At 73.3% G+C, this 57,273-nt stretch carries 50 protein-coding genes and 3 tRNA genes (2 of these 53 running past the window's edge); 41 read left to right on the top strand and 12 right to left on the bottom strand.

The features are described from left to right. On the top strand, positions 1–129 hold the 3' end of the coding sequence (rpmA, locus tag ACZ7C5_RS21385; RefSeq protein ID WP_030233756.1) for a 50S ribosomal protein L27. Its footprint begins 129 nt before the window's first position; the window shows 129 of its 258 coding nt (coding positions 130–258); the start codon falls outside the window, past its left edge; it ends in the stop codon at positions 127–129. A 140-nt stretch (positions 130–269) separates the two neighbouring features. Then, positions 270–1,751 (top strand): GTPase ObgE, encoded by a 1,482-nt coding sequence (gene obgE, locus ACZ7C5_RS21380; protein ID WP_401077951.1) that lies wholly within the window; start codon positions 270–272, stop codon positions 1,749–1,751. Positions 1,752–1,852: 101 nt separating this feature from the next. Here obgE and ACZ7C5_RS21375 read toward each other — a convergent pair whose 3' ends face one another. Further along, complete coding sequence (locus tag ACZ7C5_RS21375; RefSeq protein ID WP_401077954.1) at positions 1,853–2,134, bottom strand: hypothetical protein; 282 nt, start codon at positions 2,132–2,134, stop codon at positions 1,853–1,855. A 304-nt stretch (positions 2,135–2,438) separates the two neighbouring features. Here ACZ7C5_RS21375 and proB point away from each other — a divergent pair, with 304 nt between their 5' ends. The 5 genes from proB (at position 2,439) to ACZ7C5_RS21350 (ending at position 7,614) form a co-directional block, all read left to right on the top strand. Further along, positions 2,439–3,575, top strand: coding sequence for a glutamate 5-kinase (gene proB / locus ACZ7C5_RS21370; RefSeq protein WP_470323215.1), 1,137 nt, complete (start codon positions 2,439–2,441; stop codon positions 3,573–3,575). A gap of 174 nt (positions 3,576–3,749) precedes the next feature. Further along, positions 3,750–4,271 carry a hypothetical protein gene (locus tag ACZ7C5_RS21365; protein WP_401077959.1) on the top strand — a complete coding sequence of 174 codons (522 nt, stop codon included), beginning with the start codon at positions 3,750–3,752 and terminating at the stop codon, positions 4,269–4,271. Between the two features lie 179 nt (positions 4,272–4,450). After that, positions 4,451–5,773 carry a glutamate-5-semialdehyde dehydrogenase gene (locus ACZ7C5_RS21360; protein WP_470323214.1) on the top strand — a complete coding sequence of 441 codons (1,323 nt, stop codon included), beginning with the start codon at positions 4,451–4,453 and terminating at the stop codon, positions 5,771–5,773. Between the two features lie 90 nt (positions 5,774–5,863). Next, the gene (locus tag ACZ7C5_RS21355; protein WP_188295501.1) at positions 5,864–6,448 is read left to right on the top strand and encodes an SCO2584 family spore wall biosynthesis protein; all 585 of its coding nucleotides are present in this window, start codon (positions 5,864–5,866) and stop codon (positions 6,446–6,448) included. Between the two features lie 104 nt (positions 6,449–6,552). After that, positions 6,553–7,614 carry an SCO2583 family membrane protein gene (locus ACZ7C5_RS21350; RefSeq protein WP_470323213.1) on the top strand — a complete coding sequence of 354 codons (1,062 nt, stop codon included), beginning with the start codon at positions 6,553–6,555 and terminating at the stop codon, positions 7,612–7,614. Between the two features lie 109 nt (positions 7,615–7,723). On the opposite strand, the gene ACZ7C5_RS21345 is transcribed toward ACZ7C5_RS21350, so the two are convergent. Continuing rightward, positions 7,724–8,812, bottom strand: coding sequence for a M48 family metallopeptidase (locus tag ACZ7C5_RS21345; protein ID WP_401077970.1), 1,089 nt, complete (start codon positions 8,810–8,812; stop codon positions 7,724–7,726). A 297-nt stretch (positions 8,813–9,109) separates the two neighbouring features. Here ACZ7C5_RS21345 and ACZ7C5_RS21340 point away from each other — a divergent pair, with 297 nt between their 5' ends. The 16 genes from ACZ7C5_RS21340 to ACZ7C5_RS21265 all read left to right on the top strand — a co-directional run bounded on the left by ACZ7C5_RS21340 (position 9,110) and on the right by ACZ7C5_RS21265 (position 26,353). Then, positions 9,110–9,256, top strand: coding sequence for a hypothetical protein (locus ACZ7C5_RS21340; RefSeq protein ID WP_401077972.1), 147 nt, complete (start codon positions 9,110–9,112; stop codon positions 9,254–9,256). A gap of 151 nt (positions 9,257–9,407) precedes the next feature. Continuing rightward, complete coding sequence (locus tag ACZ7C5_RS21335; RefSeq protein ID WP_188295497.1) at positions 9,408–9,563, top strand: hypothetical protein; 156 nt, start codon at positions 9,408–9,410, stop codon at positions 9,561–9,563. A gap of 145 nt (positions 9,564–9,708) precedes the next feature. Further along, entirely contained in the window at positions 9,709–10,341 is a 633-nt protein-coding gene (gene nadD / locus ACZ7C5_RS21330) for a nicotinate-nucleotide adenylyltransferase (RefSeq protein WP_401077974.1), read from the top strand. Positions 10,342–10,355: 14 nt separating this feature from the next. After that, positions 10,356–12,182, top strand: coding sequence for a LytR C-terminal domain-containing protein (locus tag ACZ7C5_RS21325; protein ID WP_470323212.1), 1,827 nt, complete (start codon positions 10,356–10,358; stop codon positions 12,180–12,182). 133 nt (positions 12,183–12,315) lie between these two features. After that, positions 12,316–12,774: a ribosome silencing factor gene (rsfS, locus tag ACZ7C5_RS21320; RefSeq protein WP_401077980.1), complete on the top strand. Its 459-nt coding sequence runs from the start codon at positions 12,316–12,318 to the stop codon at positions 12,772–12,774. Continuing rightward, positions 12,771–13,421, top strand: coding sequence for a histidine phosphatase family protein (locus ACZ7C5_RS21315; RefSeq protein ID WP_401079745.1), 651 nt, complete (start codon positions 12,771–12,773; stop codon positions 13,419–13,421). The genes rsfS and ACZ7C5_RS21315 overlap by 4 nt, the downstream gene beginning before the upstream one ends. A gap of 164 nt (positions 13,422–13,585) precedes the next feature. Then, positions 13,586–13,658: transfer RNA gene (locus tag ACZ7C5_RS21310), tRNA-Ala, on the top strand. Between the two features lie 43 nt (positions 13,659–13,701). After that, positions 13,702–13,774, top strand: a tRNA-Ala gene (locus ACZ7C5_RS21305). 381 nt (positions 13,775–14,155) lie between these two features. Further along, positions 14,156–14,228 (top strand) — tRNA-Ala (locus ACZ7C5_RS21300). A 98-nt stretch (positions 14,229–14,326) separates the two neighbouring features. Continuing rightward, positions 14,327–15,622: a hypothetical protein gene (locus ACZ7C5_RS21295; protein ID WP_401077982.1), complete on the top strand. Its 1,296-nt coding sequence runs from the start codon at positions 14,327–14,329 to the stop codon at positions 15,620–15,622. Positions 15,623–15,915: 293 nt separating this feature from the next. Continuing rightward, the gene (gene leuS / locus ACZ7C5_RS21290) at positions 15,916–18,804 is read left to right on the top strand and encodes a leucine--tRNA ligase (RefSeq protein ID WP_401077985.1); all 2,889 of its coding nucleotides are present in this window, start codon (positions 15,916–15,918) and stop codon (positions 18,802–18,804) included. A 351-nt stretch (positions 18,805–19,155) separates the two neighbouring features. Beyond that, on the top strand, positions 19,156–19,914 hold the full coding sequence (locus tag ACZ7C5_RS21285) for a hypothetical protein (protein WP_470323211.1): 759 nt from the start codon (positions 19,156–19,158) through the stop codon (positions 19,912–19,914). A 115-nt stretch (positions 19,915–20,029) separates the two neighbouring features. Beyond that, positions 20,030–20,875, top strand: a complete 846-nt coding sequence (locus tag ACZ7C5_RS21280) for a DegV family protein (RefSeq protein ID WP_401077990.1) — start codon at positions 20,030–20,032, stop codon at positions 20,873–20,875. A gap of 154 nt (positions 20,876–21,029) precedes the next feature. Continuing rightward, positions 21,030–22,022, top strand: coding sequence for a ComEA family DNA-binding protein (locus ACZ7C5_RS21275; protein WP_470323210.1), 993 nt, complete (start codon positions 21,030–21,032; stop codon positions 22,020–22,022). Between the two features lie 57 nt (positions 22,023–22,079). Continuing rightward, on the top strand, positions 22,080–24,716 hold the full coding sequence (locus tag ACZ7C5_RS21270) for a ComEC/Rec2 family competence protein (RefSeq protein WP_470323209.1): 2,637 nt from the start codon (positions 22,080–22,082) through the stop codon (positions 24,714–24,716). Positions 24,717–25,027: 311 nt separating this feature from the next. After that, complete coding sequence (locus ACZ7C5_RS21265; RefSeq protein WP_470323208.1) at positions 25,028–26,353, top strand: helix-turn-helix domain-containing protein; 1,326 nt, start codon at positions 25,028–25,030, stop codon at positions 26,351–26,353. 92 nt (positions 26,354–26,445) lie between these two features. Here ACZ7C5_RS21265 and ACZ7C5_RS21260 read toward each other — a convergent pair whose 3' ends face one another. Continuing rightward, on the bottom strand, positions 26,446–26,682 hold the full coding sequence (locus ACZ7C5_RS21260) for a hypothetical protein (RefSeq protein WP_401079747.1): 237 nt from the start codon (positions 26,680–26,682) through the stop codon (positions 26,446–26,448). Positions 26,683–26,813: 131 nt separating this feature from the next. Here ACZ7C5_RS21260 and holA point away from each other — a divergent pair, with 131 nt between their 5' ends. Continuing rightward, positions 26,814–27,812 carry a DNA polymerase III subunit delta gene (holA, locus tag ACZ7C5_RS21255; RefSeq protein WP_188298249.1) on the top strand — a complete coding sequence of 333 codons (999 nt, stop codon included), beginning with the start codon at positions 26,814–26,816 and terminating at the stop codon, positions 27,810–27,812. A gap of 28 nt (positions 27,813–27,840) precedes the next feature. Here the strand turns inward: holA and ACZ7C5_RS21250 are convergent, their stop codons facing one another. Both ACZ7C5_RS21250 and rpsT read right to left on the bottom strand, forming a co-directional pair. Then, positions 27,841–28,533, bottom strand: a complete 693-nt coding sequence (locus ACZ7C5_RS21250; RefSeq protein ID WP_470323207.1) for a hypothetical protein — start codon at positions 28,531–28,533, stop codon at positions 27,841–27,843. 421 nt (positions 28,534–28,954) lie between these two features. After that, on the bottom strand, positions 28,955–29,224 hold the full coding sequence (gene rpsT / locus ACZ7C5_RS21245; protein WP_188298251.1) for a 30S ribosomal protein S20: 270 nt from the start codon (positions 29,222–29,224) through the stop codon (positions 28,955–28,957). Positions 29,225–29,521: 297 nt separating this feature from the next. Between rpsT and lepA the strand changes: the two genes are divergently transcribed. Next, positions 29,522–31,390 carry a translation elongation factor 4 gene (gene lepA / locus ACZ7C5_RS21240; protein ID WP_401078006.1) on the top strand — a complete coding sequence of 623 codons (1,869 nt, stop codon included), beginning with the start codon at positions 29,522–29,524 and terminating at the stop codon, positions 31,388–31,390. A gap of 105 nt (positions 31,391–31,495) precedes the next feature. On the opposite strand, the gene ACZ7C5_RS21235 is transcribed toward lepA, so the two are convergent. The 4 genes from ACZ7C5_RS21235 to ACZ7C5_RS21220 all read right to left on the bottom strand — a co-directional run bounded on the left by ACZ7C5_RS21235 (position 31,496) and on the right by ACZ7C5_RS21220 (position 37,622). After that, positions 31,496–32,575, bottom strand: coding sequence for an NAD(P)/FAD-dependent oxidoreductase (locus ACZ7C5_RS21235; protein ID WP_470323206.1), 1,080 nt, complete (start codon positions 32,573–32,575; stop codon positions 31,496–31,498). Between the two features lie 88 nt (positions 32,576–32,663). Then, on the bottom strand, positions 32,664–33,716 hold the full coding sequence (locus tag ACZ7C5_RS21230; protein ID WP_470323205.1) for a sigma-70 family RNA polymerase sigma factor: 1,053 nt from the start codon (positions 33,714–33,716) through the stop codon (positions 32,664–32,666). A gap of 94 nt (positions 33,717–33,810) precedes the next feature. Further along, positions 33,811–35,682: an ABC transporter ATP-binding protein gene (locus ACZ7C5_RS21225; protein WP_401079749.1), complete on the bottom strand. Its 1,872-nt coding sequence runs from the start codon at positions 35,680–35,682 to the stop codon at positions 33,811–33,813. A 206-nt stretch (positions 35,683–35,888) separates the two neighbouring features. Beyond that, positions 35,889–37,622, bottom strand: a complete 1,734-nt coding sequence (locus ACZ7C5_RS21220) for an ABC transporter ATP-binding protein (RefSeq protein WP_401078015.1) — start codon at positions 37,620–37,622, stop codon at positions 35,889–35,891. Between the two features lie 361 nt (positions 37,623–37,983). Between ACZ7C5_RS21220 and ACZ7C5_RS21215 the strand changes: the two genes are divergently transcribed. The 3 genes from ACZ7C5_RS21215 (at position 37,984) to ACZ7C5_RS21205 (ending at position 41,828) form a co-directional block, all read left to right on the top strand. Further along, positions 37,984–39,906, top strand: a complete 1,923-nt coding sequence (locus ACZ7C5_RS21215) for an AMP-dependent synthetase/ligase (protein WP_401078018.1) — start codon at positions 37,984–37,986, stop codon at positions 39,904–39,906. Positions 39,907–39,999: 93 nt separating this feature from the next. Next, on the top strand, positions 40,000–41,229 hold the full coding sequence (hemW, locus tag ACZ7C5_RS21210) for a radical SAM family heme chaperone HemW (RefSeq protein WP_470323204.1): 1,230 nt from the start codon (positions 40,000–40,002) through the stop codon (positions 41,227–41,229). A 41-nt stretch (positions 41,230–41,270) separates the two neighbouring features. Next, entirely contained in the window at positions 41,271–41,828 is a 558-nt protein-coding gene (locus ACZ7C5_RS21205; protein WP_470323203.1) for a Uma2 family endonuclease, read from the top strand. Between the two features lie 6 nt (positions 41,829–41,834). Here ACZ7C5_RS21205 and ACZ7C5_RS21200 read toward each other — a convergent pair whose 3' ends face one another. From ACZ7C5_RS21200 to htpX, 3 genes are read right to left on the bottom strand one after another with little or no spacing between them, the layout of a single operon-like run. Beyond that, complete coding sequence (locus tag ACZ7C5_RS21200; RefSeq protein WP_470323202.1) at positions 41,835–42,662, bottom strand: DUF3097 domain-containing protein; 828 nt, start codon at positions 42,660–42,662, stop codon at positions 41,835–41,837. A 31-nt stretch (positions 42,663–42,693) separates the two neighbouring features. Continuing rightward, entirely contained in the window at positions 42,694–43,278 is a 585-nt protein-coding gene (gene pspAB / locus ACZ7C5_RS21195) for a PspA-associated protein PspAB (protein WP_188298259.1), read from the bottom strand. A 24-nt stretch (positions 43,279–43,302) separates the two neighbouring features. After that, on the bottom strand, positions 43,303–44,223 hold the full coding sequence (gene htpX, locus ACZ7C5_RS21190) for a zinc metalloprotease HtpX (RefSeq protein WP_401078032.1): 921 nt from the start codon (positions 44,221–44,223) through the stop codon (positions 43,303–43,305). Between the two features lie 287 nt (positions 44,224–44,510). Between htpX and hrcA the strand changes: the two genes are divergently transcribed. From hrcA to ACZ7C5_RS21125, 13 genes are all read left to right on the top strand, one after another. Then, positions 44,511–45,545 carry a heat-inducible transcriptional repressor HrcA gene (gene hrcA, locus ACZ7C5_RS21185; RefSeq protein ID WP_401078035.1) on the top strand — a complete coding sequence of 345 codons (1,035 nt, stop codon included), beginning with the start codon at positions 44,511–44,513 and terminating at the stop codon, positions 45,543–45,545. Between the two features lie 75 nt (positions 45,546–45,620). Beyond that, positions 45,621–46,760: a molecular chaperone DnaJ gene (gene dnaJ / locus ACZ7C5_RS21180; RefSeq protein WP_188298262.1), complete on the top strand. Its 1,140-nt coding sequence runs from the start codon at positions 45,621–45,623 to the stop codon at positions 46,758–46,760. Between the two features lie 133 nt (positions 46,761–46,893). After that, positions 46,894–47,643, top strand: a complete 750-nt coding sequence (locus ACZ7C5_RS21175; RefSeq protein WP_470323201.1) for a 16S rRNA (uracil(1498)-N(3))-methyltransferase — start codon at positions 46,894–46,896, stop codon at positions 47,641–47,643. Positions 47,644–47,783: 140 nt separating this feature from the next. After that, a complete protein-coding gene (locus ACZ7C5_RS21170) occupies positions 47,784–51,059 on the top strand; it encodes a S41 family peptidase (protein ID WP_470323200.1) in 3,276 nt (1,091 codons plus the stop codon). Between the two features lie 318 nt (positions 51,060–51,377). Beyond that, positions 51,378–51,731 carry an HIT domain-containing protein gene (locus ACZ7C5_RS21165; RefSeq protein ID WP_401078045.1) on the top strand — a complete coding sequence of 118 codons (354 nt, stop codon included), beginning with the start codon at positions 51,378–51,380 and terminating at the stop codon, positions 51,729–51,731. A 6-nt stretch (positions 51,732–51,737) separates the two neighbouring features. Further along, positions 51,738–52,661 carry a ribonuclease Z gene (locus ACZ7C5_RS21160; RefSeq protein ID WP_470323199.1) on the top strand — a complete coding sequence of 308 codons (924 nt, stop codon included), beginning with the start codon at positions 51,738–51,740 and terminating at the stop codon, positions 52,659–52,661. Positions 52,662–52,938: 277 nt separating this feature from the next. After that, entirely contained in the window at positions 52,939–53,979 is a 1,041-nt protein-coding gene (locus ACZ7C5_RS21155; RefSeq protein ID WP_470323233.1) for a PhoH family protein, read from the top strand. A gap of 14 nt (positions 53,980–53,993) precedes the next feature. Continuing rightward, a complete protein-coding gene (gene ybeY, locus ACZ7C5_RS21150; protein WP_188298269.1) occupies positions 53,994–54,488 on the top strand; it encodes an rRNA maturation RNase YbeY in 495 nt (164 codons plus the stop codon). A gap of 19 nt (positions 54,489–54,507) precedes the next feature. Continuing rightward, positions 54,508–55,830: a hemolysin family protein gene (locus ACZ7C5_RS21145; RefSeq protein ID WP_401078053.1), complete on the top strand. Its 1,323-nt coding sequence runs from the start codon at positions 54,508–54,510 to the stop codon at positions 55,828–55,830. Between the two features lie 33 nt (positions 55,831–55,863). Next, on the top strand, positions 55,864–56,100 hold the full coding sequence (locus ACZ7C5_RS21140; RefSeq protein ID WP_188298271.1) for a hypothetical protein: 237 nt from the start codon (positions 55,864–55,866) through the stop codon (positions 56,098–56,100). Positions 56,101–56,126: 26 nt separating this feature from the next. Continuing rightward, positions 56,127–56,675 carry a DUF4383 domain-containing protein gene (locus tag ACZ7C5_RS21135; RefSeq protein ID WP_401078057.1) on the top strand — a complete coding sequence of 183 codons (549 nt, stop codon included), beginning with the start codon at positions 56,127–56,129 and terminating at the stop codon, positions 56,673–56,675. Between the two features lie 28 nt (positions 56,676–56,703). Further along, complete coding sequence (locus tag ACZ7C5_RS21130; protein ID WP_188298273.1) at positions 56,704–57,057, top strand: cytidine/deoxycytidylate deaminase family protein; 354 nt, start codon at positions 56,704–56,706, stop codon at positions 57,055–57,057. 188 nt (positions 57,058–57,245) lie between these two features. Continuing rightward, positions 57,246–57,273, top strand: partial view of a hypothetical protein gene (locus tag ACZ7C5_RS21125; protein WP_188298274.1) — the 5' end (the start) only. It continues 149 nt past the right edge of the window; the window shows 28 of its 177 coding nt (coding positions 1–28); it begins with the start codon at positions 57,246–57,248; the stop codon falls past the right edge of the window.

Below are 57,273 nucleotides of genomic sequence, written 5' to 3'. Positions count from 1 at the left end.
CACTTCCACCCGGGTGCCGGTGTCGGCCGCGGTGGCGACGACACCCTGTTCGCGCTGACCGCCGGTGCGGTGCAGTTCGGCAACCGTCGCGGCCGCAAGGTCGTCAACATCGTGGCCGTCGAGGCCTGAGTCCCCGCGGACTCCCGGGTCTGAGAAGACTCACCGGGTCTGAGAAGACCCACAGTGAAGGGTGGGCCGGAATTCTCCGGTCCACCCTTCACGTTTTACTCAGGCAGCAATGCAGACTCTCGCGCACTGGAGGCACACCCATGACCACCTTCGTGGACCGCGTCGAACTTCACGTCGCCGCGGGTAACGGGGGCCACGGCTGCGCCTCCGTGCACCGCGAGAAGTTCAAGCCGCTCGGCGGCCCGGACGGCGGCAACGGCGGTGAGGGCGGCAGCGTCATCCTCACCGTGGACGCGCAGGTCACCACCCTGCTGGAGTACCACCACTCGCCCAAGCGCAAGGCCACCAACGGCAAGCCGGGCGCGGGCGGCAACCGCACCGGCGCGATCGGCGAGGACCTCGTCCTGATGGTGCCGGACGGCACCGTGGTGCTGGACCGCCAGGGCAACGTGCTGGCCGACCTGGTCGGGCACGGCACCAGCTTCGTCGCCGCCCAGGGCGGCCGCGGCGGCCTCGGCAACGCCGCGCTGTCCTCGGCCCGCCGCAAGGCGCCCGGCTTCGCGCTGCTCGGCGAGCCCGGCGAGGCCGGCGACATCGTCATGGAGCTCAAGTCCGTCGCCGACGTGGCCCTGGTGGGCTACCCGAGCGCGGGCAAGTCCTCGCTGATCTCGGTGCTCTCCGCCGCCAAGCCGAAGATCGCGGACTACCCGTTCACCACCCTGATCCCCAACCTCGGCGTGGTCACCGCGGGCGAGACCGTCTACACCATCGCCGACGTGCCCGGCCTGATCCCGGGCGCCAGCCAGGGCCGCGGCCTGGGCCTGGAGTTCCTGCGGCACGTCGAGCGCTGTTCGGTGCTGGTGCACGTGCTGGACTGCGCCACCCTGGAGCCCGGCCGCGACCCGCTGAGCGACCTGGAGACGATCGAGGCCGAGCTCGCCGAGTACGGCGGCCTGGAAGACCGCCCGCGCCTGGTCGCGCTCAACAAGGTGGACGTCCCGGACGGCCAGGACATCGCCGACCTGACCCGCACCTCCCTGGAGGAGCGCGGCTACCGGGTGTTCGAGGTCTCCGCGGCCTCCCGCAAGGGCCTGCGCGAGCTGAGCTTCGCGATGGCCGGGATCGTCTCCGAGGCGCGCGCCGCCAAGCCGGTCGAGGAGTCCACCCGGATCGTGCTGCGGCCCAAGGCCGTCGACGACGAGGGCTTCACCATCACCGAGGAGGACGGCGCCTACCACATCCGCGGCACCAAGCCGGAGCGCTGGGTCCGGCAGACCGACTTCAGCAACGACGAGGCCGTCGGCTACCTCGCCGACCGGCTGGCCCGCCTCGGTGTCGAGGAGAAGCTGTGGAAGGTCGGGGCGCAGGAGGGCGACACCGTCATCATCGGCCCGGAGGAGAACGCCGTCGTCTTCGACTGGGAGCCGACCATGGCCGCCGGTGCCGAGATGCTCGGCCGTCGCGGTGAGGACCACCGCATGGACAGCCCGCGTCCGGCCGTCGACCGCCGCCGCGAGAAGCAGAAGGGCCGGGACGCGGCCGAGGCCGAGTTCCTCGCCTTCGAGGCGCTCTCCAGCAGCCGGCAGGCCGCCATCGAGAGCGAGGACGACGAGGAGCACTGAGTGCTCCGCGCCGAACGGCCCCCGCCACCCGTCGAGGTGGCGGGGGCCGTTCGCGCGCTCGGCGGTGACGGGGCGTCACTTCGTCCAGGAGGCCTGGAGCTTCAGCCGGTGGTGGAGATGATGGTGCAGCCCTTGGCCTCGGTGCCCTTGGCGACGCCCTGGAACTTCGCGCTGGTGCACTTGGGCAGCGGGGTGGCGGCGCTCAGGACGTCGAGGGCCTTCTTGCCGGTGGCGTCGAAGACGACGAACTTCGAGTCCGGGGCCGCGCCGGTGCCGGCCGGGGTGTCCGTGTTCTCCGGCCCGCAGGCCGCGAGCGAGAGGGCGGTGGCCGCCGCGAGCGCGGCGACGGTCAGCTTGGTGGTGTACGAACGCGTGGTGCGCATTTCTCCTGGGCGCGCGGCCGCGGCCGTTGCCGGCCATTGCCCGGTGCGGCGCCGCCCGTCGTGACAGGAAGAGTCGATGACGACATGGGTACAGCGGGCAAGAAGCCGTCCCCCGATCTGGCTTGCGGTCAGGGACCATACCAGCCATCCGAAGTGGTGGACGGGCCGTGACGAGCCGGTGACCGGCCCGGGTCCAGCCGGTGAAACACCCTGCGGGCGACCTGCGCGGATCGCGTAGATTTCGGGGGTGACGGCCGGTCCCGGCCCGCCGCACCCGCACCACACCGGAAGGGCGAACAGCGAGATGAGCGAGGACTCCCTGCGGGAGGAGGTGCTGACCGCGCGGCGGATCGTCGTCAAGGTCGGCTCCTCCTCGCTGACCACGGCGGCCGGCGGCCTGGACGCCGACCGCGTCGACGCCCTGGTGGACGCGCTCGCCAAGCTCCGGGCCCGCCCGGAGCCGCCGGAGGTCGTGCTCGTCTCCTCCGGGGCCATCGCCGCCGGCCTCGCCCCGCTCGGTCTGGAGGGGCGGCCCAAGGACCTGGCCCGCCAGCAGGCCGCCGCCAGCGTCGGCCAGGGCCTGCTGGTCGCCCGGTACACCGCCTCCTTCGCCCGGTACGGCATCCGGGTCGGCCAGGTGCTGCTCACCGCCGAGGACGCCAGCCGGCGCGCCCACTACCGCAACGCCTACCGCACCCTGGACCAGCTGCTGGCGATGGGCGCGATGCCGATCGTCAACGAGAACGACACCGTCGCCACCGCCGAAATCAAGTTCGGCGACAACGACCGGCTCGCCGCGCTGGTCGCCCACCTGGTCCGGGCCGACCTGCTGGTGCTGCTCTCCGACGTGGACGGCCTGTACGACGGCGACCCGTCCCGCCCCGGCACCAGCCGGATCACCGAGGTACGCGGCCCGCAGGACCTCGACGGCGTCGAGATCGGCAGCGCCGGCAAGGCCGGGGTCGGCACCGGCGGCATGGTCACCAAGGTCGAGGCGGCCAGGATCGCCACCGGCGCGGGCATCCCCGTGGTGCTCACCGCCGCCAGCCAGGCCGCCGACGCGCTGGCCGGCCGGCCCACCGGCACGCTCTTCCTGCGCACCGGCAGCCGGACCTCCGACCGGATGCTCTGGCTGGCCCACGCCAGCAGCCCGCGCGGGGCCCTGCACCTGGACGCGGGCGCCGTCACGGCGGTCGTCTCCGGCGGCGCCTCGCTGCTGCCCGCCGGGGTCACCAAGGTCGACGGGGAGTTCGCCGCGGGTGATCCGGTGGACCTTCTTGCCGAAAACGGCCACATCGTGGCTCGCGGACTGGTCAACTTTGATGCGAGGGAGTTGCCCCGCCTGCTCGGCCGGTCCACCCGCGACCTGGCCCAGGAGTTCGGCGCCGCGTACGAGCGCGAGGTCGTCCACCGCGACGACCTGGTCCTTCTGCGCGGCTGACCGGCCCGGCGGGCCGGCACCGGCCGCCCGGCCGATCGGCGCAGTGCGCCCGACGGGTCGCCCCGCACCGGGAGCGGTCCGGCCGCGGGCGGGGAGGGGCGCAGCCGTACCGGTCGGCCGAGGGCCGACGGGGCCGGTGGGGACGACACGACATCGCCGAACAGGAGGCCGCCGGTGGAACGCAGGCGCGAGGCAGCGCTGACCGCAGGGACGGCGGGCCGGCGGCTGACCAGTATCGACGGCGGACGCGGGGACGGGCCCGCCGAGCCGGCCGGTCCGCCGCAGGGGCCCGGCGGGGTGCGCAGGCTGCGGCCCGAACGCACCCGGGCGGACCAGCCGCCCACCGTGCCCGAGCAGGCGCGGCTGTGGCACGTGGTGCTGAGCGTGGCCGGGCAGGTCACCCCGCTGACCTCGCTGCGCACCTCACTGGAGCAGCTGGCGCACGACCACGCGTTCTTCCTGACCGCCCGCTACGCGGCCGACCACGCCGAGATCCGCTACTGGGAGCAGGCCAGGGACCTGCACGACGCGGCGGCCATCGCGCTGCGGCTGTGGGGCGAGCACAAGGTCACCTCGAACCTGCCGCCCTGGGAGATCGTCGGGCTGGAGGTCGTCGACCGGGCGACGTACCACAAACGGGTGGCGGAGGGCTTCGGCGATCCGCCGTCGCACCTGGGCGGGGTGTACCCGTACTGAGCCGTCCTGACGGGTCGGGCAGCCCCGTCGGGCCAGGGCCGCGCGAGCGGCGTCGAGGGCGATCGCGCGAGCGCCGCCGGGGGCTCGCGCGAGCGGCGTCGGGCGTGACCTGGCGAGCGCCGTCTCACCGGGCGAAATGCCGCCCGGGCGGGACGGACCCAGTCGCTACCCTTGGCGGCATGACCAGCGACCTCGCCACCGCCGACAGCCCCGTCCTCGCCGTAGCGCGCCGAGCCAGGGAGGCCGCCGCCGCGCTCGCCCCGCTGCCGCGCGGCGTGAAGGACGCCGCGCTGCTGGCGGTCGCGGACGCCCTGGTGGCCCGCGGCGCCGAGATCGTCGCGGCCAACGCCGAGGACGTGGCGCGGGCCCGCGCGGCCGGGACGGCCGAGTCGGTGATCGACCGGCTGACCCTGACCGCCGAGCGGATCGCCGCGATCGCCTCCGACGTGCGCGACGTGGCCGGGCTGCCCGACCCGGTCGGCGAGGTGGTGCGCGGCTACACCCTGCCCAACGGCCTGGACGTGCGGCAGGTCCGGGTGCCGCTCGGCGTGGTCGGCATCATCTACGAGGCCCGCCCGAACGTCACCGCGGACGCCGCCGCGCTCTGCCTCAAGTCCGGCAACGCGGTGCTGCTGCGCGGCTCCGCCTCGGCCTACCGCTCCAACACCGCGCTGGTCGCCGTGGTGCGCGACGCCGTCGCCGGGGCCGGGCTGCCCGCCGACGCGGTCCAGCTGGTGCCGGGGGAGAGCCGCGACTCGGTGAGGGAGCTGATGCGCGCCCGCGGCCACGTGGACGTGCTGATCCCGCGCGGCGGCGCCTCGCTGATCCGCACCGTGGTGGAGGGCTCGACCGTCCCGGTGATCGAGACCGGCACCGGCAACTGCCACGTCTACGTGGACGCCGAGACCGACCTGGCGATGGCCGTCGGCATCCTGCTCAACTCCAAGGCGCAGCGGGTCAGCGTCTGCAACGCGGCCGAGACGCTGCTGGTCCACCAGGACGTCGCGGACGCCTTCCTGCCGCTCGCGCTGGCAGCGCTCGCCGAGGCCGGGGTGACCGTGCACGGCGACGAGGCGGTGCTGAAGGCCGCCGAGGGCGGCGCGGCCACCGTGGTGCCGGCCACCGACGAGGACTGGGGCGCCGAGTACCTGTCGCTCGACCTGGCCGCCGCCGTGGTGCCCTCGCTGGACGCCGCCGTGGAGCACATCCGCCGTTGGTCCTCCGGCCACACCGAGGCGATCGTCACCACCTCGCAGGCCGCCGCCCGCCGGTTCACCCGGTTGGTCGACTCCACCACGGTGGCCGTCAACGCCTCCACCCGCTTCACCGACGGCGGTGAGTTCGGCTTCGGCGCGGAGATCGGCATCTCCACCCAGAAGCTGCACGCCCGCGGCCCGATGGGCCTGCCCGAGCTGACCAGCACCAAGTACATCGTCACTGGTGACGGGCACGTGCGGGGCGAGGCGACGCAGACCGTGGGCGGGGACGCGGACGGCCGCTGACCGCGCCAGCGGGGGCCGGCCGTCACACGTGCGACGGACCAACTGCCGGGAGCCACAGACAAATCGCCCGGCCGGTAATACGCTGAATCCGTGGCTGAGGATGTGGGGGGCTTTCCGTACCCCGACGGCGCCGACCACGGTGGTGCGGACGACGAGTTCGCCACCGTGGTCTTCGATGAGGCCTTCGTCCGGTCCGCCGCCGTGCACGAGCCGACCGCCAAGGAGCGGCAACTCGCCGCCGCCGAGGCCAGGTTCGAGCCGGAGACCGCGGGTCCGGGCTGGGGCTGTGACGTTCCGGCCGGAGACGGGCTGCCGCTGGAGCTGCGCCCGTACCCGACCGGACTCGACGCGGACCACCTCTACCCCGATCCCTGGTCGGGGCCGGGCCGGGCGGCCGACCGCAGGGGCCGGCGGCGCCGGCGGCGCGGCTACGATCCGGTGCGCGCCCGCGGACGGTACGTGGCCCAGCAGCGCTGGCACCGGCCGGTGGCCTGGGTGCTCGCCGTGATCATGGGGGTGAGCCTGGTGGCGGTCGCGGTCGCGGCGGTCTACCAGGGCGTGGGCGGTTCCCCGGGCACGCCCCGGCGCCCCGAGTCCGGCAGCAGCAGTGCCGGGGTCGAACCGGGGCAGGCCCCGGCCGAGCCCCCGCTGGTGGTCACGGCGCCCGCGGGTTAGCGCGTGTCCCGGCACGGGCGCCCCGGGACGGTGGTCACGGAGCGTTCCCGGGAATGTGCGTCCGGGCCCTCGTGGCGGCGCTGGTGTCCGCCTACCCTGGTGGTGTGGGTGACCCGCGAGAGCCTCCTGAGGGCACGCCCGGGGACGGTTCCGGCAACGAGGACGAATTCCGGTCCGTCGTGTTCGACGAATCGTTCGTGCGGGCTGCCCGCATCCAGGAGCTCTCCGCCCGGGAGCGGCTGGCCGGCACCTTCGGCAGGGCCACCCGGGCGCGGGTGCGGCTCGGCCCGCTGGGCACCGTCCCGCGCCGGGCGCTCGCCCTGCTGCTGCTCATCCTGCTGGCCTTCGGGGCCGCGGTGTACTTCGGGGTGAGTTCGCCGACGGTGACCGCGGTGCATCCCGAGGGCAGTCAACTGACCGTCAGCCTGGTCGCGTTGAGCCCGGCTTCGGCCGTCAGGCCGGTCGCCGACCCGGCGGACCCGTTCGCCGGGCTGACGCCCGGCTACGGGGACGGCGCGCTCGGGCTGAACACCCCGACCGGGGCCGCCACCGGGCACTTCAGCCGGGTCGAGGTGACCAAGGCGCTGGACACCGTCCAGCGCTACCTGGTGGCCTCCTCGCTCTCCCCGGCCGTCCTGGTCCGGGGGGCCACCTCGGACGTGCGGGCCTTCGTCACGCCCGGTGAGCTGGCGGGGTTCGACGCGAGCGTGGCGCAGCCGGTGGACGACCGGCACCACGCGGCGACCGGCTGGATGGTCCGCTTCGACCCGGCGCGGGTCGCGCTGGCCTCGAACACCGTGAAGGTGGCCGGCGCGATGCGGATCGACGAGGCGGACGACGGGACCTTGCAGATCACCACCGACCACACCTTCGTCTACGCGCTGAAGCCGGGCGGTGCCCCGGCCGGAGCGCCGGCCGGCCTGGAGACCGTGCGGCGCCAGCTGACCTTCCGGTTCGACCGGGTCGACCTGGCCTCGGCGCAGCTGCGGCTGGTGGACGCGGTGGTGCAGGCCGGGCCCGAGTCCTGCGGGACCTCGACGGCGGGCTTCCTGCAGCCGGTGCTGGCCACGGCGCAGGGCACGGTGGTCGCGCCGCCGTCGCCGGTCGACCCCGGCAACCACGCCCGTCCCGGCTGGCAGGTGTGCGGGGTGCTGGCGGGCAGCTGAGGGGCGGGGGCCGGGAGGCGGGGGGCGTGCCGGGCGGTTTCCGGGCCCGTGGAACGGCGCGGCGGCCGGTGCCCGGGCGGGCGCCGGCCGCCGTCGCGGTCCCGGTGGGTCAGCTGCCGTCGCGGTCCGAGGAGCCGTTGCCCGAGGAACCGTTGCCCGCGGAGCCGCTGCGGCTGCCGGTGGCGCCGGTGAAGGTGTCGCGGAGCTTGCCGCCGACGGTCGCGGCGCCGCCGGCGACGTCCCTGAGCAGGCCCATCAGCGGGTCCTTGCTCTCCTTGACCGAGGTCGTGTAGTGCTCGGCGGCGGCCTTCCACTGCTCGGTGACCGAGGTGTCCGGGTCGTCCGAGCGGCGCGGGTAGGCGCCGGCCAGGATCGAGCGGTACTCGTCGCTCTCCGCCCACTTCTTCAGCTGGGCGACCCGGACGACCGCGAAGGGGTGGGTCTGCGGCAGCAGCTGGAGCACCTTGAGCACGCCGTCGCGCAGGTCGCCGGCCTTCTCGTACTCCTCGGCCTGCTCCAGGAAGGCGTCGACGTTCATCTCGGCCAGGTTGTGGCCGCCGGCGAGCTTCATCAGGGCCCGCATGGACGCCTGGAGGTCCTGCCCGGCGAGCAGGCCGGCCCGGTCGCTGGACAGCTCCGCCTTGCGGAACCACTCCTTGAGCGCGGTGATGATCGCGGTGATCGCCAGGTTGCCGAGCGGCACCCAGGCGATCCGGGTGGCGATGTTGGTGAGGATCATCAGCATCGTCCGGTAGACGGCGTGGCCGGACATCGCGTGGCCCACCTCGTGGCCGATGACCGAGCGCAGCTCCTCCTCGTCCAGCAGCTCGACCAGGCCGCTGGTGATCACGATGATCGGGGTGTCGATGCCGATGCAGTACGCGTTGACCGTCGGGTCCTGGCTGACGTACAGGTCGGGGACCCGCTCCAGGTCGAGCACGTAGGAGGCGTCGCGCACCATCGCGTGCAGCTCGGGGAACTGGCGCTCGGAGGTCTTCACGGCCGTGGCCAGGAACATCAGCCGGATCGCCCGCTCGGAGACCAGGCCGGCCAGCTTCTTCAGGATGTCGTCGAAGCCGGTCAGCTTGCGCAGGGCGACCAGGGCCGAGCGGTCCGCCGGGTGCTCCCAGGCCCGGGTGGAGATTCCGGGGAAGCGTTCGCGGCGGCGGCTCGGGGTCTTCGCGGTCGTGTCGGTCATGGTCTGAGTACCTCCTGGTCGACGGCGGCCGCGGGCCCGCTGGCCCGCCCCCCGCTGGTCTTCGCCTGCAACGACTGTCTCTGCAACGTCCGCGGTTGCGTACTCGTCCCCGGGGTCAGCGTACGCGCGGGTCCGGGACGGCGGCCGGGACGTTCCGGCCGGGACGTTCCGGCCCGCGGTGCGGGCAGGTCGCGGGGGCCGGTGGGCGGCGCCGGTGTGAAGCCGGTTTAACCTGATTCCTGGACGACCGAGACCGGACCCGGCCGCGGTACCGAGCAGTTCTAGGAGCCCCCGCAGATGTCCACCGACACGCTTGTCAGCCTGGCCGCGCCCATCTCCGACGAGGCCGGTCCGGGCCTGTTCCTGCGGATCATCGTGGTCGCCTCCTTCGTGGGCATCGGCCTGCTGGTCTGGATCATGGCCCGCGCCTTCAAGAACAACTAGGGCCTCCGTGGCGGGTGGTGCTCACGCCCGGTCAGCGGCGGTGGGCCGCCGAGCGGTTGCCGTGTAACCCCCCGTACGATGGCGGGTGGGCCCTCATCGGCCTCCGAACACCCCCAGGTCCGTTCACCGAGCCGAGAAGGTCCAGCCGACCATGAACACTGCTGCCGCACTCCCCGTCCTGAACCTGCTCGCCGAGGGCGAGGGGGGCAACCACGACAGTCTGAACCCGGCCCTGACCGGTGGCGCCGCGCTGTTCATCCTGCTGGTCCTGCTCTTCATCACCACCCGCTTCAACCGGGACCGCTGAGCCGGGTCGACGGACCGCTCGGGGAGCGTCCGGCCATCGGCCGGCCGCTCCCTCACGCATCTGCGGACAACCCCCACGCGGTCTGTGAAGGACCCCCACCCGACCGTTCCCGCACCGTAACGGGCGTCGCGTAAGGTGTGGCGGCATGGGAGAGCAGGCCGGGAATCCCGGCGGACCGGAACCGGCGAAGAAGCGCCTGGGCGTCATGGGCGGCACCTTCGACCCGATCCACCACGGCCACCTCGTCGCGGCCAGTGAGGTCGCGAGCGCGTTCCACCTGGACGAGGTGATCTTCGTGCCGACCGGGCAGCCGTGGCAGAAGAGCGACCGCCACGTCACCGCCGCCGAGGACCGCTACCTGATGACGGTCATCGCCACCGCCGAGAACCCGCAGTTCTCGGTCAGCCGGATCGACATCGACCGCGAGGGCCCGACGTACACCGTCGACACCCTGCGGGACCTGCACGCGATGCACCCGGACGCCGACCTCTTCTTCATCACCGGTGCCGACGCGCTCGCCCAGATCCTGTCCTGGCACGACTCCGACGAGCTGTTCTCGCTGGCCCACTTCATCGGATGCACCCGCCCGGGGCACACTCTGTCGGACGCCGGGCTTCCGGTGGGCGGGGTCTCCCTGGTGGAGGTCCCGGCGCTGGCCATCTCCTCCACGGACTGCCGCAACCGGGTCGCCAAGGGCGAGCCCGTCTGGTACCTCGTTCCGGACGGCGTGGTCCGCTACATCGACAAGCGGGCGCTGTACGCGCCGCGCGGGGACTGATCCAGGAGCGGTGCATGACTGATCGCAGCGACGGCCGGCGGCCGGAGGACTGGTCCACCGGGCAGTACCGGCAGCCGTACCAGGAGTACCAGGACCCGCAGCAACCGCAGCCGCAGCAACAACAGCAGCGGCCGCAGCCGCAGTCGTACGAGCAGCAGCAGTACGACCAGTACGGGCAGCCGGTGTACCCGCAGGACCCGTACGGCTACCAGCAGCAGGGGTACCAGGGCTACGACGGGTACCAACAGGGCGGCGGCACCGGGCAGTTCCCGCAGCAGCAGTCGTACGGGCAGCAGCAGTACGACCAGTACGGGCAGCCGGTGTACGTCCAGGACCCGTACGGCTACCAGCAGCAGGGGTACCAGGGCGACTACCAGCAGTACCAGGCGGCCACCCCGGTCGTCACCGAGCCGCAGGCGCCGGCGGAGACCGAGCCGGTTGCTCCGGCCGCCGCTGCCGCGACCGCTGCCGCGCCGCCGCGTCCGCGGGTGCCCCGGCCCGCCGCCGAGGCGGCGCCGGCCAAGGCCGGGGCGCCGTCCGAGCAGGTCTCCGGCGCGCGGGCCGGGAAGGCCGGCGGCAAGGCGCCCGAGGACGACTACACCACGGGCGAGTTCACCTTCGTCGACGAGGAGGCGGAGGAGACCGAGGACGTCATCGACTGGCTGAAGTTCGCCGAGTCGCGCAGCGAGGTGCGCGCCGAGCGCCGCCGCAAGCTGCGCAACCGGCTGATCGGCCTCGGCGTGGCGGTGGCGCTCGCGGCCGGCGGCGTCGGCGGCTACCTCCTCCTCACCGGCGACAAGCCGACCGCGGCCGCCGCCGCCGGCGGGCGGCAGGTCAACGTCGTCCACCTGCGCGACCTCCAGGGCAAGGTGTCCAGCGCGCTGCTGGTCAACGACGCCTCCGGGAAGAAGGGCACGGTGCTGCTGCTGCCCGACAGCCTGCGGCTGCCCGGCCCGGGCGACCCGCCGGTCACCACGATCGGCCAGGCCATGGACGGCATCGGCTCCTCGGCGACCCGCGACGGCCTGTCCACCGTGCTCGGCGCCCCGGTGGCCGGCACCTGGCGGCTGGACACCCCGTACCTGGAGCTGCTGGTCTCCCAGCTCGGCGGCGTCCGGGTGGACACCAACGCCGAGATCCACGAGGGCAACAAGCCGGACGGCAAGCCGCTGTCCGCGGCCGGGAAGAACATCCTGCTCAGCGGGAAGGCCGCGGTCGCCTACGCCACCTGGCAGGCGCCGGGGGAGAACCGGGACGCCCAGCTGGCCCGGTTCGGGCAGGTCATGGACGCGGTGGTGCGCACCATGCCGACCGAGTTCAAGGACGCCAAGGACGACGTGCACCGGATGAACGCGGTGCTCGACCCCTCGCTGCCCGAGGACGCCCTCGCCGGGGTGCTCGCCGAGCTCGCCCAGCAGGCGAAGGACGGCCACTTCGGCACCACCGCGCTGACCGTCAAGCCGGACGGCAGCCTGGACGAGGCGACCGCGGGCAAGCAGGTCAAGGACGTACTGGGCGGCACCGTGAAGTCCGCGGCCGCCGGCGACGCCCCGGCCCGGGTCGCGGTCCAGGACGCCAGCGGCAACGACGCCGCGGCGGCCGCCGTGCAGGTCCAGATCGTCAACTCCGGCCTGACGTTCATCCCGGGCGGCGCCAAGGCCGCCCCGCAGGCCGCCAGTGAGATCCGCTACACCGACGACGCCCGGCAGGGCGCGGCGAAGTCGCTGGCGACCAGCCTCGGCCTGCCGGACTCGGTGGTGAAGAAGGTGACCGGCGACACCCAGAACGCGGATCTGCTGGTCGTGCTCGGCAAGGACTACCAGCCGCCGAAGAACCAGTAGCGGGGCCCTGCTCCGGCGGCGGCCGGGGCGGGCCCGGAAAACGGTTCCGGGCCCGCCCGGGCGGCGTGAGATCCTGGAAGTTGACCCCGGCCGCGCGCCGGGGCGCCCCACGCCGCCGAGCCGGAAGAACACCGTGACCGTCACCGACCACAGCCAGCAGCTCATCACCGTCGCCGCCCAGGCGGCGGCCGACAAGCTCGCGCACAACATCATCGCCTTCGACGTCAGCGAGGTGCTGTCGATCACCGACGCCTTCCTGATCGCCTCCGCGAACAACGACCGCCAGGTCCGCTCGATCGCCGAGGAGATCGAGGACCAGCTGCGCGAGCAGCTGGACATCAAGCCGGTGCGCCGCGAGGGCGAGCGCGAGGGCCGCTGGATCCTGCTCGACTACCTGGACATCGTCGTCCACGTCCAGCACTCCGAGGAGCGCTCCTTCTACTCGCTGGACCGCCTCTGGAAGGACTGCGCCGAGCTGCCGCTCCCCGAGGACGCGCTGGCCACGCGCAACCGTCCGGACGCCCACACCGACGAGGCCGGCAACGCCGTCGCCCCGGCCGACGACTTCGGCAAGCCCGAGGACCTGCACTGAGCCGCGGCGCGCGCGGTCCGCGCATCGTCTTCTGGCGGCACGGCCAGACCTCCTGGAACCTCGAATCGCGTTTCCAGGGCACCACGGACATCGAGCTGACCGGCCAGGGCGTCCTCCAGGCCCAGCGGGCGGCCCGGCTGCTCGCCGGGCTCCGCCCCGACCTGCTGATCTCCTCCGACCTCGTGCGGGCCCGGCGCACCGCCGCGGAGCTGGCCGAGGTCACCGGGCTCGACGTGCAGCACCACGAGGGCCTGCGGGAGACCTACGCGGGCTCCTGGCAGGGCCTGACCAACGCCGAGATCCGGGAGCGCTTCCCGGAGGAGTACGCGGCCTGGGCGGCCGGCGAGCCGGTGCGGCGCGGCGGTGGCGGCGAGCTGGCCACCGAGGTCGCCGACCGTTCGGTGCCGGTGGTGCTGGACGCCGCCGGCAAGCTCCCTGAGGGCGGCACCCTGGTCGTGGTCAGCCACGGCGGGACGATCCGCACCATGCTCGGGCGGCTGCTCGGTCTGGAGCCCGCCCAGTGGGAGTGCTTCGGCGGGCTGTCCAACTGCTGCTGGTCGGTGCTCGGGCAGGGCGCGCGCGGCTGGCGCCTGCTGGAGCACAACGCGGGCACGCTCCCGCAGCCGGTCATCGGCGACGACACCTGAGCGGTGACGGTGCGGGCGGCACCGGACGCCGGGGGTCCCACGGGACCCCCGGCGGGGGGCCGGAAAGGGCGGATTTCGCAGTTCCGGCCCTGACCGGCTAGAGTCTTCCTCGTTCGCAGGGAAGGAACGCGGCCCGGAAGGGAAGCGGGAAATCCGGTGAGTGCGGGGCTATAGCTCAGTTGGTAGAGCGCTTGCATGGCATGCAAGAGGTCTGGGGTTCAATTCCCCATAGCTCCACTCCGCACCGGCGGTCGTGGTCAGCCATGGTCGTCCGTGTCGCGGGGCTATAGCTCAGTTGGTAGAGCGCTTGCATGGCATGCAAGAGGTCTGGGGTTCAATTCCCCATAGCTCCACAGTAGTTCGGAAGGCCGTCACCCAAAGGGTGGCGGCCTTCCGGCATTTCGGGGGTCCGGGGCTCCGGGCGTTCCGGTTCCGGTGGTGCGCGGGTGTCTCCCTCTGCTCCTCGCGCGGATGGCGGCGCGACGGATGGCGGTGGTGGCGGGCGGCACGGCGGCGGTGGCGGGGTGCGGGGCGGTGACGGGGCGTACGCCTGGTCGGCCGACGCCCGGGCGGGAGGCGTACGCCGGGAGCGCGGGAGGCGGGACTCCCGGGGCGTGTGGCGCGGACCTCGGGAAACGGATTTCGGGAGCACACCCCGGAGCGTGTAAAGTAGTCGATGTCGCCGAGGGAAACGGCCGGAAACAACCGGGAACCACGGTGACGACGCAGGTCAAGGGGCTATAGCTCAGTTGGTAGAGCGCTTGCATGGCATGCAAGAGGTCTGGGGTTCAATTCCCCATAGCTCCACAGCAGTCGAGAGCCGCCTCCCGGAAACGGGGGGCGGCTCTTCGCCGTTCTGCCCGCGCCACCGGCCGGAGCGCCCGGAATCCCGCTACCGTCGTGCCATGGCCGATCTGGAGCGAAGGCGGAACGAGGAACTGGCCCGGATACTCCACCAGCTCGGCTGGAGTCCGGAACGGCTCGCCCGCGAGGTGAGCCTCGCCCTGCCGCCGGGCCTGGCCATCAGCTCCACCGCCCCGTACAAGTGGCGCGACCGCGGCATGGTGCCGCGCAGCCCGCACGACCAGGCGGTCTGCGAGGTGCTCAGCCGCACCCTCGGCATCGCCGTCACCTACGAGCAGCTCTGGGGCCGGATGGGCGGCCACCGCGGCGCGAAGATCCTCTCGCCCCGGCTGCTCACCGACCCGTGGACCGCCGACACCGCCCAGACCGCGCTGCGCGAGGCCGCCACCGACGCCGGGCCGGTCCGCCTCACCGACCTGTTCCGCAGCGCCGACCTCGACCAGGCCGCCGCCCGCCTCGACTCCCCGCCCCCGCCCGTCGGCGGCGGCGAGGGAGCGCTGCGCGTCGAACCGGGGCTGGCCGGCGAACTCGGCCTCTCCTACCGCAGCAAGCAGAAGCTCGAACGGGCCTGCGGCGGCGGCCTCGTCCTCGGCCCCGTCCGGGCCGAACTCGCCATGCTGGCCAAGCTGCTGGAACTGGGCTCGTACGACGAACGGCTCGGCCGCGAGCTGTACGGCACGGCCAGCAGACTCGCCCGGCTGGCCGGCTGGGCCGGGTACGACCTCGGCCACGACGCGGCCGCCCAGCGCGCCTTCGTCGCCGCGCTGCGCGCCGCCCACGTCAGCGGCGACCCCAGGCTCGGCGTCGCCGTGCTCGGCGCGCTGGTCGTGCTCGCCACCCAGGGCACCGGAGGGCGCGGGCTGGACGCCGTCTCCGCGCTCGCGACCGCCCTGGACACCCACGGCGCCGCGCTCGGCCCCACCGGCCGGGCCCGCCAGTACGGCCGGCTCGCCCGCGCCTACGGCCGCCGGGGCGAGGCCGAACGGGCCGAGGCCGCCGCCGCCCGGGCCTTCGCCCAGCTGGACGGCCTGCCCGGCGCGGAGGAGGCCAGGGCGGGCCTCGCCGGGATGGTGGGGGAGGGGCGGCTGGCGCTCGGCCAGCACCGGCTGGCCAAGGTGCTGCTCGCCGAGGCGGTGTCCGGGCTCGGGCCGGGGCGGGCCCGTTCCAAGGCGCTGCTGATGGTCCGCCTCGCGGAGGCCCACCGCCGGCTCGGCGACCAGCGGGAGGCGGCCCGCACCGCGGCGCTGGCGCGCTCGCTCGCGGCGGGGATGCAGTCGGAGCGGCTGGCGAAGGCGCTGCGGGAGTTCGACGCGGCGGGGCGGACGGCGGCGCGCTGACGGCGGTGCCCCGGCCCAGGTGAGGGGCCCAGGAGCGGGCCCGCCGGCCGGTATCCCCGGGAGCGGGCCGACCCGCTTGCGGTACCCTGAGCCCATGCGAACCGTGCGCCTGCTCCTTAGCCGGCCGCGCTGACCAGGACCGGCTGCGCCCCCGGGCGGTGCCGGAGTCGGCGTGGCGTCCCCTCCTGTGAGGGGATTTTTTGTTTTCCGCCCCCCGACCCCGACCCGGGCCGGGTCAACGGGCCGGCCGCCTGCGCGGTTCGCCAACTGACACCGATGGAGCTTGAAGGACCATGAGCGAGACGACCCCTGCGTCCGGCGCGGCCGAGACCGCGACCGAGCCGTTCCGGTACAGCGCCGCGCTGGCGGCCGAGATCGAGTCCCGCTGGCAGGACATCTGGGAGAAGGAGGGCACCTTCCACGCCCCCAACCCCACCGGTGCGCTGGCCGACCCGGCGGCCGGCGACGTCACCGCGAAGCCGCACAGCTTCATCATGGACATGTTCCCGTACCCCTCGGGCGCGGGCCTGCACGTCGGCCACCCGCTGGGCTACATCGCCACCGACGTCTTCGCCCGCTACCAGCGGATGACCGGCCACAACGTGCTGCACACGCTGGGCTACGACGCCTTCGGCCTGCCCGCCGAGCAGTACGCGGTGCAGACCGGCACCCACCCGCGGGTCTCCACCGAGGCCAACATGGCCAACATGCGCCGGCAGCTGCGCCGGCTGGGCCTGGGCCACGACCCGCGCCGCTCGATCTCCACGATCGACCCGGACTACTACCGCTGGACCCAGTGGATCTTCCTGCAGATCTTCGACTCCTGGTACGACGGCGACGCCCGCAGGGCCCGTCCGATCGCCGAGCTGGTCGCCGCGTTCGAGTCCGGTGAGCGGCAGACCCCGGACGGCCGCCCGTGGGCGTCGCTGTCCGCCGCCGAGCGCGACGAGGTGCTGGGCGAGTACCGCCTGGCGTACGCCAAGGAGGTGCCGGTCAACTGGTGCCCGGGCCTGGGCACCGTGCTGGCCAACGAGGAGGTCACCGCGGACGGCCGCTCCGAGCGCGGCAACTTCCCGGTGTTCAAGTCCAACCTGCGCCAGTGGATGATGCGCATCACCGCGTACTCGGACCGGCTGATCGAGGACCTGGACCTGCTGGACTGGCCCGAGGCCATCAAGCTGCAACAGCGCAACTGGATCGGGCGCTCCGAGGGAGCCCGGGTCGACTTCGCGGCCCCCGGTGACGAGAAGATCACCGTCTTCACCACCCGGCCCGACACCCTGTTCGGCGCCACCTACATGGTGCTGGCCCCCGAGCACGGCCTGGTCGACTCCATCGTTCCCGCCGCCTGGCCCGAGGGCGTGCCCGCCGAGTGGACCGGCGCCGCCGCCACCCCCGCCGAGGCCGTCGCCGCCTACCGCGCCGCGGCCGCCGCCAAGTCCGATGTCGAGCGGCAGGTCGAGGCCAAGGTCAAGACCGGCGTCTTCACCGGCGCCTACGCCGTCAACCCGGTCAGCGGCGAGCCCGTCCCGGTGTTCATCGCCGACTACGTGCTGATGGGCTACGGCACCGGCGCCATCATGGCCGTCCCCGCCCACGACCACCGCGACTTCGCCTTCGCCCGCGCCTTCGCCCTGCCGATGCGCTGCGTCGTCGAGCCGACCGACGGGCGTGGCTCGGACCCGGCCGAGTGGGACGACGCGTTCGACACCTACGACTCCGTCATCGTCAACTCCGCCCGCGCGGAAGCCGACCTGACGCTGGACGGGCTGAGCGTCGTCGACGCCAAGGCCGCCGCCACCGCCTGGCTGGGCGAGCGCGGCATCGGCGAGGGCACCGTCAACTACCGCCTGCGCGACTGGCTGTTCAGCCGCCAGCGGTACTGGGGCGAGCCCTTCCCGATCGTCTACGACGAGGACGGCGTCATGCACGCGCTGCCCGACTCGATGCTGCCGGTCGAGGTCCCCGAGGTCGACGACTACTCGCCGCGCACCTTCGACGCGTACGACTCCAGCTCCTCGCCGGAGACCCCGCTGTCGCGCAACGAGGCCTGGGTCAACGTGGAACTGGACCTGGGCGACGGCCCGAAGAAGTACCGCCGCGAGACCAACACCATGCCCAACTGGGCCGGTTCCTGCTGGTACGAGCTGCGCTACGTCGACCCGGCGAACTCCGCCGCGGTCGTCGACCCGGCCAACGAGCAGTACTGGCTGGGCCCCACGGCCACCAAGCCGGCCGGCGGCGCCGACCTGTACGTCGGCGGCGCCGAGCACGCCGTGCTGCACCTGCTGTACGCGCGCTTCTGGCACAAGGTGCTGCACGACCTGGGCCACGTCTCGTCCGTCGAGCCGTTCCACAAGCTGTTCAACCAGGGCATGATCACCGCCGACGTCTACCGCGACGAGCGCGGCTTCCCGGTGCCCGCCGCCGAGGTCGAGGAGCGCGACGGCCAGTACTCCTGGCAGGGCGAGCCGGTCAAGCGCGAGGCCGGGAAGATGGGCAAGTCCCTGAAGAACGCCGTCGCGCCCGACGACATCTCCGACGAGTACGGCGCCGACACGCTGCGCCTGTACGAGATGTCGATGGGCCCGCTGGACGTCTCCCGCCCCTGGGACACCCGCGCCGTCGTCGGCTCGTACCGCTTCCTGCAGCGGCTGTGGCGCAACGTCGTCTCGGAGACCACCGGCGAACTGGTCGTCACCGAGGAGGCGCCGGACGAGGCGACGCTGCGGGCCCTGCACAAGACGATCGACGGCATCCGCGGCGACATGGCCGGGCTGCGCTTCAACACGGCCGTCGCCAAGGCCATCGAGCTGAACAACTACCTGGTCAAGCGCGGTTCCACGCCGCGCGCGGTGGCCGAGCAGCTGGTGCTGATGGTCGCGCCGCTGGCCCCGCACGTCGCCGAGGAGCTGTGGCGCCGGCTGGGCCACGGCGAGTCGCTGGCGCACACCGACTACCCGGTCGCCGACCCGGCGTACGTGGTGGACGAGTCGGTGACCTGCGTGGTCCAGATCAAGGGCAAGGTCAAGGCGCGGCTGGAGGTCGCGCCGGGCATCTCGGACGCCGAGCTGGAGGCGCTGGCGCTGGCGGAGCCGGCGGTCGTCGCGGCGATCGGCGGGGCCGAGGTGCGCAAGGTGATCGCGCGGGCGCCGAAGCTGGTGAACATCGTCACCGGCTGAGTGCGGTTGTCGCGGGAGTGACGGGCGGGCGTCCTTCGGGGCGCCCGTCCGGCGTTCTGCGGGGCGCCCGTCCGGGGGTGCGCGGGGCGTCGGGCCGGCTTTCGGGGAGGGCCTGTCCGGCGTGCGCGGGGTGCCGGGGGTGTGGTGTGTACGGAGGGTGTGGGGGTTGCGGGGGTGGCGGCCGGGGGGTTCGCGCGCGCTCGGGGAGATCCCGGATCTGACCCTGATCTTCGTCGGCCGGGATCGTTCGGGCTCCCCCGGGCGGGCTGCGGCGGCTACCGTGGAACCCTCGGCGATGCGGCCCGCGTTGGGCCCGGTGAGGGCCGGAACGACGGCGGAAGGTGGCGCGCGATGGACGTGTTCGGCGTGATGATCGGCTTGGTCCTGCTCTTCGGGGTCGCGGTGATGGTCCTGGCCGTGATCGGCACGGTCAAGGCCGCCAAGGCGGTCGGTGCGAAGATCGAGAAGCACGAGGCCACCGCCCGCCGCGCCGTGGAGAACGTCGGCCTCAAGGCGAAGACGTACACCAAGGTCGGCCCGCCCGCGCAGATCGCCTCCGTCCGGCTGGGCCTGCGGACCGCGCTCGACGGCACCCGGCAGGTGCTGGAGGCCGGGCTCGCGCAGGACGGCCAACTCGGCGAGTCGCTCGCCCTGTTGGACCGGCTCGACGCGCACGCCGCCGAACTCGACGGCGAGCTGCGGATACTGGAGCGCGAGCCGGACACCGCGCGGATCGCCGCCAAGCTGCCGGAGCTGCGTGAGCGGGCGGAGCGGATCACCCACTCGGCGGAGAGCATGCGGTGGGCGGCGCAGGACCGGATGCACCGGTTCGCGGACGACGAGCTGACCCGGCTCAGCCAGGAGTGCGAGAGCGAGGCCGGGGCGCTGCGGCACTGGGACGTCGCGGGGGGTGGTGCGGCGGGTGCTCCCGGTGCTTCCGGTAGCTCCGGTGCGGCGGGTGCCTCCGGTACCGCGGGAGGGGCTGCTCGGGCCGGGCTGACCGACGGGAAGGAGCGGCCGAGCGCGGAGGAACTGCTCGGGCTGGCCGATCCGCTGTCCAAGCTGGCGCAGCGGCTGCGCAAGCCGTCGGCGGGGCCCTCCGCGGGCTGAGCCCCGCGGGATTCCGTGCGGTGGGCCGCGGTGCCGCCGGCGCCTCCCGGGGCCGGTCGGTGTCAGGTGCCCCGGGCGCTGTCCTCCCGGACCGGCGGGGAGTAACCTCCGGCTCATGCCCTCCGACCTCGCACTTGTCACCGATTCCACGGCCTATCTGCCGCAGGAGGCCCTCGACCGGCACGGGATCACGGTGGTCCCGCTGAGCGTCGCGGTCGATGACTCGGTACTGAGCGAGGGTGTCGAGATCTCCCCGAAGGACGTCGCCGAGGCGCTGCGCGGCAAGCAGCGGGTGACGACCTCCCGGCCGAACCCGGAGACCTTCGCCGCCGCCTACCGGGCGGCCGCCGAGGCCGGGGCCACGGGGATCGTCTCGGTGCACATCTCCGGCGAACTGTCCGGCACCGTCGAGGCCGCCCGGCTGGCGGCCGCCGAGGCGCCCGTCCCGGTGCGCGTGGTGGACAGCCGGCTGGTCGGGATGGCGCTCGGGTACGGGGTGCTGGCGGCGGCCGAGGCGATCGCCGCGGGGCAGGACCTGGCGGAGGTGGCCGGGGCGGCCGGCCGGCGGGCGGCCGGGACCAGCGGGTTCTTCTACGTCGACACCCTGGAACACCTGCGCCGGGGCGGCCGGATCGGGGCGGCGCGGGCGCTGCTCGGTTCGGCGCTGGCGGTCAAGCCGCTGCTGCACCTGGACGGGGGGCGGATCGAGCCGCTGGAGAAGGTGCGGACGGCGTCACGGGCGATCGCCCGGCTGGAGGAGATCGCGGTCGAGCGGTCGGGGGAGCGGGAGGTCGACATCACCGTGCACCACCTGGCGGCCGAGGACCGGGCCGAACCGCTCGCGGAGCGGCTGCGGGCCCGGGTGCCGGGACTGCGGGAGCTGTACGTCGGCGAGGTGGGGGCGGTGATCGGCGCGCACGTCGGGCCCGGGCTGCTCGCGGTGGTGGTCGCGCCGCGCTGAGGCGCGGTGGCCGATTGCTCATTCGTTCGATCTGTCAATCTCTTGCACTTCCGCTCGCTCTTGTGAGTGACGCTTTTTGTCCACAACCCCCGGGTTTTCCACAGGGTTTCGTTAATCTCCGCGCACCCGACGGAGGACTCCTACCGTCCTCGGCATGACGACCATGAGCCTGGGCGCGGCGAAGCGCCACGCGATCAACGAGACGCTGCGCGTGCGGATGGCCGCGCTGTTGCCGGTGCGGGACGAGCCTGAGGGCGCGCCTTCGAGTGCGCCTTCGGATGAGCCCCCGGCGCCGACGCGGGAGCGGACGACGAAGCGGGCGGCGACCGCGACCGGGCCGCCCGTCGGTGGTGCCGTGCCGGTGCCGCCGGATGCGGGTGATGCGCTCCCTGGTCCGGGCGACGCCGTGGAACCGCCGGAGGCCGGGGCGGTGCGCTCACGGGTCTCCTCCTTCTCCCCGGCCTCGCCGTTCCCCTCGTTCGCCTCGGCGCTGTCGCTCGACCGGCGCGCGGTGGCAGGGCTGGCGATCCTGCTGCTCTTCGCGGTCGGCTACGCCGCGCAGCACTTCTGGCTGGCCCGGCCGGAGACGGTCGCCGTGCCCGCGCCGGCGGCGGTCGCGGCAGCGTCGGGGGCCGAGCCGTCCGTCCCCGCCGTCGACGCGGCCGCCGCCGTTCCCGGGGCCGAAGCCGGGGCCGCTTCCGGTGCCGGGGCGGCCGTCGTGGTGGACATCGGGGGGCGGGTCGGCCTCCCCGGCCTGCACACCCTGCCCGGAGGCTCCCGGGTGGCCGACGCCCTGCGGGCAGCGGGCGGTCCGCTGCCGGACACGGACACCAGGAACCTCAACCTGGCCCGCGTCCTGACGGACGGTGAACAGATCCTGGTCGGCGAACAGGCGCCCGCCCCCACCCCGGCCCTCGGAAGCGGAAGCGGGCCTCCGGGCCCCGCCGCGCCCCGACCACCCGTCAGCCTCAACCGCGCCACGCTCGAACAGCTCGACACCCTCCCGGGTGTCGGCCCCACCCTCGCCCAGCGCATCCTCGCCTACCGCACCTCACACGGTTCCTTCCGCTCCCTCGACCAGCTCCGGCAGGTCAGCGGCATCGGCGCCCGTACGTACGCGGAACTCCGGCCGCTGCTCACCCTCTGACTCCCGCACCGCCGCTGTCCCCACTCACTGCCCTGGCCCCCGAAGGGAGGCACCGCCATGCCCGTCGCCACCACACCGGCCGACCCGGCCGCTGCGCCGCGCTCTCCGGGTACCGACTTCCGGCTGCTGCTGCCCGCCGTCTCGGCCTGGGCGGTCACGGCGGCGCTCCTGCGGATGGAACCGGCGTACTCGGCACTCGTCCTCGCCGCGGCAGGCGTCACCGCCCTCGCCGGCGTCCTGCTGCTCACCAGGCCGGGCGTCCTGCGCCGGCGCGGGTCCGCGGCGACGCTGGCCGCCGTCCTGCTCACCGGCGCGGCGGCCGCGGTCGCGACCCCGCTGCACACCGCCGACCTACACCGGGGGCCGCTGGCGGAACTCGCCCGCGCGGCCGGTTCCGCGGTGCCGCGGGCGCCGGGCACGACCGCCCCGGTGGTGGCGGTGGAGCTGACCGTCGCGGGGGATCCGAAGACCCACACCTCCCGGGGCGGGCCCGTCGGCGGCCGGCCGCTCCTCACCGTGGACGCGGTGGCCGACCGCGTCACCCTGCTCCCGGACGGGCGGACCGCCCGCACCCGTACCCCGGTGACCGTCATGGCGCGAGGAGCGGAGAGCGAGTCCTGGCAGCGGCTGCTCCCGTCCCAGCGACTGGCCGCGGAGGCCGAGGTGCGACCGGCGGGGGAGGGGTACGACACCGAGTCCGCCGCGCTGCTGGTCGTCCACGGGGCGCCCCGGCAGCTGGCGCCACCGAGCCTGCCGCAGCGGATCGCCGGACGGTTGCGGGAAGGCCTGCGTGCGGCCACCGACGGACTTCCGGCGGACGCGCGCGGACTGCTCCCCGGGCTGGTCGTCGGCGACACCTCGCGCCTGCCCGACGACCTCGACGACGCCTTCCGGGCCACCGACCTGGTCCACCTGGTGGCGGTCAGCGGAGCCAACCTGGCGATCGTCCTCGGTGCGCTGCTGGGCGCTCCCGGGCAGGCCGGCACACCGGAACGGCGAGGGGTGGCCGCGGTCCTGGGGCTGTCGCTGCGCACCGGCGCCCTGCTCGGCACCGCGCTGACACTGGCCTTCGTCACCGTCTGCCGGCCGGAGCCCAGCGTGCTGCGGGCGGCCGGGACGGGACTGGTCGGCATGCTGGCCCTGGCCACCGGCCGCCCCCGCCGTGCGGTGCCCGCGCTCGCCGGAGCGGTCCTGGTGCTGGTCCTGCTGGACCCGTTCCTGGCGCGCTCGTTCGGCTTCCTGCTCTCGGTGCTCGCCACCGCCGGGCTGCTCGTCCTCGGACCGCACTGGGCCGAGGCCCTGCGGGCCCGGCGCTGGCCCCACCACCTGGCGGGCGCGCTCGCGGCGACGGCGGCAGCCCAGGCGCTGTGCGCGCCGGTGACGGTGGTGCTGTCCGGGCACATCAGCCTGGTCGGCATCCCGTGCAACCTGCTGGCCGAGCTGGCGGTGGCCCCGGCGACGCTGCTCGGTTTCGGGGTACTCGTGCTGCACCCGCTCCTCCCGGCCCTGGCCCGGCTGCTCGCCGAACCGGCCGGAGTGCCGGCCGGCTGGCTCGCCCTGGTGGCCAGACGCGGTGCAGAGCTGCCGGGCGGCCAACTGTCCTGGCCAGGCGGATGGTTCGGGACGGCGACGGTCGCACTGGCCGTCCTGGGCGCCTGCTGGGCGGCGCCGCTCCTGCTGCCCCGACGGGCGGAGCCGGGCAGGCCGGCGCCCACACGGCGGCGCTGGGCGCGGGCCCTGGTGGCCGGCGTGCTGACGGTGATCCTGCTGGCCGTCCTGCTGCGGCCGCCGCAACTCACCAGGATCGTCACCGGCTGGCCACCGCCGGGGTGGCGACTGGTGGCGTGCGACGTCGGGCAGGGCGACATGCTGGCCCTCGCGACGGGGGCGCCGGGCAGCGCGGTGGTGATCGACACCGGGCCGGATCCGAACGCCGCGGACAGGTGCCTGCGCGACCTCGGCATCACGACGGTCCCCCTCCTGCTCCTGACGCACTTCCACGCCGACCATGTCGAAGGTGTGCCGGGGGTGTTGCGGGGCCGCCGGATCGGTGCGATCGAGGGCACCACGCTCGACGACCCACCGGGTGAGGCGGCCCGGGTGAGGGCGTGGACCGCAGGCGCCGGCGTCCCGTTGCTGAGAGCCGGTCGGGGTGAACGGCGGTCGGTGGGTGCGGGGTCGGCCTGGGAGGTGGTGTGGCCCGTTCCCGGTTCGGCTCTCGAGGCGCCGGGCCCGAACAACGCGAGCGTCGCATTGACGGTGTCACTGACAGGAGGACTACGGATGGCACTGCTCGGAGATCTCGAACCGCAGGCGCAGTCGGCCCTGTTGGGCCGGGTCGGGAGGGTGGACGTCGTGAAGGTGGCGCACCACGGGTCGGCCCACCAGGACTGGGACCTCGCCGGTGCCCTGAGGCCCAGGCTGGCCCTGATCTCCTGCGGAGAGGGCAACCCGTACGGTCACCCGTCCCCGAAGACGGTCGACCACCTGCGCGCCCTCGGCGCCACCGTGCTGCGTACGGACAGGGAGGGGGACATCGCGGTGACGGGCGACTCCCCGGCCACCCTCGGCGTGGCAGTCCACCCGCAGCCCGCCCACGCGGCCCGGCACCCGCGCCGTCACGGCGGGACCGGCCCCGCGGCCCCCGCCCACCCCGAGCAGGACTCCGCCTCCCCCCGGGCCCCACCCACGTAGCCCTCCGCGCGCTCTCTCCTCCTCCCACCAACCAGGTGGGGCATGGAAAGGGGTAGGGGGTGGTGGGAGGAGCGGAGAGGCGCGGGAGCGGAGCCAGCAGAAAGGTTTCGGCGCGCTCCGGGCATCCCGGAGCGCGCCGAAGAAAAGCCAGGCTTGACGGACCAAGGGGCGGCCCGCATCGAGCTGCCGCAGGACGTCGCGAGGGCTCGGCAAAGCGGTCCCGGCGTGCTCCGGGCGAGCCCGGAGCACGCCACGCAAGACCTCACGTCCTGCCAGATGTGAGCCACTTCGTAGTCCAAGGAAGGGGCGCCGTGTTGGGAGATGCCTCCACCGGCGAGATGATCAAAAGGGCGCGGACCGCAAGGGGCTGGTCTCAGGAACGTCTTGCCGTCGAGCTGGGAAAGGTCGAGGGCAGGGGGGAGAAGGGGCCGGGGCGTGGGCAGGTCTATCGGTGGGAGAAGCAGGGGCGGGCGCCGAAGTACTGGTGGCCGCACCTCTGCGAGGTTCTCGAGTTCGGCTCATCCGATGGTGCGCCTGTGTCGCAAGTTGATGTGCCCGAGGGCGGTGCGGGCGATACCGTGAGCTCAGTCCTCGCGCTGGGAAGGAGCGAAGTGCTTCGCCGGGAATTCATGGCCGCCTCCAGCGGCTATGCGCTCGCGGCCCTCGGTCTGCCTGATCTGGACGGCATCACCCGCAGGGTGGCGGCCAACTCCGGTGCGCCAGTGCGGGTTGGCCGGGGTGAAGTCCTTGCTGTTCGCCAGATGGTCAAGTCGCTCAGTGATGCGGCGTCGGAACTGGGTGGTGGTCATGCCCGGCACCTCGCCGTCCACTACCTCGCGGAGAGTGTCGCCCCGTGGCTGGACGGGGTGTGGTCGGAGTTCACCGGGCGTGAACTCTTCGCCGGGGCAGCTCAGTTGACGCACCTCATCGGATGGATGGCCCAGGACGAAGGCAACCACGGTGTCGCCCAGAAGTACTACGCGCACTCGTACCGGCTTGCCGCCGAGGCCGGTGACGCGGAACTCGCCGCCACCGCACTTCGCGGCCTCGCCGTGCAGGCCGTCGACCTCGGCTACCGGGCGGCCGCCGTGCGGATCGCCGAGGAGTGCGTCGACCAGGCGAAACGTCTGGACGACCCGAAAGCGCTCGCCTACTACGAGACCACCCTCGCCGATGCCGCAGCCCAGGACGGTGATCGGACTACGGCTACCCGCTTCCTCACCGCATCCCAGCGGCACATCGAGCGGTCCTCCCCGGTGCCGGGCGACTCGTGGGCGAGTCACTTCAGTATCGGCCGCTGGGCCCATCACTCGGGCATGATCCTTGCCCGGCTCGGCGACTTCGGAGCCGCCCGGGACCACCTTCAGATGGCCCTTGACGTTCACGGCCTCGACCGGCGCCGCAGCCACGCGATCGTCCTGGCCGACCTCGGAACGGTGCAGGTCCACCAGGAGAACTACGAGGCTGCCCTGTCAACGTGGAGTGACTTCCTCGCGCTGGCCGAAGGCGTCCGATCCGTGAAGGTGGACGACGCCGTGACGGACATGCGTGCCCGCCTCGCGCGGGTTGGAACCATTCACGGCGCCGCGGAACTGGACGAGCGAGCCGCCTGCTTCCTCTCGGGGCGCTCGGGCTAGGGGCTCGCCGCCGGCGGGATGCAGCCGGCCCAGGGGCGCCGGGTGCGGCCGCCCGCAGCCCCTCAGGCCCTCAGGCTTCCTCCCTCAGGCCCTCAGGCCTCCTCGCGCCAGCCCTCGTGGCCGGCGGCGAGGGTGTCGAGGGCGTGCAGCAGGGCGGAGGTCCAGCCGCTCTCCGGGGCCTCGGCCACCACCAGCCACTGGGCGTCCTCGGCGTCGTCCTCGCCCGCGAGCGCGTCGCGGACGACTTCGAGTTCGCCGAGGTCAGGCTGGGCGGCGCCGAGTTCCTCGACGGCCTCCTCGGCGGCGTCGCGGTCAGGCAGGACGAGCAGCTGCCGGGCGTACGGGTCGGCGACGTCCGGAAGGCCGGTGGTGTGGTTCTCGGTCACCCGGCCATTGTCCAGGCCGGGCCACCCGCTCCGTCGGGCGGGAGTGTCCGCGGCCCGTGGGATGCTGGTACGCGATGGCCAGGAAGAGTGCACCCGACGACCTGCTCGCCCCGCTGACCCTCGCGGTCGGCCAGGAGGAGCTGCTGCTGGACCGCGCGGTCGCCCAGGTGGTGGCGGCGGCGAAGGCGGCGGACCCGGACACCGACGTACGGGACCTGCCGCCCGGCGGCCTGCAGCCCGGCAGCCTGGCCGAGCTGACCACGCCGTCGCTGTTCGCCGAGCGCAAGGTGATCGTGGTCCGGGCCGCGCAGGACCTCTCCGCCGACTCGGTGAAGGAGGTCAAGGCGTACATCGAGGCACCGGCCGAAGAAGTGATCATCGTGCTGGCGCACGCCGGCGGAGCCAAGGGCAAGGGCCTGCTGGACGCCGGGCGCAAGGCCGGCGGGCGCGAGGTGGCCTGCGCCAAGATGACCAAGGCGAGCGAGCGGCTGGCCTTCGTCAAGGGCGAGTTCCGAACCCTGGGCCGCTCGGCGACCCAGGAGGCCTGCCAGGCCCTGCTGGACGCGCTCGGCAGCGACCTGCGCGAGCTGGCGGCCGCCTGCCACCAGCTGACCTCGGACGTCGAGGGCGCCATCGACGACACCGTGGTGGCCCGCTACTACAGCGGCCGGGCCGAGGCGACCGGCTTCGAGGTGGCCGACCTGGCGGTCACCGGCCGGGCCGCGGAGGCCCTGGAGCGGCTGCGCTGGGCGCTGGCCGTCGGCCAGCCGCCGACCGGCATCACCTACGCGCTGGCCTCCGGCGTGCGCAGCATCGGCCGGCTGGCGACCACCGGGCGGAACATGCGCCCGGCCGACCTGGCCCGCGAGCTGGGCATGCCGCCGTGGAAGGTCGACCGGGTCCGCCAGCAGATGCGCGGCTGGACGGGCGACGCGGTGGCCACCGCGCTGACCGCGATCGCCCAGGCCGACGCCGCCGTCAAGGGCGGCTCGGACGACCCGGCCTTCGCCCTGGAGCGCGCGGTGGTCGCCGTCGCCAGGGCCGCCAGGGCCGGCTCCCGGCCCGCCTACTGACGGCGGCCGGGCCCCGGCGGCGCCGGGCCTACTTCTTCATGGCCCGCACGGCGTCCTGCCCGTCGGACTGGAGGGTGCTGCGCAGCTCGTCCTTGGACGGCGGCTTGCCCTTCCCGTCGGAGTAGCTGGCCGAGTAGTTGATGTAGTAGGTCATCCCGCCGTCGAGGATGTTCAGCTCGGCGTAGACGCTGTGGTACGTGCCCGAGCCGTCGTCCTTGTACAGGAAGTACGCCTCCTCGCCGACTCCCGTGATCTCGGTGACCTGGTAGCCGCGCGCCCGGTACAGCTCCTTGTTGGCCGCCAGCTCGGGCGCCGGGTTGACCGCCTTGTGCAGGTCGGCGCGCAGGTAGACGTTGGCGTACTCGCTGTCGCTGTTGCCGCCGGTGCGCTTGAGCGACATCGAGCAGTTCATGCTGTCCAGCGCCGGGTGCCGGTCGGTGTGGTGGGTCGGCGCGGAGCTGTCCGAGACGGAGTACGTCTGGAGGAGCTTGGCGGGCTTCCCCGTGGTGCAGAAGTCGTCCGAGAGGTGGTAGCCGTGCAGGCCGCGCGGCGCGGAGTCGCCGCCGACCATGCCGGGGACGACCAGGACGGCGGCGGTCCAGCCGACCGAGACGATCACGGCGCCGGCGAACGCCCAGACGGCGTTGCGCCGCAGGTTCCCGCTGCCGCCGGAGCGCGGCGCCGCCCCGGGAGCGGCCGGCAGGCCGGGTGCCGGGGCCATGCCCGGTGCCGCGGGCAGTCCGGGAGGCGGTCCGAAGCCGGCCGGACCCATCGGGCCGGGAGCGCCCGGTACGGGCTGCGCCCCTGCGCCCGGCTGCTGCTGCGGGAACCCGTACCCGGGCCCGTTCGGAGCGGGTGGTGGCGGTGGCGTCGTCATGAAGGTTCCCCCCTGGACCTGGCGCCGGGGTGCTCCCCGCACCTCGATCGGACCTGACCGACCCTAGCGGCCGGACCGCGGAACGCGACAGGCGCCGCAGTGGCCTCGGGAAGGAGACCGACTGCGACGCCTGTCGCACTGCTTCGTTGCACCGCACCCGCGTGGCGAACGCAGGCCGCGTGCGGTGCGAGTCTTGCGCGCCTCGGGGGTCCGGGTAGAGGGCCGGGTCGTCCCGAAGCGGTGGGGGCCGGAGCCCCCGGGGGCGTCAGGCCTGGACGGCCGTGTTGACGCGCTTGGTGATGGCCGACTTCTTGTTGGCGGCCTGGTTGGCGTGGATGACGCCCTTGCTCACGGCCTTGTCCAGCGCCTTGGAGGCGGCGCGGGCCAGCACGGTGGCCTTCTCGGTCTCACCGGCGGCAGCGGCCTCACGGGCCTTGCGCAGAGCGGTCTTCAGCGAGGACTTGACGGCCTTGTTGCGCAGGCGCGCCTTCTCGTTGGTCTTGTTGCGCTTGATCTGGGACTTGATGTTCGCCACGAAAGAGCCTCAGTCTGTGTAAAGAAATCCGAACGGGGTCACACCCGGCGGCCTTCGGTCCTGCTGAGAGGGCATGCCGAGGCCAGGTGCAGCATCCCACGCTACCAGGGGCCCGCTCCCCGCCCCAAACCGGCCGCCCGCGCGGGCCGCTCCCGGCTCCCGACCGGCAGTCCGCCCCGTGCTCGTGGGAGGATGGGAGGAACTATTTCGATCGGACGAGACCGTCCGGTCCCCGGGAAGCCGGTCAGCGATGACCCGGACACCCCCGGCCCCGGACCAACGGAGAATCGGACCAAGGTGCCCGCGACCCCCAGCAATGTGCCAGAGCCCAGCCGTACCGACCCGGCGCTGATCCGCAACTTCTGCATCATCGCCCACATCGACCACGGCAAGTCGACGCTCGCAGACCGGATGCTGCAGATCACCGGCGTCGTCGACCCCCGGCAGATGCGTGCCCAGTACCTCGACCGGATGGACATCGAGCGCGAGCGCGGCATCACCATCAAGTCGCAGGCGGTCCGCCTCCCGTGGGCGCCGAAGACGGGGCCGAACGCCGGGGCCACGCACATCCTCAACATGATCGACACCCCCGGCCACGTGGACTTCACGTACGAGGTGTCCCGCTCCCTCGCCGCGTGCGAGGGCACCATCCTGGTGGTCGACGCGGCCCAGGGCATCGAGGCGCAGACCCTCGCCAACCTCTACCTGGCGCTGGAGAACGACCTCACGATCGTCCCGGTCCTCAACAAGATCGACCTCCCGGCCGCCCAGCCGGAGAAGTACGCGGCCGAGATCGCCCACATCATCGGCTGCGACCCCTCGGACGTGCTGCAGGTCAGCGCCAAGACCGGTCTGGGCGTCGAGGACCTGCTGGACCACATCGTCCACACCGTCCCGGCCCCGGTCGGCGTCAAGGACGCCCCGGCCCGCGCGATGATCTTCGACTCGGTCTACGACTCCTACCGCGGCGTGGTGACCTACGTCCGGGTGGTCGACGGCCAGCTCACCAAGCGTGAGCGGATCGCCATGATGTCCACCGGCGCGACCCACGAGCTGCTGGAGATCGGCGTCATCTCGCCCGAGCCGAAGGTCGCCGACGGCCTCGGCGTCGGCGAGGTGGGCTACATCATCACCGGTGTGAAGGACGTCCGGCAGTCCAAGGTCGGTGACACCATCACCTCGATGCACAAGGGTGCGACCGAGCCGCTGGGCGGCTACAAGGACCCGCGTCCGATGGTGTTCTCCGGCCTGTACCCGCTGGACGGCTCGGACTACCCGCTGCTGCGCGACGCCCTGGACAAGCTGCGGCTCAACGACGCCGCGCTGGTGTACGAGCCGGAGACCTCGGTCGCGCTCGGCTTCGGCTACCGCTGCGGCTTCCTCGGCCTGCTGCACCTGGAGATCATCCGGGAGCGCCTGGAGCGCGAGTTCAACCTCGACCTGATCTCCACCGCCCCGAACGTGGTCTACCGCGTGGTGATGGAGGACGGCACCGAGCACACCGTCACCAACCCGAGCGAGTTCCCGACCGGCAAGCTCGCCGAGGTGTACGAGCCGATCGTGCGCGGCACCATCCTCGCGCCCAACGAGTTCGTCGGCGCGATCATGGAGCTCTGCCAGGCCCGCCGCGGCAACCTCCAGGGCATGGACTACCTCTCCGAGGACCGGGTCGAGCTGCGCTACACCCTGCCGCTCGCCGAGATCGTCTTCGACTTCTTCGACCAGCTGAAGTCCAAGACCCGCGGCTACGGCTCCTTCGACTACGAGCCGATCGGCGAGCAGTCCGCCCAGCTGGTCAAGGTCGACATCCTGCTGCACGGCGACGCGGTGGACGCCTTCTCCGCGATCGTCCACAAGGACAAGGCCTACGGCTACGGCGTGATGATGGCGGGCAAGCTCCAGAAGCTCATCCCGCGCCAGCAGTTCGAGGTGCCGATCCAGGCGGCCATCGGCTCCCGGGTGATCGCCCGCGAGACGGTCCGCGCGATCCGCAAGGACGTCCTCGCCAAGTGCTACGGCGGTGACATCTCCCGTAAGCGGAAGCTGCTGGAGAAGCAGAAGGAAGGCAAGAAGCGGATGAAGATGGTCGGCCGCGTGGAGGTCCCGCAGGAGGCCTTCATCGCCGCGCTCTCCACCGACGCCGAGGCGCCGAAGGAGAAGAAGTAGCGGCAGGGCGGCGACGAACGCCGGAAGGGCCCGGGCACCAGCCCGGGCCCTTCCGGCGTTTCCGGCGCGCTGAGGCCCTCCAGAGCGTTGAGGCCCTTCGGAGCCCTACTTCAGGCTGTGGAGGACCGCGGTGACGATCGCGGCCTTCGCCAGCCGCCCCGCGGTGCCGGTGAACACGGTGGGCCGCATCGAGTCGTCCGCGCCGACCACCTGGAGCAGCCCGTCCCGCCTGCCGAGGCTCACGCACTGCACCACGTACCGGAAGGCGAACGGCTCGCTGGTGCGGCCGGCCAGCAGTCTGCCGAGGTACCGGCCCTGCGGCAGCGCGGTGGCGCAGCCCATCCGCAGGGTGCCGACGCCGGGGACGGTGACGGTGGCGGCGTCGCCGATCACGTGGACGTCCGGGTGGGAGACCGACCGCAGACGGTCGTCCACCAGGGCCCGGCCGTGCTCGTCCACGGCGAGTCCGGCCTCGGCGGCCAGCGGGTGCACCTCCAGGGAGGCGGCCCAGACGGTGACGTCGGCCCCGAGCGGGCCGGCGGTGGTGCGCAGCCCGTCGGGGGTGACCTCGGTGACGGTGGTGTTCTCGTGGACGGCCACGCCGAGCCGGGCGAGGACGCGTCGGACGTGGGCCCGGCCCCTGGCCGAGTAGACGCCGCCGACCTGGCCGGACGCGACGATCCGCACCTTCCAGCGGGGGTGGGCCTCGGCGAGTTCGGTGGCCAGTTCGATGCCGGTGGCGCCGCCGCCGACCACGGCCAGGGTGCCGGGCCGTTCGGCGGTGTCGATCCGGCGGCGCAGTTCGGTGGCGCGCTCCGCCGAGTAGGCGTGCCGTTCGGCGCCGGGGACGCCGTGCCAGGCGGTGCGGCTGCCGAGGGCGTAGACCAGGGTGTCGTACTCCAGGCCGGTGCCGTCGTCCAGGTGGACCCGGTGGGCGGCCGGGTCGAGCCCGACGGCCCTGGCCCGCCGGTGGGTGACGGGGAGGCCGTGGGTGAGTTCGCTGACGGCGGGCCAGTCGCGGCCGCGGCCGGCGGCGGTCTCGTGCCGGCGGACGCGGTGCAGGAGCCGGTCCTCGGGGGCGACCAGGGTGACGGCGTGCCGCCGTGCGGCGCCCTTGGCCGCGGTGAGCCCGGCGTAACCGGCACCCAGTACGACGATCCGCTGCCCGGTGGTGGTGCTGCTCATCTCGTCCGCCTCCTCGCGAGGGCGCTCCGGTGGAGCGCTGTTCGGGAAGGGGACGACGCGGCCGGACGGGGCGTGACGGTGACCCGTGTCACAGCTCCACGGCCGGGATGCGGCCGAGCTTCTCGGGGTTGAGCATGGCGTACGCCTCGGTGATCCGTCCGGCGTCGACGGTGAAGGCGAGGACGCCGCCGACCGTTCCGGTGGCCAGGTCGTACCAGAGCAGTCCGGGCTCGCCGTTGACCGCGGCGCGGCCGATGCCCGTGCCGGGGGTGAACCACTTGGCGACCAGGCCGGCCACCAGCCGGGACACCCGGTCGGCGCCGTGGACCGGGCGGACTCCGGCGCGCACGATGCCGCCGCCGTCGGAGTGCCAGACCACGTCGGGGTCGAGGACCTCCATCAGGGCGAGGATGTCGCCGCGGGTGCTGGCGGCGGCGAAGGCCTCGACGGCCTGGCGGTGCCCGGCCGGGTCGGCGCCGGTGCGCGGGGCGCCCGCGCCGGCCCGGCGGCCGCCCTGGTCCCGGCCTCCCGGGCCGTCCTCGCCCCGGCTTCCCTCGCCCCGGCCTCCCGCGCGGACCCGGCGGCGGGCCCGCGAGGCGAGCTGGCGGGCCGCGTCGGCGGTGCGGTCCAGGGAGGTGCCGATCTCCTCGAAGCCGACGGCGAAGACGTCGTGCAGCACGAAGGCGGCCCGCTCGGCGGGGGTGAGCTGCTCCAGGACGGCCAGCAGGGCGAGCGAGACGGACTCGCCGCGTTCGGCCAGTTCGGCGGGGGAGTCGGGTCCGTCGGCGTAGGAGACGGACGGCTCCGGCAGCCACTCGCCGTAGTAGGCCTCGCGGCGGGCGCGGGCGGAGCCCAGCTGGTCGTAGCAGAGCCGGGTGACGACGGTGGTGAGGAAGGCGCGCGGGTCGGCGACGGCGGTGCGGTCGGCGGCCTGCCAGCGCAGCCAGGCGTCCTGGAGGACGTCCTCGGCGTCGGTGAACGAGCCGAGCAGCCGGTAGGCGACCGAGCCCAGGTAGCGGCGGTTCGCCTCGAAGGCGTCCGGAGCTTCCGGAGCTTCCGGAGCCTCCGGAGTGTTCGGAGTGTTCGGAACCTCCGGAGCTTCCGGAACATCCGGGCGGCCTTGGGCCTGGTCGTCGATCACCGGCCCAAGGTAGCGCGTGGCCTCCGGAAGGCGAAGGCAAAGGCGAAGGGCCGGGGCGGGAAGTCCCCGCCCCGGCCCGCCGCATGGTGGTCCGTCAGTCCACCTCGACCGCGGCCTCGGCGAACTGCGCCTGGTAGAGCCGGGCGTAGGCGCCGTCGGCGGCGATCAGCCGGTCGTGCGAGCCCTGTTCGACGATCGAGCCGTTCTCCATCACCAGGATCACGTCGGCGTCCCGGATGGTGGAGAGCCGGTGGGCGATCACGAAGCTGGTGCGGCCGGTGCGCAGCCGGGCCATGGCCCGCTGGATCAGCACCTCGGTGCGGGTGTCGACGGAGCTGGTCGCCTCGTCCAGGACCAGGATGGACGGCTGGGCGAGGAACGCCCGGGCGATGGTGATCAGCTGCTTCTCGCCGGCGCTGACGCCGGCGCCCTCGTCGTCGATGACGGTGTCGTAGCCGTTGGGCAGGGTGCGCACGAAGCGGTCGACGTGGGCGGCCTTGGCGGCCTCGACGACCTGCTCGCGGGTGGCGGACTCGGCGCCGTAGGCGATGTTGTCGGCGATGCTGCCGCCGAACAGCCAGGTGTCCTGGAGCACCATGCCGATGCCGGAGCGCAGGTCCTCGCGGGACATCGCGGAGATGTCCGTGCCGTCGAGGGTGATCCGCCCCGAGCTGACCTCGTAGAACCGCATCAGCAGGTTGACCAGGGTGGTCTTGCCGGCGCCGGTGGGGCCGACGATGGCGACGGTCTGGCCGGGCTCGACCTTGAGCGAGAGGTCCTCGATGAGCGGCTTCTCGGGGTCGTAGCGGAAGGACACGTCCTGGAAGGCGACCCGGCCGCGCACCACCTCGGGCCGTTCCGGCATGGCCGGTTCGGGGCTCTGCTCGGGGGCGTCCAGCAGCTCGAAGACGCGCTCGGCGGAGGCGACGCCGGACTGCACCAGGTTGGCCATGCTGGCGACCTGGGTGAGGGGCTGGCTGAACTGCCGCGAGTACTGGATGAACGCCTGGACGTCGCCGATGGACAGCGCGCCGCTGGCCACCCGCAGGCCGCCGACGACGGCGACCAGCACGTACTGGAGGTTGCCGATCAGCATCATCGCGGGCTGGATGATGCCGGAGATGAACTGGGCCTTGTAGCCGGCCTGGTAGAGCGACTCGTTGTGCTCGCGGAAGGTCTCCGCGGCCTCCTGCTGCCGGCCGAACACCTTGACCAGGGTGTGGCCGGTGTACATCTCCTCGATGTGGGCGTTGAGCTGGCCGGTGGACTTCCACTGCTGGACGAACTGCGGCTGGGCCCGCTTGCCGACCTTGGTGGCGACGACCACCGAGAACGGCACCGAGACCAGGGCGATCGTCGCGAGCAGCGGGGAGATCCAGAACATCATCGCGAGCACGCCGACCACGGTGAGCAGCGAGTTGACGACCTGTCCCATGGTCTGCTGCATGGACTGGCCGATGTTGTCGATGTCGTTGGTGACCCGGCTGAGCACCTCGCCGCGCGGCTGCTTGTCGAAGTAGCTGAGCGGCAGCCGGGAGAGCTTGGCCTCGACGTCCTGGCGCAGCCGGTAGCCGGCGGCCTGGACGGCCCGGGTGGCGAGCCGGCCCTGGAAGATGCCGAAGACGGCGGAGACCAGGTAGATGCCGAGCACCCAGAGCAGGACGGTGCCGATGGCGCCGAAGTCCATGCCCTGGCCGGGGGTGAAGTCGACGGAGGAGAGCAGGTCGGCGACGCCGTTGTCGCCGTGGGCGCGCAGCCCTTCGACGGCCTGGGCCTTGGTGGTGCCCGGTTCGAAGCGGGCGCCGACGACGCCGGCGAAGATCAGGTCGGTGGCGTCGCCGAGGATCTTGGGGCCGATGACGGCGCAGCCGATGCTGAGCACGCCGAGGAGCATGACGCCGATCAGGGTGGTGCGTTCGGGGCGCAACAGGCCGAGGACGCGCTTGCCCGAGCCCTTGAAGTCCATGGACTTCTCGGCGCCCTGGCCGCCCGCGAAGCGGCCGGGACCGGCCGGGCCGCGGCGGGCGGCGGCGGCCTGCGAGTCGCTGGGCAGGTCGGCCTTCCCACCGGGCTTCCCCCCGGCTTTCCCACCGGCCTTCGTCAGGTCGGTCTTCTCGCCGGCCGGGCCGGTCTTCGGGGCGTCCGGCTTCGCCGGGGGCTTTCCTGGGGTGGTCACGCCGCCTCCTGCTCGGTGAGCTGGGAGAGCACGATCTCCCGGTACGTCGGGTTGTCGGCCATCAGCTCGTGGTGGGTCCCGGAGCCGACGACGGCGCCCTCGTCGAGGACGACGATCCGGTGGGCGTCGCGGATGGTGGACACCCGTTGGGCGACGATCAGGACGGTGGCGTCGGAGGTCTCGCGGGCCAGGGCCTTGCGCAGCTTGGCGTCGGTGGCGTAGTCGAGGGCGGAGAAGGAGTCGTCGAAGAGGTAGACGGAGGGCCGGCGGACCAGGGTCCTGGCGATGGCCAGGCGTTGGCGCTGGCCGCCGGAGACGTTGCCGCCGCCCTGGGCGATGGGGGCGTCCAGGCCTTCGGGCAGCTTCTCGACGAACTCCTTGGCCTGGGCGATCTCCAGGGCGTGCCAGAGCTCCTCGTCGGTGGCGTCGGGCCGGCCGTAGCGGAGGTTGCTGGCGATGGTGCCGGAGAAGAGGTAGGGCTTCTGCGGGACGATGGAGACGTTCTCGGCGATCGTGGCGGGGGCGAGTTCGCGGACGTCCACGCCGTCGATCAGGACCTGTCCGGAGGTGGCGTCGAAGAGCCGGGGGACGAGGCCGAGCAGGGTGGACTTGCCGCTGCCGGTGGAGCCGATGATCGCGGTGGTCTCGCCGGGGCGGGCGCTGAGGTCGATGCCGCGCAGCACCGAGGCCTCGGCGCCGGGGTAGCGGAAGTCGACGTCGCGCAGTTCCAGGTTGCCGCGGCGCGGCAGCTCGGTGACCGGGGCGGTGGGCGGGACGACGCTGCTGCGGGTGGCGAGGACCTCTTCGACGCGTTCGGCGCAGACCTCGGCGCGCGGCACCATCATGAACATGAAGGTGGCCATCATGACGCTCATCAGGATCTGCATCAGGTAGGAGAGGAACGCGGTGAGCGCGCCGATCTCCATGGCGCCGCTGTCGATGCGGTGGGCGCCGAACCAGAGCACGGCGACGCTGGAGACGTTCACGACCAGCATGACGGCGGGGAACATGACGGACAGCAGCCGGCCGACCTGGCGGGCGACGTCGGTGAGGTCCTCGTTGGCGTCGGCGAAGCGGTTCTGCTCGTGGTCGTCCTTGACGAAGGCGCGGATGACCCGGATGCCGGTGATCTGCTCGCGCAGGATGCGGTTCACGGTGTCGATCCGCTCCTGCATGCTGCGGAACTTGGGGCGCAGCGCGCGGACGAGCAGCACGACGACGACGCCGAGGGCGGGGACGACGGCGAGCAGCAGGCCGGACAGCGGGACGTCCTGGTTGAGCGCCATGATGATGCCGCCGACGCACATGATCGGCGCGGCGACCATGAGCGTGAAGCTCATCAGGGTGAGCATCTGGACCTGCTGGACGTCGTTGGTGGTGCGGGTGATCAGGGAGGGTGCGCCGAACTGGCCGAGTTCGCGGGCGGAGAAGCTCTGCACCCGGTCGAAGACGGCGGCTCGGAGGTCCCGGCCGAAGGCCATGGCGGTGCGGGAGCCGATGTGGACGGCGCCGATGGCGCAGAGGGCCTGGACGAGGGTCACTCCGATCATCACCCCGCCGACGCGCAGGATGTAGCCGGTGTCGCCCTTGACCACGCCGTCGTCGATGATGTCGGCGTTGAGCGTCGGCAGGTAGAGCGCCGCGAGGGTGGACACCAGCTGGAGCAGTACCAGCAGGGTGAGCGGTCGGGAGTACGGGCGCAGGTACGCCCTGAGGAGTCTGATCAGCACTGGCACACTCTTGTCGTCGCCGGTCGGGTTCGCACCCCAATTCTGGGTGTTCTGTAGTGTCGTACAGGCGATTCGGCGGGTGGGAACCCGGGGTTTGCCGGGCTTTTGCCGAACCGGCGGGACGGGCCGGCGCGGGACGGCGTTCCCGCGCGGGGTGCGGGCGGTGGCGGGGCGCGGCACCGGTGTCGTGGCGGGGTGCCGTCGGGTGCTGCCCCCTTACGGAATGACCGGTTTCCGCCTAGGCTGCTGGTTGCCCCTTTGTTACTGACCGGTACCGTTCAGGTGAACCGGGGGCCCGGCGACCGCCCCCACGGACGCCGCGACAATCCCTCAGACGGCCACCCGTCCCCGGAGGTCCTCGTTGAGTTCCGCGCAGTCCCTGATCGACTCCGGCAGGCCCGACCTCGTCGCCGGCCGTCCCGCCTCCGTCGCCCACCTGTTCCTGGAGCGGGTCGCCCTGACCCCGAGCGCCGAGGCCTACCGCTACCCCGCGCCCGTGGACGAGCAGGCCGCGGACGGCGCACCCGGCGCCGAGCAGTGGCGCTCGCTCACCTGGGCGCAGACCGCGACCAGGGTCAAGGCGGTGGCCGCCGGCCTGATGGCGCTCGGCATCCGCCCGGAGGACCGGGTGGCCCTGGCCTCCTCGACCCGGGTCGAGTGGGTCCTCGCCGACCTCGGCGCCATGTGCGCGGGCGCCGCGATCACCACCGTCTACCCGAGCACCAACGCGGACGAGACCGCGTTCATCCTCTCCGACTCCGGCTCCAGGGCGCTGTTCGCGGAGAACGCGGCCCAGCTGGCCAAGGCCGTCGGGCAGCTCGGCCAACTGCCCGGGCTGCGCACCGTGATCCTCTTCGACGAGCCCGCCGAGGCGCCCGAGACCGGCGGGCTGGAGCTGCTCACCCTCGCCGGGCTGGAGGAGCGCGGCGCCCGGTACCTGGCGGAGCACCCGGACGCGGTGGAGAAGGCCGTCGACGGGCTCGGCAAGGAGCAGCTGGCGACCCTCATCTACACCTCCGGCACCACCGGCCGCCCCAAGGGCGTGCGCCTGGTGCACGACTGCTGGGCGTACGAGGGCCGGGCGCAGGAGGCGAGCGGGCTGCTGGGCCCGGACGACGTGCAGTTCATGTGGCTGCCGCTGTCGCACGTCTTCGGCAAGACGCTGATCTCCGGGCAGATCGCCACCGGGCACGTGATGGCGCTGGACGGCCGGGTGGACCGGATCATCCACAACCTGCCGGTGATCCGGCCGACCATCATGGCCTCGGCACCGCGCATCTTCGAGAAGGTCTACAACGGCATCGCGGGCAGGGCCAGGGCCGAGGGCGGCGCCAAGTACAAGATCTTCCTGTGGGCGGCCAAGGTCGCCCGCGAGTACGCCAGGGCGGTCCAGGAGAGCCGGATCGCCACCGGCACCGGCACCGCCCCGCTGGGCCTGCGGGCGCAGCACGCGCTGGCCGACAAGCTGGTGTTCGCGAAGATCCGGGCGGCCTTCGGCGGCCGGATGCGCGGCGCGGTCTCCGGCAGTGCGGCGCTCGCCCCGGAGATCGGCTACTTCTTCCTGGGCGCCGGGGTGCCGGTCCTGGAGGGCTACGGGCTGAGCGAGACCAGCGCCGGCTCCTGCGTCAACCGCGCCGAGGACGTGCGGATCGGCACGGTGGGCCGCCCGTTGCCCGGCACCGAGGTGCGGATCGCCGAGGACGGCGAGATCCTGCTGCGCGGCCCGGGCGTCATGCGCGGCTACCACAACCTGCCGGAGAAGACCGCCGAGGTGCTGGAGCCGGACGGCTGGTTCCACACCGAGGACATCGGCGAACTCACCCCGGACGGCTTCCTGCGGATCACCGACCGCAAGAAGGACCTGTTCAAGACCTCCGGGGGCAAGTACGTGGCGCCCAGCGAGGTGGAGGGCAAGTTCAAGGCGGTCTGCCCGTTCGTCAGCAACATCCTGGTGATCGGCAACGGCCGCAACTACTGCACCGCGCTGATCGGCCTGGACGAGGCGGTGCTGCTGCCGTGGGCCGCCGAGCACGGCCTGGCCGGCCGCTCCTACGGGGAGCTGGCCGTCGAGCCGGCCGTGCACGAGCTGATCGAGGGCTTCGTGAAGCGGGTCAACGCCGACCTCCAGCGCTGGCAGACGATCAAGAAGTTCCACCTGCTGCCGCGCGACCTCGACATCGAGCACGGCGAGCTCACCCCGAGCCTGAAGATCAAGCGCCCGGTGGTCGAGCGGACCTACGCGGACGCGGTGACCGCGATGTACGCGGGCGCCAACGAGGCCTGAGCCGGGCCCGCTCCCGTCCTGCCCCGCCCCCGCTCCCGTCCTGCTCCCGTACGGCCCGTGAACGCTTCGCGGGCCGTACGGGACAATGGGCTCATGCCCTCCGCACTTCCCGACGGTGAACCGGTGCCGTCCGACGGTTCCCTGCCCGCACCCGCCCTCGACGGGCTGGGCTCCCGGCCGTTCGGCTTCTACCTGCACGTGCCGTACTGCGCAAGCCGCTGCGGCTACTGCGACTTCAACACCTACACCGCCACCGAGCTGCGCTCGTCCGGGGCCGTCGCCTCGCAGGAGACGTACGCGGACAACGTGGTCGCCGAGGTCCGGCTGGCCCGGAAGGTGCTGGGGGACGCGGCGCCGCCGGTGCGGACCGTGTTCCTCGGCGGCGGCACCCCGACCCTGCTGCCCGCCCGCGACCTGGTGAAGATGCTCGCCGCGATCCGCGAGGAGTTCGGGCTCGCCGAGGGGGCCGAGGTCACCACCGAGGCCAACCCGGAGTCGGTCGACCCGGGGTACCTGGCCGAACTGCGCGAGGGCGGCTACAACCGGCTCTCCTTCGGCATGCAGAGCGCCCGCCCGCACGTCCTGAAGCTGCTCGACCGCCACCACACCCCGGGCCGCCCCGAGGCCTGCGTGGCCGAGGCCCGCGCGGCCGGCTTCGAGCACGTCAACCTCGACCTGATCTACGGCACCCCGGGCGAGTCCGACGACGACTGGCGGGCCTCCCTGGACGCCGCCATCGGCGCCGGGCCCGACCACGTCTCCGCGTACTCCCTGATCGTCGAGGAGGGCACCCGGCTCGCCGCCAGGGTCAAGCGCGGCGAACTGCCGATGATCGACGACGACGTGCACGCCGACCGCTACCTGATCGCCGAGGAGGCGCTCGGCGCCGCCGGCTACTCCTGGTACGAGGTCTCCAACTGGGCCACCACCCCCGAGGGCCGCTGCCACCACAACGAGCTCTACTGGACCGGCGCCGACTGGTGGGGCGCCGGCCCCGGCGCCCACAGTCACGTCGGCGGCGTCCGCTGGTGGAACGCCAAGCACCCCGCCGCCTACGCCCGGGCCCTCACCGAGGGCCGCACCCCGGCCCTGGCCCGCGAGGTGCTGGCGGACGAGGACCGCCGTGTCGAGCGCATCCTCCTGGAGCTGCGCCTGGTGGAGGGCGTCGCCCTGGACCTGCTCACCGGCACCGGCCGGGAGGCCGCCGCCCGGCACCTCGCCGACGGCCTCCTCGACCCGGGCCCGTACGAGCGGGGCCGCGCCGTCCTCACCCTCCGGGGCAGGCTCCTCGCGGACGCGATTGTGCGTGACCTGGTGGACTGACTTTCGTTGACGTGGGTGTCAGCCGTCGGAGGGAGCGTGCGATGACCGCCATCGATGATCGGATGACCGGGATCTTCGAGAACCTGGAAGTGCCGGAAGGCGTCAAGGCCGAACTCATCAGGGGGGAAATCGTGATGATGGCGGGCCCTGACATGGTCCACAACCTCATCGTCCTGGCGATTCAGCACCAGCTTCCGTACGGTCGGTGGCGCCCCCTCACCACGCAGGATCTGGGGATCCCCGGCCAGGCCAGCGAACCTCAGCCCGGCCTCGTCGTCTTCGAACGCGGGGCGGTCGAGGAGCATGGGCGACTGCTGCCGTCGCCTGCCGTCTCCCTGGTGGTCGAGGTGGTCTCGAAGACCAGTGTCGACCGCGATTACCGGACCAAGCGGGAGCTCTATGCCGAGGGCACTGTCCCCGCGTACCTGATCGTCGACCCGATCAAGGGGGTGTGCGTGCTGCTGACCGAGTTGGGTCAGGATCCCGGCTCCGGCCTCCCGAGGTACATGTCCGAGCGGACCAGCAAGTTCGGCGAGCCCGTCCCCGTCGACCTGCTTGATGTCGATCTGGACACCACGGACTTTCAGAAGTACGTCTGACCGGCCTCATTCCGGCAGGGCCGTGAAGTCGATCAGCTCCTCGACCCGGCCCAGCAGTTCGGGCTCCAGGTCCTTGTAGCTGTCGACCTTCGACAGGATGTGCTTCCACGCCGCCGGGGTGTCCGCCGGCCAGCCGAGGCGGCGGCAGGTGCCCTCCTTCCAGTCCTCCCCCCGCGGGACGGCGGGCCAGGCGGGGATGCCGACGCTCGCGGGCTTCACGGCCTGCCAGATGTCGATGTAGGGGTGGCCGACGACCAGCACCGAGTCGCCGGTGACCCGGGCGGCGATGCGGTGCTCCTTGGTGCCGGGGAGCAGGTGGTCGACCAGGACACCGAGGCGGCGGCCGGGGCCGGGGGCGAAGTCGGCGACGATCGCGGGCAGGTCGTCGATGCCCCGCAGGTACTCGACGACCACGCCCTCGATCCGCAGGTCGTCGCCCCAGACCCGCTCGACCAGCTCGGCGTCGTGCCGGCCCTCGACGTAGATCCGCGACTCGCGGGCGACCCGGGCGCGGGCGCCGGGGACGGCGACCGAGCCGGAGGCGGTGCGGGACGGCGTGCGGGGGGCCGCGGGGCCGGTGGGGCGGACCAGGGTGACGGCCCTGCCCTCCAGCAGGAAGCCGCGCGGCACCAGCGGGAACACCCGGTGCTTGCCGAACCGGTCCTCCAGGGTGACGGTGAACCCCTCGGCGGTCTTCTCGCAGCGCACCACCGCCCCGCAGAAGCCGGTGGCCGCCTCCTCCACCACCAGGTCCCGCTCGGCGGGCACCTCGGGGGCGGGGGCCTGGTTCTTCCACGGCGGGGTCAGGTCGGGTCCGTACTGGCGGCTGCGCATACGGGTGATCATAGGGAGGGCGGACGGCGCGTCAGAGGCCCGGCGCGCCCCAGACCGGGAACCAGCGGCTCAGGTCCTTCTCCAGCCGCAGGTCGTTCCCCAGCATCGCGTTGACCTGCAACTCCAGCGGGCTGTTGCGCCGCTCCCCGCCGCCGGGCATCGGGGCGAAGGGGTAGAACGTCCCCCGCTTGTAGAGGTAGACCAGGGCCAGTGACTGTCCCTCCGGATTCCTGAAGGCCACCAGCGAGCAGAGCAGCTGCGGCCCGAAGCCGTTCGCCTCCAGCTCGCTGTTGACCGCGTGCAGGTCGTTCACCAGCTCCGGCAGCTCCTCGGGCCGGTGCCGGGCGAGCAGCCAGGAGTAGCCGTAGCCGTCCTTGGAGGCCTCCACGGGGACGCCGCCGCGCTCGGTGTCGGCGTCCAGCAGCGCCCTGACCTGCTGCTCGACCTGGACGAAGGCCGCGCCCTCGACGGCCGCGAAGCAGACCGAGCCGAGCCCGGTGGGGGTGAAGCCGGCCCCGGCCTCCAGGGTGAGCGCGGCGGACGGCACGCCGAACAGCTGGTCGAGGTCGGGTTTGACGGGCTTGGTGCGGCCGAACAGGGTGTCCAGGATTCCCACGGCGGTCCTCTCGGGTTCGGGGCTTCAGCGGCCGAGCTGCTCGGAGATCCGCGCCAGCTGCTCCAGCCGCTTCTCCAGGCTCGGATGGGTGGACAGCAACTGCGAGGCGGTCTCCCGGGCGCTCAGCGCGGGGGCGAAGTAGAAGGCGTTGTACGGCTGGGCCTGGCGCAGGTCCTTGCTGGGGATGGCCGCGATCTGCCCGGTGACCTTGGTGAGCGCCGAGGCCAGCGCGCTGGGCCGGCCGGTGAGCTGGGCGGCGGCCCGGTCGGCGGCCAGCTCGCGGTAGCGGGACAGCAGCCTGGTGAGCAGGAAGCTGACGGCGTAGACGACCATCGACACCAGCGGGATGACCAGCGCCACGACGGCCGCGTTCTGGTCGTTGTTGTTGCGCCCGCCGCCCATGAACCCGCCGTACACGGCGATCCGGGTCATCGCCCCGGCGAGCACGCCGAGGAAGCCCGCGATCGTCATCACCGCGACGTCCCGGTGGGCGACGTGCGACAGCTCGTGGGCGAGGACGCCCTCCAGTTCCTCCGGCTCCAGCCGGCGCAGCAGCCCGGTGGTCACGCAGACCACGGCGTTCTGCGGGTTGCGGCCGGTGGCGAAGGCGTTCGGCATGTCGTTGTCGGCGACCGCGACCCGGGGTTTGGGCATGTCGGCCAGCGCGCACAGCCGGTCGACCGTGCCGTGCAGCTGGGGGAACTGTTCGGGGGACACCTGGCGGGCTCCCATCGCCCGTTCGGTGATCTTGTCGCTGAACCAGAACTGGGCCACGAACAGCCCGCCGGAGATCAGGACGATCAGTGGCCACGCGCCGCGCAGCAGCGCGATCAGCAGGCCGGTGAAACCGACGTACAGCAGCCCGATCACGAACATCGTCGCGACCATGCGGCCGGTCAGGCCGCGGTCGGGCGCGAATCGGGTGTGCTGGCCCGAGCTCGACATCGCTTGCTCCTCCGTTCGCCGTCGCTTTCGATGCTGCCACCCGGACGGCCTCCGGGCACCACCCCGGCGCCGGGAGGATCGAACCGCGGGGGCCCCGCGGGCCGTGGCTGGAACTGCGGGGAGGATCACCCCGGCCGGACCGTTCCTGCCGTAGGGCCCGGGCCTTACACTGGCAGGTACGGTTCTGGCACTCGCGTGTTCAGAGTGCCAGGCCGGGGTCTCGGGAAGCGGCCCGCGGCGGCAAGGGACACAGACGGACAACGTGCGAAGACGGAGGTGCGCGCCCCATGGCCGGTGAGGTCCGCCAGCTGGACGAACGCAAGCTCGCCGTGCTCCGCGCGATCGTGCAGGACTACGTGGGCACCGAGGAGCCGGTCGGCTCCAAGGCCCTGGTGGAACGGCACAACCTCGGGGTCTCGCCGGCGACCGTCCGCAACGACATGGCGGCGCTGGAGGAGGAGGGTTACATCCACCAGCCGCACACCAGCGCCGGCCGCATCCCCACCGACAAGGGGTACCGCCTCTTCGTCGACAAGCTCGCCGAGATCAAACCCATGAGCGCCCCCGAGCGCCGGGCCATCCGGCACTTCCTGGACGGCGCCGTCGACCTGGACGACGTGGTCGCCCGCACGGTGCGGCTGCTCGCGCAGCTCACCCGGCAGGTCGCGGTGGTGCAGTACCCCTCGCTGACCCGCTCCACCGTCCGGCACATCGAGCTGGTGGCGCTGGCCCCGGCCAAGGTGATGCTGGTGCTGATCACCAACACCGGCCGGGTCGAGCAGCGGATGGTCGACTGCCCCGGCTCGGTCGGCGAGACGGTGCTGTCGGACCTGCGGACCCGGATCAACGCGAGAGCCGCCGGCCGGCGGCTCCCGGAGGTCCCCGGGATGCTGGAGGAACTGCCGGCGCTGTTCGACCAGGCCGACCGGCCGACCGTCAGCACCGTCCTGGCGACCCTGTTCGAGACGCTCGCCGAACATAACGAGGAGCGGATCATGCTGGCCGGCACGGCCAACCTGACCCGCTTCGGGCACGACTTCCCGCTCACCATCCAGCCGGTGCTGGAGGCACTGGAGGAGCAGGTCATCCTGCTCCGCCTCCTGGGTGAGACCGGGGACGCCGCGATGACGGTCCGGATCGGGCGGGAGAACGCCTACGAGGGGCTGAATTCCACCTCGGTGGTTTCGGTCGGCTACGGTTCGGGCGACGAGAGCGTGGCCAAACTGGGTGTGATCGGTCCGACCCGGATGGACTATCCGGGCACAATGGGGGCGGTGCGAGCGGTGGCGCGGTACGTGGGCCAGATCCTGGCCGAGTCCTAGCAGAGGCCATCGCCGGAAATCCGGCGATGGCGACCAGTCGCAGCACTACTACAGGCGGAACAAGCGGAGCATTTGGTGGCCACGGACTACTACGCGGTACTCGGCGTCCGACGGGATGCGGGGCAGGACGAGATCAAGAAGGCGTTCCGGCGCCTGGCACGCGAACTGCACCCGGACGTCAACCCGGACCCGAAGACGCAGGAGCGGTTCAAGGAGATCAACGCCGCCTACGAGGTGCTCTCCGACCCGCAGAAGCGTCAGGTCTACGACCTCGGCGGGGACCCGCTGTCCCCGGGCGGCGGTGGCGCGGGCGGCTTCGGCGCCGGCGCGGCGGGATTCGGCTTCTCCGACATCATGGACGCCTTCTTCGGCGCCGCGGCGGGCCAGCGCGGCCCGCGCTCGCGCACCCGCCGGGGCCAGGACGCCATGATCCGGCTGGAGATCACCCTGGAGGAGGCCGCCTTCGGCACCACCAAGGAACTCCAGGTCGACACCGCCGTCACCTGCACCACCTGCAGTGGCGAGGGCGCGGCCCCCGGCACCTCGGCGCAGACCTGTGACATGTGCCGGGGCAAGGGCGAGGTCTCCCAGGTCACCCGGTCCTTCCTGGGCCAGGTCATGACCTCCCGCCCCTGCCCGCAGTGCCAGGGCTTCGGCACCGTCGTGCCGACCCCCTGCCCGGAGTGCGCCGGCGACGGCCGGGTGCGCGCCCGCCGCACCCTGACCGTCAAGATCCCGGCCGGTGTCGACAACGGCACCAGGATCCAGCTGGCCGGCGAGGGCGAGGTCGGCCCCGGCGGCGGCCCGGCCGGCGACCTGTACGTCGAGATCGCCGAGACCAGCCACAACATCTTCCAGCGGCGCGGGGACGACCTGCACTGCACCGTCACCATCCCGATGACGGCGGCCTCGCTCGGCACCCAGGTGCCGCTGCAGACCCTGGACGGACTGGAGGAGGTCGACATCAGGCCCGGCACCCAGTCCGGCCAGTCGATCCCGCTGCACGGCAGGGGCATCACCCACCTGCGCGGCGGCGGCCGGGGCGACCTGATAGTGCACGTCGAGGTGAAGACGCCCAGCAAGCTCGACGCCGAGCAGGAGGACCTGCTGCGCCGCCTCGCGGTGCTGCGCGGCGAGGAGCGGCCGTCCGGCCAGTTCGCGCCGGGCCAGCAGGGCCTCTTCTCCCGGCTGAAGGACGCCTTCAACGGCCGGTAGCCGTCGTCCGCGGAGGGGTGCCGGGGGGCCTGCCCCCGGCACCCCTTCCGTGTCCGCCCCCTCCGCCGCAACCCCCTCCCCCTCTCCGCCGCAGGCCCCTCCGGCCGCAGCCCCCTCCTGGAAGGTCCCCGTCATGACCGCGCCCGTCTTCGTCGTCGAGACCGAGCGGATCGCCGCCGCCGTGCCCGGGGCCGTGGTGCGCCTGGACGGCGCGGAGGGGCGGCACGCGGCCGCGGTGAAGCGGCTGGAGCCGGGCGAGGCGGTGACCCTGGCCGACGGGCTGGGGCTCGGCGTGGAGGGCACGGTCGCCGAGGTGCTCGGCAAGGACGCGATCGACGTGGCGGTCGCCGCCGTGCGCCGCGAGCCGGAGCCCGCGCCGCGGATCGTCGTCGTCCAGGCCCTGCCCAAGGGCGACCGCGGCGAGCTGGCCGTGGAGACCATGACCGAGGTCGGCGTGGACGTGGTGGTCCCGTGGGCCGCCTCGCGCTGCATCACCCAGTGGAAGGGCGAGCGCGGCGCCAAGGCGCTCGCCAAGTGGCGCTCCACCGCCAGGGAGGCCGGCAAGCAGTCCCGCCGGCTGCGCTTCCCCGAGGTGCGCGAGCCGATGACCACCAGGCAGCTGGCGCCGCTCCTGGCGCGGGCCGCGTTCGCCGCCGTGCTGCACGAGGAGGGCGCCGAGCCGCTGGCGCACGCCGCGCTGCCGGAGACCGGGGACATCGTCCTGGTGGTCGGCCCCGAGGGCGGGGTCTCCCCGGAGGAGCTGGCCGCCTTCGCCGAGGCCGGCGCCAAGCCGTACCGGCTGGGCCCCTCGGTGCTGCGGACCTCCACCGCGGGGGTGGCCGCCGGCGCGCTGCTGCTCGGGCGCACCGGCCGCTGGTCGTAGCCCCCTCGTGCCGGTCGCGGCACCCCGGTCCCGCCGCTCGTAGCACCCCGGCCGCGGCCGCCGCAACGGTGCCCGCGGGTGCGGTCCGGAGTCTCGGAAAACCGGCCCGGGGCGTACCCGCACCTGCCTAGGCTGGCCGGGTGACGGACTCCCTCAACACCTCTCCGACCACCTCGGCGGGCGCCTACCTGCGCCATCCCCACCTGCACGGCGACCTGGTCGCCTTCGTCGCCGAGGACGACCTCTGGCTCGCCCCGCTGGACGGCGGCCGGGCCTGGCGGCTGACGGCCGACCACCTGCCGGTCCACCACCCGCGGTTCTCCCCGGACGGCCGGCACCTCGCCTTCACCTCCACCCGGGACGGCGCCCCCGAGGTGCACGTGGTGCCGGTGGACGGCGGCCCGTCGCGCCGGCTCACCCACTGGGGCAGCCACCAGACCAGGGTGCTCGGCTGGACCGCCGACGGCCGCCCGATCGCCGCCACCAGCGCCGGCGAGGGCAGCCTGCGCCGCACCTGGGCGCACGCCGTGCCGCTGGACGGCGGCGAGCCGCAGCGGCTGCCGTACGGACCGGTCGGCGGGATCGCCTTCGAACCGGGCGGGGACGGGGTGCTGCTGAGCACCGTCAACGGCCGCGACCCGGCCTGGTGGAAGCGCTACCGGGGCGGCCGGGCCGGCCGGCTGTGGCTCGGCCGGCGGGAGTTCGCCCGCGTCCACGAGGAGCTGGACGGCCAGCTGGACTCGCCGATGTGGGCGGCCGGGCCCGCTCGGCCCGACGGCGGGCACGGCGGGAGGATCGCCTTCCTCTCCGACCACGAGGGCGTCGGCGAGCTGTGGTCCAGCCTCCCGGACGGCACCGACCTGCGCCGCCACACCACCGACCCGGACGGCTTCTACGCCCGGGGCGCCACCAGCGACGGCACCCGGGTGGTCTTCCACCGGGCCGGCGACCTCTGGCTGCTGGACGACCTGGAGGGCGCCGAGCCGCGCCGGCTCGACGTCCGCCCGGCCGGTCCGCGGGCCGGGCGCCGCCCCCGTCCGGTGCCCGCCGCGCACTGGCTGGAGTCCGTCGCCCCCGACCGCACCGGCCGGGGCAGCGCCGTGGTGGTGCGCGGCAGCGTGCACTGGCTGACCCACCGGGAGGGCCCGGCCCGGGTGCTGGACGAGACACCGGGGGTGCGCGGGCGGCTGGTGCGGGTGGTGCCGGGCGAGGACGGCGCCCAGGGCGTGCTGTGGGTGTCCGACGCCGAGGGCGAGGACGCCCTGGAGTTCGCCCCCGACCTGCACGGCGCCGAGCGCCGCCGGCTGGCCGCGGGGCAGCTCGGCCGGGTCAACTCGCTGGTGGTCTCCCCGGACGGCAAGCAGGCCGCGCTCGGCGTGCACGACGGCCGGGTGCTGCTGGTCGCGCTGGCCGACGGCGCCGTGCACGAGCTGGACCGCAGCACCGACGGCGAGGCCGGCGGGCTGTCGTTCAGCCCGGACTCGGCCTGGCTGGCCTGGTCGCGCCCGGTGCGCGGGACGGGCCCGCACTCGCTGCGCCAGATCGTGCTGGCCAACCCGGCCACCAGGACGGTCGGCGAGGTCACCCAGCCGCGCTTCGTGGACACCTCGCCCTCCTTCACCGCGGACGGCCGCTACCTGGCCTTCCTGTCGGTGCGCAACTTCGACCCGGTCTACGACGCCCACGTCTTCGACCTGTCCTTCCCGAACGGCTGCCGCCCCTACCTGGTCACGCTGGCCGCCGACACGCCCTCCCCGTTCGGGCCGCAGCGGGCCGGGCGCCCGCTCGGCGGGGAGGAGGAGGAGCCGAAGGCCAGGAAGGCGGACGGCGAGGAGGCGGCCGCCGACGCCGCACCGGTCACCAGGGTGGACCTGGACGGCATCGCCGACCGGATCATCCCCTTCCCGGTCGAGGGCGGCCGCTTCGAGGAACTGGCCGCCGCCAAGGACGGCGTGCTCTGGACCAGGGCCCCGCTGATGGGTGAACTCGGCGACGAGGCCGCCTCGTTGGACGACGACCGGCCCCGCCCGGTGCTGGAGCGCTTCGACCTGCGCAAGCGCCGGGTGGAGCAGCTGGTGCACGGCCTGGACGGCTTCGCGGTCAGCGGGGACGGCACCCGGGTGGCCGTGCTGGACGAGGGCGAGCTGCGGGTCGTCCCGGCCGACCACAAGGGCGGCGACGAGGAGGAGACCACCGTCGACCTCGCCCGGCTGCGGGTGAGCGTCGACCCGGCCGCCGAGTGGCGGCAGATGTACGCCGAGAACGGCCGGCTGATGCGGGACAACTTCTGGCGCCCCGACCTGGCCGGCGTGGACTGGGCCGGGGTGCTGGAGCGCTACCGGCCGCTGGTCGAGCGGATCGGCTCGCACGACGAACTGGTCGACCTGCTCTGGGAGGTGCACGGCGAACTCGGCACCTCGCACGCCTACGTGCTGCCGTACGGCCGGTACACCGAGCCCGCCCGGTGCCAGGGCCTGCTCGGCGCCGACCTGGTCAGGGACGGTGAGCAGTGGCGGATCGCCCGCATCCTGCCCGGGGAGTCCTCCGACCCCAGGGCCCGTTCGCCGCTGGCCGCGCCCGGCGCCGCGATCCGCCCGGGCGACGCGGTGCTCGCCGTCAACGGCCGCCCGGTGGACCCGGTCGCCGGCCCGGCGCCGCTGCTGGCCGGCACCGCCGGGCAGCCGGTCGAGCTGACCGTGGCCGGGAAGGACGGCACCGACCGGCGCCACCCGGTGGTCGTCCCGCTCGCCGACGAGGAGCCGCTGCGGTACCACGACTGGGTGGCCGGACGGCGGGCCGTCGTCCGGGAGCTGTCCGGCGGGCGGCTGGGCTACCTGCACCTGCCCGACATGCAGACGGCCGGCTGGGCCCAGCTGCACCGCGACCTGAGCACCGAGATGGCCAGGGAGGGCCTGGTCGTCGACGTCCGGGGGAACCGGGGCGGCCACACCTCGCAGCTGGTGATCGAGAAGCTGGCCCGCCGGATCGTCGGCTGGGACGTCGTGCGGGATGTCGACCACTCGCTGCCCTACCCGTCGGACGCCCCGCGAGGTCCCGTGGTCGCGCTCGCCGACGAGTTCACCGGCTCGGACGGCGACGTGGTCGGCGCGGCCATCCAGGCGCTCGGGATCGGCCCGGTGGTCGGTGTGCGCACCTGGGGCGGGGTGATCGGCATCGACAGCCGCTACCGGCTGGTCGACGGCACCCTGGTCACCCAGCCCAAGTACGCGTTCTGGCTGGAGAACTACGGCTGGGGCCTGGAGAACCACGGCGTCGACCCGGACGTCGAGGTGCCGTTCGCCCCGCACCACTGGGCGGCCGGCGAGGACCCGCAGCTGTCCGAGGGCGTCCGGCTGGCCCTGGCCGCGCTCGCCGGGACCCCGGCCCGCACGGCTCCGCCGCTGCCCTGGGCGTAGCCGCGGCGCAGTGCCTCCCGGAGCGGGAAGTCGGCCGGTCCGACCTCCTGCTCCGGGGCGCGGGGGCGCCGGCCACGCCGCGCAGAGCGGCGGCCCCGAACACCTGGCGCCTCACCAGGCGCTGGCTGCTCGGCTTCGTCATCCTCGCGGTCGCCTTCCTCACTGAGGACTTCGACACGGACGACGGCGACGTCGTCGGCATCCGCGCGGTGCGCCGGAAGCACCTCCAGGAGTACCGGCAGGCCGTCGCCGGGCTCGGCTAGGCTGCGCCCGTACGGCCCCACCACCACCCGACGTACCGACTCCGAGGAGTAGCCGATGGCCGGCGAGCCCCAGCCCGACTGCGTGTTCTGCAAGATCGTGGCGGGCGAGATCCCCGCGACGGTGGTGCGCAAGACCGAACGCACCCTCGCCTTCCGGGACATCGCCCCCAAGGCGCCCCTGCACGTGCTGGTCATCCCGCACGTCCACTTCCCGAACGCCGCCGCGCTGGCCGCCGCCGAGCCGGAGGCCGCCGCCGAACTGCTCGCCGAGGCGGGCGCGGTGGCCAGGGACGAGGGCGTCGAGGACTACCGGCTGATCTTCAACACCGGTGCGGGCGCCGGGCAGACCGTCTTCCACGCACACGTCCACGTGCTCGGCGGCAAGCCCATGACCGAGAGCATGGTCTGATCCCAGGTGTCCCAGCGCGAACTCGTCGTCCTCGGCACCGCCAGCCAGGTGCCCACCCGGCACCGCAACCACAACGGCTACCTGCTGCGCTGGGACGGCGAGGGCCTGCTGTTCGACCCCGGCGAGGGCACCCAGCGCCAGATGCTGCACGCCGGGGTCACGGCCACCCAGATCACCCGGATCGCGGTGACCCACTTCCACGGGGACCACTGCCTGGGCCTCGCCGGGGTGATCCAGCGGATCAACCTCGACCGGGTCCCGCACCCGGTCGACGTCTACTTCCCGGCCTCCGGCGAGGTCTACTTCGAGCGGCTGCGGCACTCCACCGCCTACCACGAGACGGCCGTGCTGCGGCCCCGGCCGATCGACGAGCCGGGGCCGCTGCCCGCGCCCGGCGCCCGCTTCGCGCTGGACGCCGTCCGGCTGGACCACCCCGTCGAGTCCTTCGGCTACCGGCTGTCCGAGCCGGACGGCCGCCGGCTGGTGCCGGAGCGGCTCGCCGCGCTCGGCGTGCGCGGCCCGGCGGTGGGCCGGCTCCAGCACGAGGGCGCGATCGAGGCGGACGGCCGCACGGTGACCCTGGAGCAGGTCAGCGAGCCGCGGCCGGGCCAGAAGTTCGCCTTCGTGATGGACACCCGGCTGTGCGAGGGCGTGCACCGGCTCGCCGAGGGCGCCGACCTGCTGGTGGTCGAGGCGACGTTCACCGACGCCGACGCCCGCCTCGCCGAGGAGCACGGCCACCTCACCGCCGGGCAGGCCGCCAAGGTCGCCGCCGAGGCCGGGGTGCGCACCCTGGTGCTGACCCACTTCTCCCAGCGCTACCCGGACCTCGGCGGGCACCTGGCCGACGCCCGCAGGCACTTCGACGGGGAGCTGGTGCTGGCCGCCGACCTCGACCGGGTGCCCGTCCCGCCCCGCCGCCCGGCGTGAACGCCGTGAACGGCCGGAAAAAGGGTTCGCGTCGCTCCCCGAACTGCCGCAGCATCGACGGGTGCGGCCCCGCCGCCCGCCACGGCGACCACGCTCGCGGCGTACCCTGGTGCCCCGGAGACACCGAGCGGCACACGAGACCACGGATGGGATGAGGCAGGCCCCGCGCCGACCTATGAGTGACACATCGCAGACCCGTACGAACGGACAGTCGCGCCCCGAACCCGCCGACGACGGCCGCGTCAGCGCCCGGTTCGTCATCCCCGAGAAGCACCCGATGGTCACCCTGCTCGGTGCCGCGGACTCGCTGCTGCGCGTGATCGAACAGGGCTTCCCCGCCGCCGACATCCACGTGCGCGGCAACGAGGTGACCGCCACCGGAGCCCGGGCCGAGGTCGCCCTCGTCCAGCGGCTCTTCAACGAGATGATGCTGGTGCTGCGCACCGGCCAGCCCCTGACGGAGGACTCCGTGGAGCGCTCCATCGCCATGCTCCGCAGCCAGGAGGAGGACCCGGACAGCCCGGCCCCCTCGCAGGTGTTCACCGCGAACATCCTGTCCAACCGGGGCCGCACGATCCGCCCGAAGACCCTCAACCAGCAGCGCTACGTCGAGGCGATCGACAAGCACACGATCGTCTTCGGCCTCGGCCCCGCCGGTACCGGCAAGACCTACCTCGCGATGGCCAAGGCCGTCCAGGCCCTCCAGGCCAAGGAGGTCAACCGGATCATCCTGACCCGTCCCGCGGTCGAGGCGGGGGAGCGGCTGGGCTTCCTGCCCGGCACCCTCTACGAGAAGATCGACCCGTACCTGCGCCCGCTGTACGACGCGCTGCACGACATGATGGACCCGGACTCCATCCCGCGCCTGATGGCGGCCAGCACCATCGAGGTCGCCCCGCTCGCGTACATGCGCGGTCGCACCCTCAACGACGCCTTCATCATCCTCGACGAGGCCCAGAACACCTCGCCCGAGCAGATGAAGATGTTCCTCACCCGCCTCGGGTTCAACTCCCGGGTGGTGGTCACCGGCGACACCAGCCAGATCGACCTCCCGGGCGGCACCCGCAGCGGCCTCAAGGTGGTCCAGGAGATCCTGGCCGGCGTGCCGGACATCCACTTCTCCGTCCTCACCAGCACCGACGTGGTCCGCCACAAGCTGGTCGGCCGGATCGTGGACGCCTACGAGCGCTGGGACGCCCGCCAGGAGGCCGAGGAGCCCGCCCCGGCGGCCCGCAAGCCCGCCCAGCGGCGGCCCGGCAAGGCCGCCGCACCCCGCGCACCCCGCGCACCCCGACAGTCCCATCGCACCGAAAGCTGAGCACAGAGCCCGTCATGTCGATCGACATCGCCAACGAGTCCGGTTGGGAGGCCGACGAGGAAGCCATCCTCGACGTCGCCCGCTTCGCACTGGACAAGATGCGGATCCACCCGCAGTCCGAACTGTCCGTGATCCTGGTGGACGGGGCGGCGATGGAGGAGCTGCACATCCAGTGGATGGACCTGCCAGGACCCACCGACGTGATGTCCTTCCCGATGGACGAGCTGCGTCCCGGCAAGGACGGCGAGGAGCTGCCGCAGGGGCTGCTCGGCGACATCGTGCTCTGCCCCGAGGTGGCCGAGCAGCAGGGCAAGGCGGCCCCCTCCAAGCACTCGATGGACGAGGAGCTGCAACTGCTCACCGTGCACGGTGTGCTGCACGTCCTCGGCTACGACCACGAGGAGCCCGAGGAGGAGGAGGAGATGTTCGCCCTCCAGAAGCGCATCCTGGACGACTGGCGGGCGGGCCGGGGCCTCGGCGGCATCTCCCCGGCCCCCACCACCCACTGAGCGCGGAGCCCGAACCCCTGTGAGTGGTGAGAGTACGAGCTTCATCCTGGGTGCCGTGCTGCTCGTCGTGCTCGGCTGGCTGGCCGCGTGCGCCGAGGCGGGCATCTCCCGGGTCTCCCGGTTCCGGGCGGAGGAGGCGGTGCGCAGCGGACGGCGCGGCTCCGCGCGGCTGCTGACCGTCGCCTCCGACCCGATCCGCTACCTCAACCTGGCCACCCTGATCCGGGTGGCCAGCGAGATGGCGGCGGCCGTCCTGGTCACCGTGGTCTGCGTGCGCAACGTCAGCCCGACCTGGCAGGCCGTGCTGCTGGCGTTCGGCGTGATGGTGCTGGTGTCCTTCGTCGCGGTGGGGGTCTCGCCGCGCACGATCGGGCGCCAGCACCCGGTGACCACCGCGGCCGCGGCCTCCTTCGTGCTGCTGCCGCTGGCCGCGGTGCTGGGCCCGATCCCGCGGCTGCTGATCCTGCTCGGCAACGCGCTGACCCCGGGCAAGGGATACCGGGAGGGGCCGTTCGCCTCCGAGGCGGAGCTGCGGGCGCTGGTGGACCTCGCCGAGAAGGACGACCTGATCGAGGACGAGGAGCGCCGGATGGTGCACTCGGTCTTCGAGCTGGGCGACACCATCGTGCGCGAGGTGATGGTGCCGCGCACCGACCTGGTGATGATCGAGCGGCACAAGACCGTGCGGCAGGCGCTCACCCTGGCGCTGCGCTCGGGCTTCTCGCGCATTCCCGTGGTCGGCGACAACGAGGACGACGTGGTCGGCATCGTCTACCTCAAGGACCTGGTGCGCCGCACCCACATCAACCGGGAGGCGGAGTCCGAGGAGGTCGGCGCGGTGATGCGCCCGGCCGTCTTCGTCCCCGACTCCAAGCCGGCCGGCGACCTGCTGCGCGAGATGCAGCAGCGCCGCTCGCACGTGGCGATCGTGATCGACGAGTACGGCGGCACGGCCGGCCTGGTCACCATCGAGGACGTCCTGGAGGAGATCGTCGGGGAGATCACCGACGAGTACGACCGGGAGATCGCCCCGGTGGAGGACCTCGGCGACGGCTCGTACCGGATCACCGCCCGGCTGCTGGTGGAGGACCTGGGCGAGCTGTTCGGCATCGAGCTGGAGGACGAGGACGTCGAGACCGTCGGCGGCCTGCTGGCCAAGCACCTGGGCCGGGTGCCGATCCCCGGCTCCGCCTGCGAGATCCCGCTGCCCGAGCCGGTCGCGGGCGGCCTGACCGGCATCCTGCTGACCGCCGAGTCCTCGGCGGGCCGGCGCAACCGGATCGGCTCCATGGTCGCCGCCCCCGTCCGCGCCGAGGACGCCGAGGAGTCCCCGGGCGAGTAGCGGGCGGGCGGTCGCCGAGCGACCATGGAGGGCATGACGCACAAACTTCGCGCGGAGTACGGCCCGCAGGGGGCGGCCGGCGGAGTCAAGTCCTGGCACGTGGTGCGGGACGAGGACCCGTCGGTGGCGCTCTGCGGCCGGACCATGTCCGACGACGCCGAGACCCGGCCCGAGGAGGAGTGGGGCACCGGGTTGCGCTGCTGCCAGCAGTGCGGCTCGCTCTACATGCACGAGACGCCGCACATGGAGAAGCTCCATCCCTACAGCTAGACCATGGCCGAGCTCTGGAGGTCGCCATGAAGCTGCAAGACACTCTGCCGTCCGTCGACAGACGACTCGCCCTGGTGTGGCGGGTCGGGGCGGGGCTCGGGGGGATCTTCCTGATCGTGTTCGGGTGCCTGGGGCTGGCCGACCACTCCGGCTTCCTGTCCACCCACGGTGACCGGATCGCCGGGCTGTCGACCAACGGGGCGCTGAGCATCCTGTCCATCGTGGCGGGCGCGGTCCTGGTGCTGGGAGCGGTGATCGGCGGGAACTTCGCGTCCAACCTCAACATGGCGGTCGGCGTGCTGTTCGTCCTGTCCGGCTTCTACGGCCTGGCGGTGCTCGGGCGGCCGGACGCCAACATCCTCAACTTCCGGATGTCGAACGTGCTGTTCGCGTTCGTCTTCGGGATCGTCCTGACGACCTTCGGCATGTACGGCAGGGTGAGCAGCCACCTGCCGCACGACAACCCGTTCTGGCGCGAGCGCGCCGAGCACGAGGAGGCGCGGCCGACCGGGCCGAAGACCTTCGTCAAGGTCCTCAGGCCGAACCCGGGGCGGACCCACCCGGTCGGCCACTGACCGGCGCCGGGTGCCTATGCTCGGCGGCATGAGTGACATCGTCGAGCTCGACCCCGAAGACAAGAAGATCATCACCCTGGCCCGCTCGGCCCGCGCCCGCAACGGCGTCGCCGAGGGGGCCGCGGTGCGTGACGAGACCGGTCGCACCTACGTGGCCGGGACGGTCGCGCTGGAGTCGCTGCGGCTGAGCGCCCTGCGGACGGCGGTGGCGATGGCGGTGGCCAGCGGCGCCAGGTCGCTGGAGGCGGCGGCCGTGGTGAGCGAGGCGGAGCAGCCGGACGAGGCGGATCTGGCGGCCGTACGGGACCTGGGCGGGGCCGGGACGCCGGTGCTGCTGGCCGGTCCCGACGGGACGCTGCGGGTGGCCGCCGAGGCGCGCTGAGACTCGGCGGGGGGCCCGCACGGGGCCCGTACGGGGCTGCTACGGGCCTCGGCGCGGGGAGGGCCCGCACGGGGCCGTCGGGGGTCCCGTGGCGGGCCTTCGGCGACCGTGCCGACCGGCATGGCCCTCGGCCGTGCCCGGCAGATAATCTCACCGAGGGGAGTGGACTCGGTGAGGGGGCTGGGGGCATGGGGGCGGTGGCGTTCTTCGCCGGGC

The organism is Kitasatospora sp. NPDC036993, assembly GCF_055607525.1.
Note: the sequence above shows the minus strand (reverse complement) of the source record. Positions and strands in the feature narration are given on the sequence as shown.

Coding starts and splice junctions, on each gene's coding strand:
- obgE (WP_401077951.1), top strand. CDS start 270: ATGACCACCTTCGTGGACCGCGTCGAACTTCACGTCGCCGCGGGTAAC.
- ACZ7C5_RS21375 (WP_401077954.1), bottom strand. CDS start 2,134: ATGCGCACCACGCGTTCGTACACCACCAAGCTGACCGTCGCCGCGCTC.
- proB (WP_470323215.1), top strand. CDS start 2,439: ATGAGCGAGGACTCCCTGCGGGAGGAGGTGCTGACCGCGCGGCGGATC.
- ACZ7C5_RS21360 (WP_470323214.1), top strand. CDS start 4,451: ATGACCAGCGACCTCGCCACCGCCGACAGCCCCGTCCTCGCCGTAGCG.
- ACZ7C5_RS21345 (WP_401077970.1), bottom strand. CDS start 8,812: ATGACCGACACGACCGCGAAGACCCCGAGCCGCCGCCGCGAACGCTTC.
- ACZ7C5_RS21340 (WP_401077972.1), top strand. CDS start 9,110: ATGTCCACCGACACGCTTGTCAGCCTGGCCGCGCCCATCTCCGACGAG.
- ACZ7C5_RS21335 (WP_188295497.1), top strand. CDS start 9,408: ATGAACACTGCTGCCGCACTCCCCGTCCTGAACCTGCTCGCCGAGGGC.
- nadD (WP_401077974.1), top strand. CDS start 9,709: ATGGGAGAGCAGGCCGGGAATCCCGGCGGACCGGAACCGGCGAAGAAG.
- ACZ7C5_RS21325 (WP_470323212.1), top strand. CDS start 10,356: ATGACTGATCGCAGCGACGGCCGGCGGCCGGAGGACTGGTCCACCGGG.
- ACZ7C5_RS21295 (WP_401077982.1), top strand. CDS start 14,327: ATGGCCGATCTGGAGCGAAGGCGGAACGAGGAACTGGCCCGGATACTC.
- leuS (WP_401077985.1), top strand. CDS start 15,916: ATGAGCGAGACGACCCCTGCGTCCGGCGCGGCCGAGACCGCGACCGAG.
- ACZ7C5_RS21285 (WP_470323211.1), top strand. CDS start 19,156: ATGGACGTGTTCGGCGTGATGATCGGCTTGGTCCTGCTCTTCGGGGTC.
- ACZ7C5_RS21280 (WP_401077990.1), top strand. CDS start 20,030: ATGCCCTCCGACCTCGCACTTGTCACCGATTCCACGGCCTATCTGCCG.
- ACZ7C5_RS21275 (WP_470323210.1), top strand. CDS start 21,030: ATGACGACCATGAGCCTGGGCGCGGCGAAGCGCCACGCGATCAACGAG.
- ACZ7C5_RS21270 (WP_470323209.1), top strand. CDS start 22,080: ATGCCCGTCGCCACCACACCGGCCGACCCGGCCGCTGCGCCGCGCTCT.
- holA (WP_188298249.1), top strand. CDS start 26,814: ATGGCCAGGAAGAGTGCACCCGACGACCTGCTCGCCCCGCTGACCCTC.
- ACZ7C5_RS21250 (WP_470323207.1), bottom strand. CDS start 28,533: ATGGCCCCGGCACCCGGCCTGCCGGCCGCTCCCGGGGCGGCGCCGCGC.
- ACZ7C5_RS21235 (WP_470323206.1), bottom strand. CDS start 32,575: ATGAGCAGCACCACCACCGGGCAGCGGATCGTCGTACTGGGTGCCGGT.
- ACZ7C5_RS21225 (WP_401079749.1), bottom strand. CDS start 35,682: ATGGACTTCAAGGGCTCGGGCAAGCGCGTCCTCGGCCTGTTGCGCCCC.
- hemW (WP_470323204.1), top strand. CDS start 40,000: ATGCCCTCCGCACTTCCCGACGGTGAACCGGTGCCGTCCGACGGTTCC.
- ACZ7C5_RS21205 (WP_470323203.1), top strand. CDS start 41,271: ATGACCGCCATCGATGATCGGATGACCGGGATCTTCGAGAACCTGGAA.
- ACZ7C5_RS21200 (WP_470323202.1), bottom strand. CDS start 42,662: ATGCGCAGCCGCCAGTACGGACCCGACCTGACCCCGCCGTGGAAGAAC.
- htpX (WP_401078032.1), bottom strand. CDS start 44,223: ATGTCGAGCTCGGGCCAGCACACCCGATTCGCGCCCGACCGCGGCCTG.
- hrcA (WP_401078035.1), top strand. CDS start 44,511: ATGGCCGGTGAGGTCCGCCAGCTGGACGAACGCAAGCTCGCCGTGCTC.
- ACZ7C5_RS21175 (WP_470323201.1), top strand. CDS start 46,894: ATGACCGCGCCCGTCTTCGTCGTCGAGACCGAGCGGATCGCCGCCGCC.
- ACZ7C5_RS21165 (WP_401078045.1), top strand. CDS start 51,378: ATGGCCGGCGAGCCCCAGCCCGACTGCGTGTTCTGCAAGATCGTGGCG.
- ACZ7C5_RS21155 (WP_470323233.1), top strand. CDS start 52,939: ATGGTCACCCTGCTCGGTGCCGCGGACTCGCTGCTGCGCGTGATCGAA.
- ybeY (WP_188298269.1), top strand. CDS start 53,994: ATGTCGATCGACATCGCCAACGAGTCCGGTTGGGAGGCCGACGAGGAA.
- ACZ7C5_RS21140 (WP_188298271.1), top strand. CDS start 55,864: ATGACGCACAAACTTCGCGCGGAGTACGGCCCGCAGGGGGCGGCCGGC.
- ACZ7C5_RS21135 (WP_401078057.1), top strand. CDS start 56,127: ATGAAGCTGCAAGACACTCTGCCGTCCGTCGACAGACGACTCGCCCTG.
- ACZ7C5_RS21130 (WP_188298273.1), top strand. CDS start 56,704: ATGAGTGACATCGTCGAGCTCGACCCCGAAGACAAGAAGATCATCACC.